The 47,659-nt window shown below is 74.3% G+C and carries 41 protein-coding genes and 1 tRNA gene; 22 read left to right on the forward strand and 20 right to left on the reverse strand.

Annotated elements, in window-relative coordinates; all coding sequences use genetic code 11:
• Nucleotides 1–896: carbohydrate ABC transporter permease (locus tag ACR807_RS20970; RefSeq protein WP_438923062.1), on the forward strand; the 896-nt coding region annotated here is incomplete at its 5' end.
• The gene (locus tag ACR807_RS20975) at nucleotides 893–1,750 is read left to right on the forward strand and encodes a carbohydrate ABC transporter permease (RefSeq protein WP_438923063.1); all 858 of its coding nucleotides are present in this window, start codon (nucleotides 893–895) and stop codon (nucleotides 1,748–1,750) included. The genes ACR807_RS20970 and ACR807_RS20975, both read left to right, overlap by 4 nt.
• Here the strand turns inward: ACR807_RS20975 and ACR807_RS20980 are convergent.
• From ACR807_RS20980 to ACR807_RS21005, 6 genes are read right to left on the reverse strand one after another with little or no spacing between them, the layout of a single operon-like run.
• Complete coding sequence (locus ACR807_RS20980; protein WP_438923102.1) at nucleotides 1,725–3,152, reverse strand: sensor histidine kinase; 1,428 nt, start codon at nucleotides 3,150–3,152, stop codon at nucleotides 1,725–1,727. The two genes, ACR807_RS20975 and ACR807_RS20980, sit on opposite strands and share 26 nt — an antisense overlap.
• 20 nt (nucleotides 3,153–3,172) lie before the next feature.
• Nucleotides 3,173–3,865, reverse strand: a complete 693-nt coding sequence (locus ACR807_RS20985; protein WP_438923064.1) for a response regulator transcription factor — start codon at nucleotides 3,863–3,865, stop codon at nucleotides 3,173–3,175.
• Between the two features lie 51 nt (nucleotides 3,866–3,916).
• Nucleotides 3,917–4,546 carry a trimeric intracellular cation channel family protein gene (locus ACR807_RS20990; protein WP_438923065.1) on the reverse strand — a complete coding sequence of 210 codons (630 nt, stop codon included), beginning with the start codon at nucleotides 4,544–4,546 and terminating at the stop codon, nucleotides 3,917–3,919.
• Between the two features lie 11 nt (nucleotides 4,547–4,557).
• A complete protein-coding gene (locus ACR807_RS20995; RefSeq protein ID WP_438923066.1) occupies nucleotides 4,558–5,685 on the reverse strand; it encodes a GNAT family N-acetyltransferase in 1,128 nt (375 codons plus the stop codon).
• Between the two features lie 31 nt (nucleotides 5,686–5,716).
• Nucleotides 5,717–6,538, reverse strand: a complete 822-nt coding sequence (locus ACR807_RS21000; RefSeq protein WP_438923067.1) for a 3-hydroxyacyl-CoA dehydrogenase family protein — start codon at nucleotides 6,536–6,538, stop codon at nucleotides 5,717–5,719.
• Nucleotides 6,535–6,864 carry an EthD family reductase gene (locus ACR807_RS21005; protein WP_438923068.1) on the reverse strand — a complete coding sequence of 110 codons (330 nt, stop codon included), beginning with the start codon at nucleotides 6,862–6,864 and terminating at the stop codon, nucleotides 6,535–6,537. Before ACR807_RS21005 ends, ACR807_RS21000 begins: the two co-directional genes overlap by 4 nt.
• Nucleotides 6,865–6,918: 54 nt before the next feature.
• Between ACR807_RS21005 and ACR807_RS21010 the strand changes: the two genes are divergently transcribed.
• The 3 genes from ACR807_RS21010 (at nucleotide 6,919) to ACR807_RS21020 (ending at nucleotide 10,077) form a co-directional block, all read left to right on the forward strand.
• Complete coding sequence (locus ACR807_RS21010) at nucleotides 6,919–7,566, forward strand: histidine phosphatase family protein (RefSeq protein WP_438923069.1); 648 nt, start codon at nucleotides 6,919–6,921, stop codon at nucleotides 7,564–7,566.
• 268 nt (nucleotides 7,567–7,834) lie between these two features.
• Complete coding sequence (gene bluB / locus ACR807_RS21015) at nucleotides 7,835–8,467, forward strand: 5,6-dimethylbenzimidazole synthase (protein WP_438923070.1); 633 nt, start codon at nucleotides 7,835–7,837, stop codon at nucleotides 8,465–8,467.
• A gap of 74 nt (nucleotides 8,468–8,541) precedes the next feature.
• Entirely contained in the window at nucleotides 8,542–10,077 is a 1,536-nt protein-coding gene (locus ACR807_RS21020) for a GGDEF domain-containing protein (RefSeq protein ID WP_438923071.1), read from the forward strand.
• A gap of 22 nt (nucleotides 10,078–10,099) precedes the next feature.
• On the opposite strand, the gene ACR807_RS21025 is transcribed toward ACR807_RS21020, so the two are convergent.
• Both ACR807_RS21025 and ACR807_RS21030 read right to left on the reverse strand, forming a co-directional pair.
• Entirely contained in the window at nucleotides 10,100–10,747 is a 648-nt protein-coding gene (locus ACR807_RS21025) for a response regulator (protein WP_438923072.1), read from the reverse strand.
• A gap of 153 nt (nucleotides 10,748–10,900) precedes the next feature.
• Nucleotides 10,901–11,581 (reverse strand): peptidoglycan recognition protein family protein, encoded by a 681-nt coding sequence (locus tag ACR807_RS21030; protein ID WP_438923073.1) that lies wholly within the window; start codon nucleotides 11,579–11,581, stop codon nucleotides 10,901–10,903.
• Between the two features lie 140 nt (nucleotides 11,582–11,721).
• Between ACR807_RS21030 and ACR807_RS21035 the strand changes: the two genes are divergently transcribed.
• Nucleotides 11,722–14,961 carry a penicillin acylase family protein gene (locus tag ACR807_RS21035; RefSeq protein ID WP_438923074.1) on the forward strand — a complete coding sequence of 1,080 codons (3,240 nt, stop codon included), beginning with the start codon at nucleotides 11,722–11,724 and terminating at the stop codon, nucleotides 14,959–14,961.
• A 122-nt stretch (nucleotides 14,962–15,083) separates the two neighbouring features.
• On the opposite strand, the gene ACR807_RS21040 is transcribed toward ACR807_RS21035, so the two are convergent.
• Together ACR807_RS21040 and ACR807_RS21045 are read right to left on the reverse strand one after the other, a co-directional pair.
• On the reverse strand, nucleotides 15,084–15,845 hold the full coding sequence (locus ACR807_RS21040) for an FkbM family methyltransferase (protein WP_438923075.1): 762 nt from the start codon (nucleotides 15,843–15,845) through the stop codon (nucleotides 15,084–15,086).
• 32 nt (nucleotides 15,846–15,877) lie between these two features.
• On the reverse strand, nucleotides 15,878–16,816 hold the full coding sequence (locus ACR807_RS21045) for a hypothetical protein (protein ID WP_438923076.1): 939 nt from the start codon (nucleotides 16,814–16,816) through the stop codon (nucleotides 15,878–15,880).
• Between the two features lie 199 nt (nucleotides 16,817–17,015).
• Between ACR807_RS21045 and ACR807_RS21050 the strand changes: the two genes are divergently transcribed.
• Nucleotides 17,016–17,088: transfer RNA gene (locus ACR807_RS21050), tRNA-Arg, on the forward strand.
• Nucleotides 17,089–17,240: 152 nt separating this feature from the next.
• Here ACR807_RS21050 and ACR807_RS21055 read toward each other — a convergent pair.
• The gene (locus ACR807_RS21055; RefSeq protein ID WP_438923077.1) at nucleotides 17,241–17,549 is read right to left on the reverse strand and encodes a helix-turn-helix transcriptional regulator; all 309 of its coding nucleotides are present in this window, start codon (nucleotides 17,547–17,549) and stop codon (nucleotides 17,241–17,243) included.
• Between the two features lie 160 nt (nucleotides 17,550–17,709).
• Here ACR807_RS21055 and ACR807_RS21060 point away from each other — a divergent pair, with 160 nt between their 5' ends.
• Both ACR807_RS21060 and ACR807_RS21065 read left to right on the forward strand, forming a co-directional pair.
• Entirely contained in the window at nucleotides 17,710–17,955 is a 246-nt protein-coding gene (locus ACR807_RS21060; protein WP_438923078.1) for a helix-turn-helix domain-containing protein, read from the forward strand.
• Between the two features lie 173 nt (nucleotides 17,956–18,128).
• Complete coding sequence (locus ACR807_RS21065; protein ID WP_438923079.1) at nucleotides 18,129–18,998, forward strand: tetratricopeptide repeat protein; 870 nt, start codon at nucleotides 18,129–18,131, stop codon at nucleotides 18,996–18,998.
• 92 nt (nucleotides 18,999–19,090) lie between these two features.
• Here the strand turns inward: ACR807_RS21065 and ACR807_RS21070 are convergent, their stop codons facing one another.
• Nucleotides 19,091–20,329, reverse strand: a complete 1,239-nt coding sequence (locus ACR807_RS21070; protein WP_438923080.1) for a Fic family protein — start codon at nucleotides 20,327–20,329, stop codon at nucleotides 19,091–19,093.
• A 404-nt stretch (nucleotides 20,330–20,733) separates the two neighbouring features.
• Between ACR807_RS21070 and ACR807_RS21075 the strand changes: the two genes are divergently transcribed.
• The 6 genes from ACR807_RS21075 to ACR807_RS21100 all read left to right on the forward strand — a co-directional run bounded on the left by ACR807_RS21075 (nucleotide 20,734) and on the right by ACR807_RS21100 (nucleotide 28,102).
• Nucleotides 20,734–21,252 carry a toxin-antitoxin system HicB family antitoxin gene (locus tag ACR807_RS21075; protein WP_438923081.1) on the forward strand — a complete coding sequence of 173 codons (519 nt, stop codon included), beginning with the start codon at nucleotides 20,734–20,736 and terminating at the stop codon, nucleotides 21,250–21,252.
• 46 nt (nucleotides 21,253–21,298) lie between these two features.
• A complete protein-coding gene (locus tag ACR807_RS21080; protein ID WP_438923082.1) occupies nucleotides 21,299–22,138 on the forward strand; it encodes a DUF4097 family beta strand repeat-containing protein in 840 nt (279 codons plus the stop codon).
• A 92-nt stretch (nucleotides 22,139–22,230) separates the two neighbouring features.
• Nucleotides 22,231–23,406, forward strand: coding sequence for a cytochrome P450 (locus tag ACR807_RS21085; protein WP_438923083.1), 1,176 nt, complete (start codon nucleotides 22,231–22,233; stop codon nucleotides 23,404–23,406).
• A 69-nt stretch (nucleotides 23,407–23,475) separates the two neighbouring features.
• Nucleotides 23,476–24,105 carry an MBL fold metallo-hydrolase gene (locus ACR807_RS21090; protein ID WP_438923084.1) on the forward strand — a complete coding sequence of 210 codons (630 nt, stop codon included), beginning with the start codon at nucleotides 23,476–23,478 and terminating at the stop codon, nucleotides 24,103–24,105.
• The gene (locus tag ACR807_RS21095; protein ID WP_438923085.1) at nucleotides 24,102–26,882 is read left to right on the forward strand and encodes a helix-turn-helix transcriptional regulator; all 2,781 of its coding nucleotides are present in this window, start codon (nucleotides 24,102–24,104) and stop codon (nucleotides 26,880–26,882) included. Before ACR807_RS21090 ends, ACR807_RS21095 begins: the two co-directional genes overlap by 4 nt.
• A 611-nt stretch (nucleotides 26,883–27,493) precedes the next feature.
• Nucleotides 27,494–28,102 carry a TetR/AcrR family transcriptional regulator gene (locus ACR807_RS21100; RefSeq protein WP_438923086.1) on the forward strand — a complete coding sequence of 203 codons (609 nt, stop codon included), beginning with the start codon at nucleotides 27,494–27,496 and terminating at the stop codon, nucleotides 28,100–28,102.
• Between the two features lie 237 nt (nucleotides 28,103–28,339).
• On the opposite strand, the gene ACR807_RS21105 is transcribed toward ACR807_RS21100, so the two are convergent.
• From ACR807_RS21105 to ACR807_RS21115, 3 genes are all read right to left on the reverse strand, one after another.
• Nucleotides 28,340–28,645: a hypothetical protein gene (locus ACR807_RS21105; protein ID WP_438923087.1), complete on the reverse strand. Its 306-nt coding sequence runs from the start codon at nucleotides 28,643–28,645 to the stop codon at nucleotides 28,340–28,342.
• Complete coding sequence (locus ACR807_RS21110) at nucleotides 28,629–28,868, reverse strand: DUF397 domain-containing protein (protein ID WP_438923088.1); 240 nt, start codon at nucleotides 28,866–28,868, stop codon at nucleotides 28,629–28,631. Before ACR807_RS21110 ends, ACR807_RS21105 begins: the two co-directional genes overlap by 17 nt.
• A gap of 131 nt (nucleotides 28,869–28,999) precedes the next feature.
• The gene (locus ACR807_RS21115; protein ID WP_438923089.1) at nucleotides 29,000–29,875 is read right to left on the reverse strand and encodes a Sco1979 family transcriptional regulator; all 876 of its coding nucleotides are present in this window, start codon (nucleotides 29,873–29,875) and stop codon (nucleotides 29,000–29,002) included.
• A gap of 216 nt (nucleotides 29,876–30,091) precedes the next feature.
• On the opposite strand from ACR807_RS21115, the gene ACR807_RS21120 reads away from it, so the two are divergent.
• Complete coding sequence (locus tag ACR807_RS21120) at nucleotides 30,092–30,925, forward strand: SAM-dependent methyltransferase (RefSeq protein WP_438923090.1); 834 nt, start codon at nucleotides 30,092–30,094, stop codon at nucleotides 30,923–30,925.
• A gap of 131 nt (nucleotides 30,926–31,056) precedes the next feature.
• Here the strand turns inward: ACR807_RS21120 and ACR807_RS21125 are convergent, their stop codons facing one another.
• The 3 genes from ACR807_RS21125 to ACR807_RS21135 are packed head-to-tail and all read right to left on the reverse strand — an operon-like array spanning nucleotide 31,057 to nucleotide 33,175.
• Nucleotides 31,057–31,875: an alpha/beta fold hydrolase gene (locus ACR807_RS21125; protein WP_438923091.1), complete on the reverse strand. Its 819-nt coding sequence runs from the start codon at nucleotides 31,873–31,875 to the stop codon at nucleotides 31,057–31,059.
• Nucleotides 31,872–32,588: an SRPBCC family protein gene (locus ACR807_RS21130; RefSeq protein ID WP_438923092.1), complete on the reverse strand. Its 717-nt coding sequence runs from the start codon at nucleotides 32,586–32,588 to the stop codon at nucleotides 31,872–31,874. The genes ACR807_RS21125 and ACR807_RS21130 overlap by 4 nt, the downstream gene beginning before the upstream one ends.
• A gap of 2 nt (nucleotides 32,589–32,590) precedes the next feature.
• Nucleotides 32,591–33,175, reverse strand: a complete 585-nt coding sequence (locus ACR807_RS21135; protein WP_438923093.1) for an ArsR/SmtB family transcription factor — start codon at nucleotides 33,173–33,175, stop codon at nucleotides 32,591–32,593.
• Between the two features lie 132 nt (nucleotides 33,176–33,307).
• Between ACR807_RS21135 and ACR807_RS21140 the strand changes: the two genes are divergently transcribed.
• The 3 genes from ACR807_RS21140 (at nucleotide 33,308) to ACR807_RS21150 (ending at nucleotide 39,458) form a co-directional block, all read left to right on the forward strand.
• On the forward strand, nucleotides 33,308–34,027 hold the full coding sequence (locus ACR807_RS21140; RefSeq protein ID WP_438923094.1) for a DUF2306 domain-containing protein: 720 nt from the start codon (nucleotides 33,308–33,310) through the stop codon (nucleotides 34,025–34,027).
• 664 nt (nucleotides 34,028–34,691) lie between these two features.
• A complete protein-coding gene (locus ACR807_RS21145; protein WP_438923095.1) occupies nucleotides 34,692–38,753 on the forward strand; it encodes an nSTAND1 domain-containing NTPase in 4,062 nt (1,353 codons plus the stop codon).
• A 168-nt stretch (nucleotides 38,754–38,921) separates the two neighbouring features.
• On the forward strand, nucleotides 38,922–39,458 hold the full coding sequence (locus ACR807_RS21150) for a DUF2165 domain-containing protein (RefSeq protein WP_438923096.1): 537 nt from the start codon (nucleotides 38,922–38,924) through the stop codon (nucleotides 39,456–39,458).
• A gap of 61 nt (nucleotides 39,459–39,519) precedes the next feature.
• Here ACR807_RS21150 and ACR807_RS21155 read toward each other — a convergent pair whose 3' ends face one another.
• Together ACR807_RS21155 and ACR807_RS21160 are read right to left on the reverse strand one after the other, a co-directional pair.
• Entirely contained in the window at nucleotides 39,520–41,889 is a 2,370-nt protein-coding gene (locus tag ACR807_RS21155) for a helix-turn-helix transcriptional regulator (protein ID WP_438923097.1), read from the reverse strand.
• Nucleotides 41,886–43,205 carry an Hsp70 family protein gene (locus tag ACR807_RS21160; RefSeq protein WP_438923098.1) on the reverse strand — a complete coding sequence of 440 codons (1,320 nt, stop codon included), beginning with the start codon at nucleotides 43,203–43,205 and terminating at the stop codon, nucleotides 41,886–41,888. The genes ACR807_RS21155 and ACR807_RS21160 overlap by 4 nt, the downstream gene beginning before the upstream one ends.
• A gap of 269 nt (nucleotides 43,206–43,474) precedes the next feature.
• On the opposite strand from ACR807_RS21160, the gene ACR807_RS21165 reads away from it, so the two are divergent.
• The 3 genes from ACR807_RS21165 to ACR807_RS21175 all read left to right on the forward strand — a co-directional run.
• Nucleotides 43,475–44,392, forward strand: coding sequence for an IniB N-terminal domain-containing protein (locus tag ACR807_RS21165; RefSeq protein ID WP_438923099.1), 918 nt, complete (start codon nucleotides 43,475–43,477; stop codon nucleotides 44,390–44,392).
• Nucleotides 44,393–44,487: 95 nt separating this feature from the next.
• Nucleotides 44,488–46,290, forward strand: coding sequence for a dynamin family protein (locus ACR807_RS21170; protein ID WP_438923100.1), 1,803 nt, complete (start codon nucleotides 44,488–44,490; stop codon nucleotides 46,288–46,290).
• Nucleotides 46,287–47,659 (forward strand): GTPase domain-containing protein (locus ACR807_RS21175; RefSeq protein WP_438923101.1); only part of this gene is annotated, 1,373 nt, incomplete at its 3' end. The genes ACR807_RS21170 and ACR807_RS21175, both read left to right, overlap by 4 nt.

Consider the following 47,659-nt stretch of genomic DNA (forward strand, 5'->3'; position numbering starts at 1 on the left):
GCCGCCGCGCCACCGCCCTCGCCGGGCGCGAGAAGCTCGTGCTGGGCCTCATGCTCGGCGTCCCGTCCCTGCTGCACGTCGCCCTCGTGTGGGTGCCCGCGCTCGGCTCCGTCGCCCTGTCGTTCTCCTCGTGGGACGGCATCGGCGGGTTCGGCGACATCCGGTGGGTCGGGTTCTCGAACTACGTCGACATCGTCACCAGCTACCCGCGGTTCTGGCCCGCGGTGCGCAACAACCTGGTGTGGCTGCTGTTCCTGCTCGTCGTGCCGACCACCGCCGGGCTGCTGCTGGCCGTGCTGCTGGACCGGCAGCTGCGGTTCGGGCGGCTCTACCAGAGCGTGCTGTACCTGCCGATGGTGCTGTCGCTGGCCCTGGTCGGTTTCATCTGGCAGCTCGTCTACCAGCCCGAACAAGGTCTGCTGAACAACGTCCTGGGCACCGCGGCCACCGACCCGGTCAACTGGCTCGGCGACCCGGACATCAACCTCTACGCGGTGCTCGTCGCCGCCGGCTGGCGGCACACCGGCTACGTCATGCTGCTGTACCTGGCCGGGCTGAAGGCGGTCGACCCGGCGCTCAAGGAGGCCGCCGCGCTGGACGGCGCGAACGCCTGGCAGGCGTTCTCCCGCGTCACGTTCCCGGTGCTCAAGCCGGTCAACGTGGTGGTGCTCGTGGTCACCGTCATCGAGGGCCTGCGGGCGTTCGACATCGTGTACGTGATCAACAAGGGCCGCAACGGCCTGGAGCTGCTGTCCGTGCTGGTCACCGACAACGTCATCGGCGAGTCCAGCCGCATCGGGTGGGGCTCGGCGCTGGCCGTGGTGCTGCTGGTGATCTCCCTCGGCTTCATCGTCACCTACCTGTTCCAGGTGTTCCGCGAGGAGGACCGGACGTGACCGCGAGACCGGCCCGGATCGCCCTGCACGCGTTCCTGGCGCTGACCTGCCTGGCCACGCTCGCCCCGCTGCTGTGGGCGCTGTACGCCTCGCTGCGCACCTACGACGACACCGCGCGCAACGGCTACTTCTCGGTCGCCGAGAGCCTGACCCTGGAGAACTTCGGCACCGCGTGGACCCGGGCCGACCTGCCCCACTACTACCTGAACACGCTGGTGGTGACCCTGCCCGCGGTGGTGGTCGTGCTGCTGCTCAGCTCGATGGTCGCCTACGGGGTGTCCCGGTTCGGCTTCCGCTTCAACGTCGCGCTGCTCGTGCTGTTCACCGCGGGCAACCTGCTGCCGCAGCAGGTGGTCGTCACCCCGCTGTACCGGCTGTACCTGCTCACGCCGGTGCCGGGGTGGGTCAGCGACAGCGGGCTGCTGCTCGACTCGCAGTTCGGCCTGGTGCTGATCCACGTGGCGTTCCAGTCCGGGTTCTGCGTGTTCGTGCTCAGCAACTACATGAGGACGATCCCGCGCGAGCTGGGCGAGGCCGCCCGGGTCGACGGCGCGGGGGTGTTCCGCCAGTACTGGCAGGTGATCCTGCCGCTGTGCCGGCCCGCGCTCGCCGCCCTGGCGACGCTGGAGTTCACCTGGATCTACAACGACTTCCTGTGGGCGCTGGTGCTGATCCAGACCGGCGAGAAGATGCCGATCACGTCGGCGCTGCAGAACCTGAGGGGCACGTTCTTCGTGGACAACAACCTCGTCGCGGCCGGCTCGCTGCTCGTGGCGCTGCCCACGCTCGTCGTGTTCTTCGTGCTCCAGCGCCAGTTCGTCGGCGGCCTCACGCTGGGGTCGACGAAGGGCTGACCTGGTTCGGCTGGGGCAGCGGGGCCGGGCGGCCGGGGAGGCGGAGGGTGAACAGCGCCCCGCCCTCCGGCGCGCGGCCCGCGTAGGCCGCGCCGCCGTGGCGCTCGGCGACCTGCTTCACGATCGCCAGGCCCAGCCCGGAGCCGGGCAGCGTGCGCGCCTCCTGCGAGCGGTAGAAGCGGTCGAAGACGAGCGGCAGGTCGTCGTCGGCGATGCCGGGACCGGAGTCGGCGACCTCGATCACCGCGCTGCCGTCGCCCAGCTGCGCGAGGTCCAGCCGCACGACGCCGCCGGCCGGGCTGAACTTCACCGCGTTGTCCAGCAGGTTCAGCACCGCGCGCTCCAGCGCCGACGAGTCGCCCAGCAGCGACCACGGCTGGAGCCGCACGCGGAAGTCCACGGCCTCGGTGGCCCGCCGCCTCGCCCGGTCCAGCGCCCGTTCCACGACCTCCACGAGGTCCACCGGTTCGTGCACGAACTGCGGCGCGTCCTCGCGGGCCAGCTCGACCAGGTCGCCGATGAGCGTGGTCAGCTCGTCGAGCTGCGCCCGCACGTCGGCGTTGATCTCGGCCTTGTCCTCGTCGGACAGCGTGGGCGAGCCGGGCCGCTCGGAGGCCAGCAGCAGCTCCAGGTTGGTGCGCATGGACGTCAGCGGCGTGCGCAGCTCGTGGCCCGCGTCGGCGACCAGCCTGCGCTGCCGCTCCCGCGACTCGGCGAGCGCGCCGAGCATCGAGTTGAACCGCTGGGACAGCAGCGCCAGCTCGTCGTCGCCGGACACCGGGATCGGCCGCAGGTCACCGGTGTTGGCGACCCGCTCGGTGGCCTCGGTGAGCCGCTGCACGGGCCGCAGCCCGGTGCGCGCGACCGCCGTGCCCGCCGCCGCCGCGACCAGCACGCCCAGGCCGGAGATGACGAACAGCACCACCGACAGCTTGCCCAGGGTGGTGTTCAGGCCCTTCGTGGACTGGGCGATCAGCATCGCCTGGCCGTCGCCGTAGGGCAGCGTGAGCACCTGGAAGCCGGTGCGCGTGTCGGTCCAGAAGTTCTCGGTCCTCAGCCCGCGCGCCACGTCGAGGTCGGCGGGCTGGATCGGCGGCGCGACCGTGCCCTTCGGGTACGAGATGCGGCCGTCCACGTCCAGCACGCCGATCCGGATGTCGCCCGCCGCGAGGAACGCGCCGGGGATCTCGGTGACGTCGTTGTTGACCTTGGGCGCGGTCACCGCGGCCTGCGCGCGCTGGCGGAGGTTCTCCTCCAGCTGGGTGTGCAGGTTGCTGCTCACCGTCATGTACGCGCCGAGGGACACCACGGCCACGACGCCCGCGACGCAGAACGCCGCGAGGAGGGTGACGCGGGCGCGCAGCGAGACCCGCTGGAGGCGCCCGTTCGCCGCGTCGAGCATCGAGCTGCCCCGGTCACCGATCACGGGGGCGTCTCCCGCAGCACGTAGCCGACGCCGCGCACGGTGTGCAGCAGCCGGGGCTCGCCCTCGGCCTCGGTCTTGCGGCGCAGGTAGCCGACGTAGACCTCCAGGGCGTTGCCCGAGGTCGGGAAGTCGTAGCCCCAGACGTCCTCCAGGATGCGGCCCCGGGTCAGCACCTGCTTGGGGTGCGCCAGGAACAGCTCCAGCAGGGCGAACTCGGTGCGGGTCAGGCTGATCGGCCGCTCGCCGCGCCGCACGTCCCGCGTGCCCGGGTCCAGCTCCAGGTCGGCGAACCGCAGCACGGCGCCCGCGGGCTCCTCGCCGGTGTCGGTGGTGGCCCGCCGCAGCAGCGCGCGCAGCCGGGCCAGCAGCTCCTCCAGCGCGAAGGGCTTGGGCAGGTAGTCGTCCGCGCCCGCGTCCAGCCCGGACACCCGGTCGGACACCGCGTCGCGCGCGGTCAGCACGAGGATCGGCAGGTCGTCGCCGGTGCTGCGCAGCCTGCGGCAGACCTCCAGCCCGTCCAGCCTGGGCATCATCACGTCCAGCACCATGGCGTCGGGGCGCTGGGAGACGACGGATTCGAGGGCCTGCCGGCCGTCGCCGGCCAGGTCCACCTGGTAGCCGTTGAACTGCAGTGAGCGGCGTAGCGACTCACGCACGGCCCTGTCGTCGTCGACAACGAGGATGCGCATGGGCTCAGTTTCGCCCGCGGTCCTGAGAGCCGCCTGAGAAGCGCGTGTGAGCTAGCCGTCAAGTTCCGGGGAGCCGTCCGGCGTCCGGGCCACCGGCGCGTTCCAGTGCCGCCACAGCGCGAGCAGCCGCACCCCCACCACGATCGCCGAGCCGACCAGCGCGACGGGCGCCGCGGGCAGGCCCAGCGCGTCGCCCGCGGCCACCACCACGGCGCCGGCCAGGGCCGCCACCGCGTAGATCTCCCGGCGCAGGACCAGCGGGATCTCCCTCAGCAGCACGTCGCGCAGCGCGCCGCCGCCGATGCCGGTGGTCAGGCCCACCAGGCACGCCGCGTACGGCGGGGCGCCGAGGTCGAGGGCCGTCGTGGTGCCCGCGGTGACGAACAGGCCGAGGCCGAGCGCGTCGAGCAGCAGCACGGCCCTCCGCAGCTTCGCCACGGTCGGGTGAAACCGGAAGACCACCAGTCCGGTGACGCCGGCGACGGCCAACCAGGGCCACGTCACCAGCGCCGTGACCGGGTGCACGCCGAGCAGCACGTCGCGGACGATGCCGCCGCCCAGCGCGGTGGTGAGGGCGAGGACGGTCACGCCGAACACGTCCAGCCGCGCGCGGACCGCGGCGAGCGCCCCGGAGGCGGCGAACGCGGCGATCCCGAGCAGTTCCAGCGCGGCGAGCAGCACGGCCGCCCAGGCTAGAAGAAATCCGCCAGGCGCGGGACGCCGGGTGCGCCGACCAGCCGGTCGAGCAGCCGGGCGTCGCCGTCGAGGAGGCCCGCGCGGCGCAGGGCGTGGCCGTCCTGCATCCCGGCGAACCACGGGCCGAGCGCGCGGGCGTGCACGGTGACCGCGCCCGTGCCGCCGGGTTCGACGCGCACCGCGCCGTCCTCCACCACCAGGCGGCGCCGGCCCGCGTGCCACGGCGCGTGCCGGTCGACGACCTCCAGGTCGACGGACGCGGTGACCCCCTCGGCGGCGGGCCAGCCGCGGGCGGCGACGGCGGCGGGCAGGTCCACCACGCGCAGCATCCAGTGCGACGCGGTGGTGGTGAACTCGACGCCCTGGTCGGTGAGCAGGCCGGTCACGGCGGGGTCCACGACGCGCAGCTTCACCCGGTCGAGGAGGCCGGCCCAGCTGCGCAGCGCGCCCAGCAGGGCCGCCTGGGCGGCGGCGTCCCTGCCGACCAGGTCGAACACCCGCAGCTCGTGCCGGGAGCGCTCGGCGGTGAGGTAGCCGCGGACCTCGCCGTCGTGGCCCGGGAGCACCGAGGCGACGTCCAGGTCGAGCACCGCGCCCGGGTCGACGGCGGGCGCGGCGCGGTCGACCAGGCCGTTCACCGTGGACGCCAGCTCGGTGTAGCAGGCGTGCAGGGCGGCCGGGTCGCCCTCGCCGGCCGCGCGCAGCGCCAATCGGGGACCGGCGGGGAGCCGGTCGAAGGGCAGCTCCAGCCACTCGTGCACGCCGGCCCGCTCCCAGCCGCGCGACCGGTACAGCGCGGGCACGGTCGGGTACAGCGCGGCCAGCGGCTGCCCGTGCTCGCGCAGGTCGCGCAGGGCCGCGTCGAGCAGGGCGCTCGCCACGCCCCGGCCGCGCGCGTGCGGGTCCACCACCACCGCGCCCACCCCGCCCATCGGCACCGTCCGGCCGCCCCAGAACTGGTGGAAGTCGGTGATGGTGAGCATGGCGGCGAGGCGGCCGTCCAGGTCCGCGCCCAGCCCGCGCCGGCCGGGGCGCAGCGCGGGCCGGTCGGCCTGCCCGAAGGCGATCCGGCGCAACCGGGTCGTGGCGTCGAGGTCCCGCTCGGTCAGCTCCCTGATCAGCACGACGTCCTGCCTACCAGGTGGGACGCCCCGCCTACCAGGTGAAGAAGCCCCGGCCGGTCTTGCGGCCCAGCTCGCCGGCGGCGACCTTCGCGCGCAGCAGGTCCGGCGGCGCGAAGCGCGGTCCCAGCTCGGCGTCCAGGTGCTCGGCGATGGCGAGCCGCACGTCCAGGCCGACGAGGTCGGTCAGCCGCAGCGGGCCCATCGGCCAGCCGTAGCCCAGGCGCATCCCCGTGTCGATGTCCTCGGCGCTCGCCACGCCCTCCTCCAGCATCCGGATCGCCTCCATGCCCACCGCGACGCCGAGCCGGGAGGTGGCGAAGCCCGGGGCGTCCCGCACCTCGATCACGGTCTTGCCCAGCTCCTCGGCCCAGCCGCGGGCCCTGGTCACCACCTCGGGCGCGACACCGTCGTGCAGGACCAGCTCGACCAGCTGCTGGACCGGCACGGGGTTGAAGAAGTGCATGCCGAGGACGCGGTCGCCGGGCAGGCCGGCGGCGAGCGCGGTGATCGACAGCGAGGAGGTGTTGGAGGCCAGCACGGCGTCCGGGCACGCGTCGGCGGCGGCGGCCAGGACGCGGCGCTTGAGCCCGACGTCCTCGGGGACGGCCTCGACGACCAGCTCCGCCGGGACGGGGTCGAGGCGGTCGACGACGGTGAGGCGGGCCAGCAGCTCGTCCGGGCCGGCGATGAGCTTGCCGCGCTCGGCGGCCTTGGCGAGGGACCCCGCGACCGCCGCGCGGGCGGCGTCGACGCGGTCGGGGGCGTCCAGGACGACCACGTCGTGGCCGCCGGCGAGGAGCAGGTGGGCGATGCCGGCACCCATCGTGCCGCCGCCGATCACGACGGCGATCACCGGGCCGCGACCTCGGTGACCTCGGCCGCGAACATGGCGACCAGCTCGACGCCGCCGATCTCGGTCAGGTTGGCCCCGGCGGACTGCCACTCGGGCGAGCGGAACGCGGCCTTCATGGTGTCGGCGGACTCGAAGTACATCTCGGCGACGATGTGCGGTTCGGTCTCGCCGAGGAAACCGGGGTGGTAGACGTCGGTCACCCGGGCGACCTCGGTGCGCAGCAGGCCGGGCGTGCGGGCGACGACCGGCAGGTGGGACTCGAAGTACGCCTGGTCGAAGGCGTCGGGATCGGCGGGCTTCCGGTACAGCGCGATGTACTTGATCATGTGACACCTTCCGGCCGGTTTCGCGTCGCAATGTAACACCGGCACGATGGACGGGTGCGGATCATCCTGCTGCGCCACGGACAGAGCCTCGGCAACGTCGACGAGTCGGCCTACTGCCGCATCCCGGACCACGCCCTGCCGCTGACCCCCGTCGGCGAGCGGGAGGCCCGGGACGCCGGACCGAGGGTCAAGCGGCTGCTCGGCGGCGAGCCGGTCGCCGTGTACGTGAGCCCGTACGTGCGGACCCGGTCGACGCTGCGCAACCTGGCGCTGGGCGCGCAGGCCGAGCGCGTGGTCGCCGAACCCCGGCTGCGCGAGCAGGACTGGGGCAACCTCCAGGACCCCGTGCAGCAGGAGGTGCTCAAGCACCAGCGGCACGCGTTCGGGCACTTCTTCTTCCGGCTGCCCAACGGCGAGTCGGGCGCGGACGTGGACGACCGCCTGGCCGCGTTCCTGACCGACCTGGAGACCCGGATGGAACACCCGGACCACCCGGCGACGGCGCTGGTCGTGTCGCACGGCCTGACCATCCGCCTGCTGTGCCGTCGCCTGTTCGGGTGGAGCATCGAGCTGTTCGAGTCGCTGTCGAACCCGAACACGTGCGAGGACCGGGTCCTGATCCGCGAGGGCACGACCTGGCGCATCGACCGCCCGTTCGAGCAGTGGCGCCCCTCCCCCGACGGCGAGACCCAACTCCCCTGACCCGCGAGTCCTACGCTCACGCCCCGCGAGTCATGCGTTCACGACCCGCGAGTCCAACGCTCGCGGCCCTCGTGTCCTGCGTTCGCGCCCCACGGTGTGCGTCATGAGCGCATGACTCGCGGGTCGCCGGCGCATGACTCGCGGGTCGTGGAGGTAGGACTCGCGGGACCACTGTGGACGGAAGGGTGGGCGGGTGACGCGCCTGGTGAGACGGACGCCACCCCTCCGGCGGCGGGTTCACCTCATCGCGTGAGGCACGATCGTCCGAATGAGCTTCTACGACGTCCTGCACCGCCGGAGGGACACCAGGGGTGAGTTCACCGGCGCCCCGATCCCGCCCGACGTGCTGCGCCGGGTGCTCACCGCGGCGCACGCCGCACCCAGCGTGGGCCTGACCCAGCCGTGGGACTTCGTCCTGGTGCGCGACGAGCACACCCGCCGGGCCTTCCGCGACCACGTGCAGGCCGAGCGCAGCGTGTTCGCCGCCGAGCTGGACGGCGAGCGCGCGGAGGTCTTCTCGCGCATCAAGGTGGAGGGCATCCTGGAGTCCACGCTCGGCGTGGTCGTCACCTACGACCCCGAGCGCGGCTCGCCCGCCGTCCTGGGCAGGCACGCCATCGCCGACGCGGGCCTGTACTCGGTGTGCCTGGCCATCCAGAACCTGTGGCTCGCGGCGACCGCCGAGGGCCTGGGCGTCGGCTGGGTGAGCTTCTACCGCGAGGACGTGCTGCGCAGGCTGCTCGACGTGCCCCAGCCGGTGCGGCCGGTGGCGTGGCTGTGCGTCGGGCCGGTCGCGTCGCTGCCCGACACGCCCGACCTGGAGCGGCACGGTTGGCGCAACCGGTTGCCCTTGGAGGAAGTCCTCCACGAGGAGCGGTACACACGGCGTTCCGGCCGGTAGCCTGTGGGGGCCGTGCCGGCGGTGAGGGGGACCGCGTACCCGCCTCACCGAGTCGGAATGGAGTGTCAGCGCGAGTGGAGCAGCGAGAGCCGCTGGTAGCGGGGCAGGTGCCGGAGCACGACCACGAGGTCAAGGCGTTGCTGAACGCTGGCCGCCTGCCGGAGGCCAACACCCTGTTCGACCAGCTCGTGAGCCGGACGCCGCCGGGCGCCGACCGCTGGCTGCGCTCGTTCGTGCTGGTCAACCGCGCCAAGCTGGCCTGGCGGCTGGGCCGCATCCCGCTGGCGCTGGAACTGGCCGCCGAGGGCTGGACCGACCTGGACGGCGAGCAGAGCGACCACCCGGCCGCCGCCCAGGCCATGCACGCGCTGGCCTACCTGCTGGAGGGCATCGGCAACCGCCGCGCCGCGGTGGACATGCTGCGGATGTCGGTGGAGGTGGCCCGGCGGGCGGACGTGCCCGAGGTGCTCGGCCACTGCCTCCAGGGCCTCGGCGGCACGCTGAACTTCCGCGCGATCTCCTCGCCGCCCGAGCTGGCGCCCTCGATCTTCGAGGAGGCCCGCCGGTGCCTCAAGGAGGGCCTGGAGCTGGCCAAGGACGAGCAGATGAGGCGCGCCCTGCTCGGCGCGTACAGCCGCTCGCTGGCCGGCGTGGGCGAGCTGGAGCAGGCCGAGGAGCACGCCCGGGAGACGCTGCGCCAGTCCCGCGAGGCGGACGACAAGTGGGCGGCGGCGGTGTCCAACTGGGTGCTGGCCGTCGTGCGGCGCGAGCAGGACGACCTGGTGGAGGCCCGCACGCTGGCCAGCCGGGCCGTCGCCGCGTCGGAGGTCATCAACGACCCGTCGCTGCTGCTGCGCTTCTCGCTGGACCTCGCCGACATCTGCGCCCGGATGGGTGACCACGTGGGCGAGGCGGCGGCGCTGCGCTGCTCGGTCGCGGCGGGCAAGACGGCGACGGAGACGTTGCAGGAGGGCCTGGGCCAGGCGCTGGAGCAGCGCCGGGTGGCCGTGCAGGCGCAGCGGCTGGCCGTGGCGGCGCAGGAGGCCGCGGCCCGCGACCCGCTGACGGGCCTGGCGAACCGCCTCGGGCTGGAGCGCGCGGCGGCCGGCCTGCTGGAGGGCACCGCCGGGCAGGGCCGCGTGCCGTGGCTGGTGCTCGTCGACGTGGACCGGTTCAAGGGCGTGAACGACGACGCGGGCCACGCGGCGGGCGACGCGACGCTGCGCGAGATCGCCCAGCTGCTGCGCCGCGAGTGCCGGGCGGCGGACCTGGTGGCCCGCTGGGCGGGCGACGAGTTCGTGGTGCTGCTGGGCGACGCGGGCGGCGGCGCGCGCGACGCGGGGCCGGCGGTGGCCGAGCGCGTCCGCGCCGCGGTGGACGGCCACGACTGGACCGTGGTGCTCGGCTCGGCCCGGCGCCCCACCGTGAGCATCGGCGTGGCGGCCGGACCGGCCAAGCTGGACCAGCTGTTCGCGGCGGCGGACATGGCGCTCTACCGGGCGAAGCGCCAGGGCCGCAACCGGGTCGAGGTGGAACCCCGCGCCGGGTCCCAGGGGTCCCAGCCGCAGGAGTCCCAGGGGTCCCAGCAGGACGCACGTCCCAGGGTCTAGCGGGCCGGTCCCCGGGCGGTGCTCAGGCGATCAGGCCGCCGCGGAAGGCGACCAGCGCCGCCTGCACGCGGTTGACCGCGCCGATCTTGCCCAGCACGGACGACACGTAGCCCTTGACGGTCGCCTCGGACAGGTGCAGCGTGCCGCCGATCTCGGCGTTCGACATGCCCTGTCCGATGAGGACGAGCACCTCGCGCTCGCGCTCGGACAGCGAGGCGAGCAGCCTGCGCGCGGGCTCGGCGGCCCGTTCGCCGTCGGCCACCGCGGCCAGCACCCGCGCCGCCACGCCCGGGTCGAGCACGGCGCCGCCGACCGCGAGGTCGCGCACCGCCCTGACCAGCTGCTCCGGTTCGGTGTCCTTGAGCAGGAAGCCCGACGCGCCCAGCCGGAGCGCCTCGGACACGTACTCGTCCACGTCGAACGTGGTGAGCATGGCGATCTTCGGCGGGTCGGGCACGGCGCGCAGCCTGCGCAGCGCCATCAACCCGTCGGACGACCGCATCCGGATGTCCAGCAGCACGACGTGCGGGCGGTGCTGGCGGGCCAGGTCGGCCACCAGGTGCCCGTCGTCGCACTCGGCCACGACCTCGATGTCGCCGGCGCTGCCGAGGATCATGCGAAGACCGGACCGGACGAGGTCTTCGTCGTCGGCCAGCATCACCTTGATCACGACGCCTCCCCGCGTTGGCGTTTCGTGTTCGTACTCGCCCAGCCTCGCGCACGAACACGCAAGCTGACGTTAATTCATCGTTATCTCACCACGGGAACAGCGCGTAGCCGCCTGTTCACAATTGCCAGGGGAAGCCGAGGTCAGCCGGTGGGATCACCCCAGCACGGCCGCGACTTCCGCGCGCAGTCGCGGTAGGAGGGCGTAGAGCCGGTCGCCGGGGCACAGGGTGTCGCGGTAGTCGCGGTGCCCCTTGATCTCACCGGGAGCGATCCCGTACTGGGCGCAGGTGTAGACGCAGAAGGACACCAGCGTGTCCCACTGCAACACCGTGGGTTCGGCGGTGAGGTAGGTGCCCTCGTTCTCGATGCCGATGGCCGCGGTGTTCTGGCCGGGGCAGTGCGCGCCTTCGACGACGCGGTCGCCCGCGCGCAGCGCCGCCAGGCTGCCGTGCCTGCCCTCCATCAGGAACCCGCCGCGGCTGTTGGTGAAGTGCTGGCCGGAGTCGATCCAGCCGTTGGTGTCCATGTGCAGGTCCTGGATCCAGCGGGCGTGCTCGTAGGCGTGCGCCTCGGAGAAGTCGGTGGAGTTCGCCGACGCCGTGTGGTGGACGAGGATGCGCACCGGGCGCACGCGGACGGTGGTCGTCGGCGCGGACGGCGGGCGGGCGCCCCAGTCGGCGCAGCCGCGGACGGGCAGCACGGGCGAGGCGGCGGCGGAGGGGGCGGCGGAGGGGGGACCCGGCGAGGCGGCGGCCGTCGCCCCGGGCAGCGCGCCCAGCACCCCGGCCCCGGCGAGACCGGCGAGGCCGCTGATCAGCGTTCGGCGCGACGTCATGTGAACTGTTTTCCCAATGTGATGATGAATCGTCAACACCTCACACCCGGACGGCCGAATCAAACGCGAAGTACTTTCGCGAATAGGTACCCAACAGTAACGTGCGTCACACGATTCCCGTCCGGAAGGAGCTTCGCGTCATGCGGAGAGCCGCCCGATCGCTCGCCGTGGTCGTCCTGCTGGCCGCGGCCGCCGTGACCGTCCCCGCCACCGCCACCGCCGCTCCCCCGGCCGCCGCTCCCCCGACCGCAGCCCACCCCGCCGCCGCTCCCCCGGCCGAGGCGGGGACCAGCGCGTTCGCCCCGGACGACCACTGCCTCGGCCAGTGCCACGACGTGCTGCCGCCGGGCCAGAACGGCAACGCCACGCTCACCGACATCCTCGCCCACCAGGTCCTCGGCACCCGCCCGGCGCACTCCGCCGACCAGCTCGGCAGGTACGACGCCCTGGCGTCCGGGTACGGCGGGCTGACCAACGAGCAGCTGGGCGCCTTCTTCAACGACGCCTCGTTCGGCGTCCCGGCCGGGCAGGTCGAGAGCACGATCCGTCCGCGCGCGGACGTCACCATCGTGCGCGACAAGGCGACCGGCGTCCCCCACATCACCGGCACCACCCGGTCCGGCACGGAGTTCGGCGCCGGGTACGCCGCCGCGCAGGACCGGCTGTGGCTGATGGACCTGTTCCGCCACCTCGGGCGCGGGCAGCTGTCCGGCTTCGCGGGCGGCGCGGAGGGCAACCGGGCGCTGGAGCAGAGCTTCTACACCCAGATCCCCTACACCGAGGCCGACCTCCGGGCCCAGATCGACTCGGTCGCCGCCAAGGGCGCGCGCGGCGCGCAGGCGCTGCGGGACGTGGAGGACTACGTCGCGGGCATCAACGCCTACATCACGGCGTCGGTGAACGCGCGCACCTTCCCCGGCGAGTACGTGCTGACCGGGCACGCCGACGCCATCACCAACCGGAACGACATCCAGCCGTTCCAGCCGACCGACCTGGTCGCCATCGCCGCCGTGGTCGGCGGGCTGTTCGGCGCGGGCGGCGGCGGCGAGGTGCAGAACGCGCTGGTGAAGCTCGCCGCGCAGAACCGCTACGGCCCCGAGGTCGGCGACCGCGTGTGGCGGTCGTTCCGCGAGCAGAACGACCCCGAGGCCGTGCTCACCCTGCACGACGGGCAGCGCTTCCCGTACGGCACGACCCCCGAGTCGCCGCAGGGCGTGGCGCTGCCCGACGGCGGCGTCGTGACACCGGAACCCGTGGTGCACGACCAGGTCTCGTCCGGACAGTCCACTGTGGAAGTCCCGGAGGAGCACGAAGCCCTGGCGGGGTTGTTCGCCGACGGCGTGCTGCCGCGCGACCTGCTGACCCGCAAGCAGGGCATGTCCAACGCCCTCGTCGTGTCCGGCGCGCACACCGACAGCGGCAACCCGATCGCCGTGTGGGGGCCGCAGACCGGGTACTTCGCGCCGCAGCTGCTGATGCTCCAGGAGCTCAACGGGCCGGGCCTGCGGGCGCGCGGCGTGTCGTTCGCGGGCGTGTCGATGTACGTCCAGCTGGGCCGGGGCGTCGACTACTCGTGGAGCGCCACGTCCGCCTCGCAGGACATCACCGACACCTACGCCGTGGAGCTGTGCGAACCGGACGGTGCCGCGCCCACCGCGACCTCGGTCCACTACCGCTTCCGCGGCCAGTGCCTGCCGATGGAGCGGCTGGAGCGGCGGAACGCGTGGAAGCCCACCGTGGCCGACCCCACGCCCGCCGGGTCGTACACGCTGCGGGCGTACCGGACCAAGTACGGGCTGGTGCAGAGCCGGGCGAAGGTGGGCGGCGCGTTCGTCGCCTACACCTCGCTGCGCTCGACGTACCTGCACGAGGTCGACTCGATCATCGGGTTCCAGGCGTTCAACGACCCCGACGCGATCAGGTCGGCGGCCGACTTCCAGCGCGCCGCCGAGCACGTCGGGTACGCGTTCAACTGGTTCTACGCGGACTCGCGCGACACCGCGTACTTCAACTCGGGCTCGAACCCGGTGCGCAAGGCCGTCGTGGACCCGCACCTGCCGGTCCGCGCCGACCCCGCCCACGAGTGGGAGGGCTGGAACCCGGACGACAACACCGCGTCGTACACGCCGTTCGCGCAGCACCCGAACTCGGTCAACCAGGACTACTACATCAGCTGGAACAACAAGCAGGCGCCGGACTACTCGGCGTCCGGCTACGCCATGGGGTCCGTGCACCGCGGCGACCTGCTCGACGACCGCGTGCGGGCGCTGATCGCGCGCGGACCCGTCACCCGCGCCGGGCTGACGAAGGTGACGGCCGAGGCGGGCGTGGCGGACCTGCGGGCCGAGCAGGTGCTGCCCGACCTGCTGCGGGTCATCGACACCGCCGCCGTCACCGACCCGGCCCTCGCGCCCACCGTGGCGTCGCTGCGGACATGGCTCCAGTCGGGGTCGCTGCGCAAGGAGACCGCGCGCGGCAGCAGGGCCTACGCCCACGCCGACGCGATCCGCGTGCTCGACGCGTGGTGGCCGCGACTGGTGGAGGCCCAGTTCAAGCCCGGCCTCGGCGACGCGCTGTACGAGCGGCTGACCCGGGCCGCGCAGGTCGACGAAGCGCCGTCGGACGCCCGCGGCACCGCGCCGCACAAGGGCTCGTCGTTCCAGACCGGCTGGTGGAGCTACGTGGACAAGGACCTGCGCGCGGTCCTCGGCGACCGGGTGGACGGCGCGCTCGACCAGCGCTACTGCGGAGGCGGGGCGGTGTCGGCGTGCCGCCAGGTGCTGCTGGACAGCCTGCGCGCCGCCGCGGCCCTGCCCGCCACCGCCGTGTACCCCGGTGACGCCTCGTGCGCGGCCGGCGACCAGTGGTGCGCGGACACCGTCCAGCACCGCGCCATGGGCGGCATCACGCAGGAGAAGGTGAACTGGCAGAACCGGCCCACGTACCAGCAGGTCGTGCAGTTCCCCTCCCGCCGCGGGACGGCCGTGGCGAACCTCGCCGCCGGGTCGGTGGCGACCGCGAGCAGCCACGAGCGCGGGTGGCACGAGTCGCCGCCCGCGCACGCCGTGGACGGCCGGGCGGACACGCGCTGGGCCAGCGACTGGTCCGACGACCAGTGGTTGCAGGTGGACCTGGGGTCCGAGCGCACCGTGGGGCGCGTCCTGCTGTCCTGGGAAGCCGCGTATGCCAAGGGGTATCGCATAGAGCTGTCGTCCGACGGTGCCCGATGGCGCACCGTTCATACGACTTCTACTAGTGATGGTGGCCAGGACCTTGTGCCGTTCACACCTTCTGGGGCACGATTCGTACGAATGACGGGTATCCAACGGGCCACGGGTTACGGATACTCGGTTCACGAGCTTGAGGTCTACGTCTCCTAGTCGTAGACCGGTCCACAGGAAGACCCCGGTCCACCCCCAGGGACCGGGGTCTTCCGCCTTTTGCGCTCGTGCCGCTTTCGCCGCCTTGCCCGCCCTTGCCGCTCGTGCCGCTGTGGTCGGGCTCAGGGCGTGACCGGGCGGTCGGGCGTGAACAGGTAGTTGCGCACCCGGTCGTCGACGCGGTCGGCCCGGCGCCACGCCCCGTGCTGCCAGGTGTGCATCGAGTAACCCCGGCGGGCGAGCCAGTCCTGCACGTCGCGCGCCCGGTAGCCGAAGCGCCGCACGTGCCGCTCCTCGACCTCCAGCAGCAGCTTCGGCCGCAGCCGGTCGATCGTCCCCGCGCCGCCCTCCAGGACCCGCAGCTCCGCACCCTCCACGTCGGCCTTCACGAAGTCCAGCCGGTCGATGCCGTGGACCCGGCAGAACCGGTCGAGCGTGTCCGTGCGGACGAGGACCTCGACGTGCTCGGCGAACTCCGCGTTCGAACCCAGCCCGTCCGCGCCCGCGGTGAGGAACGAGCGGCCGGTGACCGGCGTGCCGTGGCGGACCGGCACGCTCATCACGTGCCGCCCCTCGCTCGTGCCCAGCGCGACGGGGTGCCGCACGACGTTCCGACCCTCGCGCGGGCGCAGCAGGTACGACAGCGCGGGGTGCGCGAACAGCAGCGGCTCCACGCTGTGGACGGTCCCGTGTGGACCGACCAGGCGGGACAGCGTCACGGTGTAGAGGCCGAGGGCGGCGCCGATGTCGAGGCAGACGTCACCGGGGCGCACCACGTCGCGCAGACCGATCAGCTCGGGTTCGACGAACGGCGTCATCCGGGCGAGGACGCGCAGCGCGCCGGCGACCGCCGCGCCACGCACCTCGGTCAGGTTGTGGGTCACCCGTCCAGGTTAGGTAATCGCGGCTCGGCGGATCACGGCAGCGGCCGGTGCCCGTTGTGCCCGTTGGGCGCGGGCAGGCCGTGGGGGCCGTGGGGGCCGTGGGGCTGCTGCGGGAGCCGCACGGGGGCGTCGTGCGCGGGCAGGCTCGCCGGGGTGTCCGGTGGCAGGCCCACCTGCTCGGCGAACTCGGCGGCCACCGACGTGCCGCCGTAGATGCCGAGCGCCTTCGCCAGGTGCAGGCGGACGTCCGCGCGGTGCCCGTCGTCCAGGCGCGGGAGGGCGCTCTCGAAGCTCGTGACGAGCGTGTCCGCCCAGTGCTGGTCGCGGCGGTTGGCGGCGATCTCCACCAGCTCCGCCAGGTGGCGGCTCAGCTGCACGGCCTGCTCCACCTGGTAGCCGTTCCGGACGAGCCACCAGATCGTGGCGCTCGACAGGTCCGTCAGCACCTCGTCGCGCAGGTACTTGATCTCGGCGCGCTCGGCGTCCCGTTCGGCCTGGCGCATCGTGGTGGTCTGGAGCAGCTCGATGTGCTTGCGGGCCATCTGGAGGTCGGTCTCCGCGACGGTGAGCACGACGCCCTCGGCGCGCGCCCACACGTGCGTGCCCTCGACCTGCCGCTCGGCGGCCAGCTCGTCCCCGAGCTGGTGCTGGAGCGGGGCGTGGTGCACCAGCATCGCCCGCTCGGTCAGCGCCTTGGCGCGGTTGACGACGTCGTTGATCGCCGCGCTGCGCGGGGCGTTGTGGCGGGCGCCGGTCGTCAGGTCGACCCGCCAGTGGATCGTCATCTTCGCGTGGAAGTCCAGCCCGTAGACGGCGCTGGGCAGCGGCGTCTCGAACGGGTGCTGGTGCGACGTCGAGGAGGGCACGAACGTGTAAGCCTCGGCGTCCGGCTTGGCACGCAGCCGCCGCCACCAGGAACGGGCGGAGTCCAGGGGGCCGGGACGGAAGTCAGGCCAGGGTCGACTGGTCATGGGGTGGCTTTCGTCAGAGGGGAGATAGCCCCTTCTGTACCTCACGGAACCGATCCGGAGAAGATGGGGTGCGCCACTTCCCCCGGACAGCCGCAGCACCCGGGCCCGCCCCCTCACCCCCGGTGCACCGCCCTACCCCCACCCGAGTGACAACCCACCCGTCCCCGGCCCGCCGGCCACCGGGTAGGCTGCCGCACGCGCCCTCGTAGCTCAGGGGATAGAGCATCGGTTTCCTAAACCGTGTGTCGCAGGTTCGAATCCTGCCGGGGGCACTCACCTTTCGCCGGGTGAATCAGGCCCTGAGCTGCGTCTACGCGCTCGGGGCCTGATCTTTTCCGCCAGTCCCAGCCGCACGCCCGCGCCCCGGTGGGGGGCGTTGTCCGGCGGCAACAGCCGGGGTGCGGCGCGCGTGGGGACAACGGGGTCAACCCCGGGCCAGGCGGCGGGCCAGTTCGGCGATCAGCTCCTGGTCCGTGAGGTCCGCCGGGTTCGGGCGGGTGCGGTGGAGGCGGGCTTCTTCGGCGGTGATGAGTTCGGCGGCCACCCAGGCTTCGAGGGGGCTCGCCTCGAACAGGCGGGCCACCGAGCGGGCCGTCTCGATGCTGACGCCCTTGCCCCTCTTCCACTCGCTGATGCGGCTGCGGTCCACACCGGTCCGCCGCGCCAGGTCGCCCGTCGTCAGGCCGCGGTTGCGGAGGTTGGTCTCCACGTAATCCCACCAACGTGTGGTCACCGGTGGATCGTACGTGCGCCACGGCAACGCCAGCCACGCCCGGGCCGGGGCTGGATGTGCGAAGTCGTTGCACCCCAACGGAAAACGGCGTTGCGACACCGAACTGAACTACTGTTGTCCCAACACAACATACGTTGCGTCGGAACCACACGGGGCGCCCATGCCGCACATCATCACACTCCGCACCGACACCTTCACGAAGGCCGTGAGGTTGGCGGGCTACCGGTCCGACTACGCGCTCGCCGAGGCGATGGGCGTCAACCGCTCGACGATCAGCAGGGTGGTGAGCGGCGCCCTGCGACCGGGGTCCGGCTTCATCGCGGGCGCGCTCGCGGTCCTGGCGCCGATGCAGTTCGACGACCTCTTCGAGGTCGTCACCACCAAAGGTGCTCACCGTGGGTACTGACAAAGGGGTAGATAAATACCCGCTGTCACGACAAGACGGCACGCGCGGCGGTGGTTGTTCATCCGAAAGCGTGACAACCTTGATCATCAGAAGCACCGGGACGGGGCAACTCGATGTGACCAGTGGCCAACGCGCGACGACAGGTCTGTCCGACGGCGGAGGGATGGCAACAGGTGGACGACGAGTCAGGGCACGGGGCGGCCGGGTTGGTCCGGGACCTGCGGCGCGCGCTCGACGGCGAACCGCCCCCCTCCCCCGCCGCGCGCGCCTGGTTCGACGCACGGGGGGATGACGTGCTCGCGGCGCTGCGGGACCCGGACGCGGAGTCGGCGGCGGACCTGCTCGACGCGCTCTGGCCGGTCGTCCCGCTCGACGCGAGCGGGACGTGGGCCGAGGAGGTGCACCGCCTCGGCGCCGACCTGTCCGCCGCGCTGCCCACCTCCCCCGTGCTCACCTCGGCGTTCCGCCGGGGGGCCGCGTGGTTCCGCGCGCGCGGCGACCACCGGCTCGCCACCGCTCAGGGCGTGTTCGAACTGGCCGTGCACCGCGAGCGCGACGACGACCCGGACGCCGTGGCCGACGCGCTGGCCGACCTGGCGGTCACCTACCGGGAGCAGGGGCTCCTGCACGAGGTCGCGGACTGCCTCGACGAGGCGCTGGAGACCTACCAGCGCCACGGTCGCGCGGACGGCGTCGCGCGCACCCTCCTCGCCCTGGGCACCCTGATGCTGGAGGCCGGGCGGCCCGGCGTGGCGACCGACCACCTGGCCCGCGCGGACCGCGCGTTCGAGGACGCGCCCGACCCCGTCCGGCACGCCGAGTGCCTGGCCCTGCTCGGTTGGGCGTGGCAGCGGTCCGGGGAGGAGGTCGCGGCGCACCGCGCGCACAACCGGGCGCTGGCGCTGGCGATGAAGCTGGACGACGGGGCGGCGAGGCGGGTGCGCGACCTCGTCGCCCAGCCCCCCTCACTCGCGGAAGAGGGCGGTCAGCACCACCTGGATGAGGGCGCCGGCGAAGAGGCGGAGCCACGGCGGGAGCCCTGAGGCGGCGGCGCGGCGGTGGCGGCGGAGGTCGCAGTCGGCGCGGCGGCAGCCGGGACGACGGCACTCGTCGGGGGGCAGGTCGGGGGAGGTGCTCATGATCCTCGTGGAGTGCTCTCCGGTCGGGGGGACGGGGACGGGGGCCGGCCGTGGTCGCGCGGGTTGCGGGCCAGCAGGCGCAGGACCTTCCAGCACACGAACGCGTTGCCGTGGTTGCGGGTCTTCCAGGGCACCAGGACACCCAGCTCGACCAGGCGGCGGGTGAACCCCGACGCGGCGCGGGGCGTGACGCCGAACCGGTCGCACACCGCGCGGTGGTTCACCACGGGGTAGCCGACGAGGTCGGCGGCCACGAGCGGCAGCGTGCCGGCGCGCGGCAGCAGCCGGGCGTGGTCGTCGGCCAGCAGGCGCAGGCGCGCGATCAGGTCCAGCTGGTGCAGCGCCTGGTCGCGCACGGCGGTCGCGTAGAACTCGACCCACCGGTGCACGAGCCCGGTGCGCACGACCGCGCGGATCTGGCGCTGGTACTCGCCGAGCGCCCCGTTGAGCCACACCGACAGCGGCACGACCTGGTCGCGCACCAGGCCGCTGCGCACCAGCTCCAACGTCGAGAACGCGCGTGCGACGTGGCCGTTGGCCGTGGGGAACGGTTGCAGCACTTCGAGCTGGTAGTGCGCCAACGCGGCCTTGGCGACCCGGGGCTGCCGGCACTCCTCGCCCACCCAGGTGGACCACTGCTCCAGCAGGGCGACCAGGTGCGCGCCGGTGGCGGTGAGCAGGTAGGCGCGCCTGCGGTCGAGGCCGAGCCACCCCGGCGCTGTGCGCAGCACGTCGTGCGCGTCGCCGCCCGTCATGATCGCGCTCATCTCCCCCACCAGGTCCGCGTCCACCGGCGTGCCGTCCCGGACGCGCGCCAACCCGTGGTCGTAGGCCCTCAGGTACGGCTCCAGCGCCCAGGTCGAGCCGGTGCCACCGGGTGGCCGCTCGCCCTGCGCGGCGAGCAGTTCGACCACGAACGCCTCGCGCAGCGGGATGGCCAGCCCGGAGAGCCCGGCGGAGCTGCGGGCGTCGCGCACCTGCGTGGCGCGGACCAGGGCGGCACGCCTCCCGAACCGCTCGGCGGCTTCGTCGAGCCGGCCCAGGGCGTGCTCGGCCTCGGCGCACAGCCGGTACGTCGAGGGCGGGAGCACGAGGCCGGACGGCAGGGGGGACGGCAGGTAGGCGCCTTCCCGGAGCAGCGCGGCCGGCACCCCCGGCAGGCCGGTGACCGGCACGCGCTGCCCCGGCGGGAGCCGTCCTGCGTCCGGGTCGACAGGGTCTTCGTCGTCGTGCACGGGGAAGGTGTAGCAGGCCGGAGAACGATTTGCCTAGTTCCGTTCTCCACATCGGAGAGCTGCGCCCACGGCCCCGCTAGGCCATTAGCGTTAAACCTGTCCCGATTTACCGCATTACTGCGGACAGCTCACGTTGCCGGGCATACGTACAGCTCAGGCCACCTGTCAAGCCCGCCGGGGAGTCGACCGCGGAGATCGACGGGAAATTTCCCGCCTACCTGGACTATTCCAAGCCGTGGAACCGGGACGCCCCATCGGGGCGCACACCGCCCCACCGGGGCGCATTAGAGGGTAATTACCCGAAAGGGTGAAAACGCCTCGACAGCACCGGTCGGACGCCTGCGGACAGGGGCGTGACACCACGGCCGGTTGCTTTGGCAGCACTGTGGTGCCATAGTGGTGCCATGGACCTGACGCCCTACGTCGACAACCTCCGCCGGGAACTCGCCGTCGCCGCCGAGACCGGTGGCGCGGAGGCACGGGCGCTGGCCGAGCGGTTGGTGCTCCCGCTGGAGTCGGCCGCCCGGTTGACGCTGCTCGAAGCGCTGTCCGCCGCCGCCGACGAGATCACCCGGGACCTGGCGCCCGGCAGCGTCGACGTGCGGTTGCGGGGGCGTGACCCGCACTTCGTCGTCTCCGTGCCGGATGGTGCCACCGAGGACCGGGGTGATGCCACCGTGGTGCCGCCGGTGGTGGCCGACGAGGGGCCCGTGACGCGGATCAACCTGCGCCTGCCCGAGCACCTCAAGGCGCGGGTCGAGGAGGCCGCCGCGCGGGAGGGGGTGTCGGTCAACGCGTGGCTCGTCCGGGCCGCCGCGGCCGGGCTCGGCGGGAGCGGGGGGCACGGCGGGGGCGGCAGGGGGAACAGCGGGGGTGGGCGGTCCAGGGGGGCCGGCCAGAGCTACACGGGGTGGGTTCGCTAGCCCCACCTGCGTAAACAGTCGCACGACTCACTCAGAGGGGACAGCCATGCCCGTTTTCGACACGCCCGGACCCGTCGAGGTCGACCTCGACATCGTCTACGGCAGCACCTGGATCACCGCGGGCGACAGCACGCGGACCACCGTCGAGGTCCGGCCCAGCGACCCGGGCGACGACAAGGACGTCAAGGCCGCCGACACCACGACCGTCGAGTTCCGGGACGGCCGGCTGACCGTCCGCACCCGCAGGAGCACCCTCGTCTTCAGCAAGCCCGGCTCGATCGACCTGGTCGTCGAACTGCCCGCGGGCTCCGCCGTCACGGCGCGCGGCCAGCTCGCGAGCTTCACCGGCGAGGGCCGGCTCGGCGAGTGCCGCGTCAAGACCTCCGCCGGCCACATCCGGTTGCAGGACACCGGCGCGCTGGACCTGGAGACCTCCAGCGGCGACGTCGCGGTGGCGCGGGCGACCGGCCGGGTGGAGGTGCGGACCGGTTCCGGCGAGGTGCGCATCGGCGCGATCGACGGGTCGGGCACGGTCAAGAACTCCAACGGCGCCACCCGCCTGGGCGAGGTCACCGGCGAGGTGCGGGTCAACGCGGCCAACGGCGAGGTCGTCATCGACCGCGCGCACGGCGACGTGGTCGCCAGGAGCGCCAACGGCCACATCCGCGTCCACGACGTCGCGCGCGGCTCGGTGACGCTGGAGACCACGGCCGGCGAGCTGGAGGTCGGCGTCCGCGAGGGCACGGCCGCCTGGTTGGACGTGCGCTCCACCGCCGGCCGCGTGCGCAACGAGCTGACCACCTCGGACGGTCCCGGTGGGACGGACGAGCGGGTCGAGGTGCGCGGCCGGACCACCCTCGGCGACATCCTCGTCCGGCGCGCCTGACCGGGCACCGCCACGAGCGCACCACCGCACGAGCGCACGAGCGCACGAGCGCGCACCACCGCGCGACAACCGAAGACCATGGGGGAGAAGACATGTGGGACACGCACCCGCGGCAGTTCTGGCTGCGCGGGGAACGACCGGAGCGGGTCGTCGGGTTCGACGAGGAGCTGGGCCTCTGGGACGCGTACGGCCACCCGGAGGTCGTCGAGGCGCTGGCCGACCACGGCCGGTTCTCGTCCGAGGTGCTGCGGCTGTTCCCGGGCGAGCCGGACCCCGCGCTCACCGAGGGCAACCTGGTCCAGCTGGACCCGCCGGTGCACGACAAGCTGCGGCGGCTGGTGAGCGGCGCGTTCACGCCGAAGGTCGTCGCCGACCTCGAACCGCGCATCGCCCGGCTGACGCACGAGCTGCTCGACCGCGTGGACGGCGACTTCGACCTGGTCGAGGACCTGGCCTACCCGCTGCCGGTCATCGTGATCGCCGAGCTGCTGGGCGTGCCGAGCGGCGACCGCGACCTGTTCAGGGGCTGGGTCGACCAGCTGTTCGAGGGCGACGACCAGTTCTCCCTCACCGACGCCGAGAAGCAGGGCGAGGAGCTGCGGGGCACCGTCGAGCGGCTCGCGCCGATGCTGGACTACCTGCGCGGGCACGCGGCGGAGCGGCGCACCCGGCCGCGCGAGGACCTGCTGACCGCGCTGGTGCGGGCCGAAGTGGACGGTGAGCGGCTGTCCGACACCGAGGTGGTCAACTTCGCGAGCGTGCTGCTGGTCGCGGGCCACATCACGACCACCATGCTGCTCGGCAACACGGTGCTGTGCCTGGACGCGCACCCCGACCAGCTGCGCGCCGTGCGGGAGGACCGCGCCCTCGTGCCGGCCGCCGTGGAGGAGTCGCTGCGCTACCTCACCCCGTTCGCCTCGGTGGCGCGGGCGACGACGGTGGCCACGACCCTGGGCGGCGTGGAGATCCCGGCGGACCAGGTGGTCGTGCTGTGGCCGGCCGCCGCCAACCGGGACGAGCGCCGGTTCGCCGACCCGCACGCCTTCGACGTCCGGCGCGACCCGAACCCGCACCTGGGCTTCGGCCGGGGCGTGCACTTCTGCCTCGGCGCGCCGCTGGCCCGCCTGGAGGGGCGGGTCGCGCTCAACGTCCTGCTGGACCGGTTCCCGCACCTGCGCGCGGACCCGGACCGGCGGCCCGGGTTCATGCCGTCGCCGAACATGGTGGGCGTGCGGTCGCTGCACCTGCTCGTCGACGGGGGTCGTTGACCGGGTGAAGGAGAGCGGCGACCGGGTGAAGCAGTCACGCTGAGCTGCGAAGACGCTACGATCCCGCAGGTGCGCCCACTGGCTCCCGGAGTCCACCAGCTGCTCGGACGACCGCCCCACATGATGAACGCCTACCTGGTGGAGGACGTGCTCGTGGACGCGGGCACCCCCGCCGCCGCCAAGCGCATCACCCGCCAGCTCGACGGCCGCGCCCTCGCCGCGCACGTCGTGACGCACGCCCACCCCGACCACTTCGGGTCGAGCCACGCGGTGTGCGAGCGGTACGACGTGCCGCTGTGGGCGGGCCGGCGGGACGCGGAGGCGATCGAGACGGCCAGCCCGGTGCCCGCCCCCGGTTTCCTGCCCTCGCTGCTCGCGAGGATGAAGATGCCCGACGCGCACCCGGTCGCCCGGGGGCTGCGGGAGGGCGACGAGGTCGCCGGGTTCACCGTGCTGGACTCGCCCGGCCACTCCCCCGGCCACATCTCCCTGTGGCGCGACCACGACGGCGTGCTGATCTGCGGTGACGTGTTCTTCAACGTGCTGCGGCTGTCGGGGCCGCCGAAGTTCCTCACCCACGACGACGAGCGCAACCGCGAGTCGATGCGCCGGCTCGCGGAGCTGCGCCCGAAGCTCGTCCTGTTCGGCCACGGCCGCCCGCTGCGCGACCCCGACCGCCTGGGGCGCCTGGTCGGATGAACACCCTGGAGCGGGACCGGGAACTGGGGCGGATCACCGCGGCGCTGGACTCGGCGGCGCGGGGCGACGGCCGGGTCGTCGTGGTCGAGGGGCGGGCGGGCATCGGCAAGACCCGGCTCGTGCAGGACACCCGGGACCTGGCCAAGCAGCGGGGGTTCGGCCGGCTCCAGGCGGTCGGCGACGCGCTGGAGAGCGCGATGCCGTGGGGCGTGGTGCGGCAGATGGTGGAGCGCTCGGTGTCCCGCTACCGGGGCGAGGTGCTGGAGAAGATCCTGGCCGGGCCGTCGGGCGACGCGCTGGCCGCGCTCGACGCGGCGGCGGCCGACCCGAGCGAGGCGGAGCTGGCCCGCACGCTGCACGCGCTGTGGTGGGTGGCGATCGACCTGTCCGCGTCCCGGCCGCTGCTGATCACGGTGGACGACGCGCACTGGGCGGACCCGCCGTCGCTGCGGTTCCTGGCCTACCTGTCCCGGCGGGTCGCGGACCTGCCGATCGCGCTGGTCGTGGCCACCCGGCCGCCCGACGGCAGCACGGGTCCGCTGGCGCAGCTCAGCGTGGCGAAGCAGGCCGAGCGGCTGCTGCCCCGGCCGCTGTCGCCGGGCGCGCTCGGCGAGCTGGTCGCGGCACGGGGGGCGCGGCCGTCGCCCGGGGTGGTGGCGGCCCTGCACGAGGCGTCGGCGGGCAACCCGTTCCTGGTCGGGGTGCTGGTGGACGAGCTGGACGCGCTGGCGCTGCCGGTGGACGGGCCGGGCACCGCGGAGCGGGTGGCGGGCCTGGGGCCGAGCACGGTGTTCCGCGCGGCGTTCGGCCGGCTGCCCGCCGAGGCGGTGCGGTTGGCCGGGGCGGCGGCGGTGCTGGGCACGGGCGGCGACCCGTGGCTCGCGGGCGCGGTCGCCGACCTGCCCGGTGACGCCCTGCCGGGGGCGGTGGAGGCGCTGGTCGCGGCGAACGTGCTGACCGGCGACGAGCTGGTGTTCGTGCACCCGGTGGTGCGCGAGGCCGTGCTGGCGGAACTGGGCACCGTGGCGCGGGCGGGGCTGCACGCGGCGGCGGCGCGGCGGCTGTGGGAGGCGAAGGCGCCCGCGGACCGGGTCGCCGCGCACCTGGCGCACGCGCCGCGCGGCACCCTCCCGCAGGCCGCGGAGGTGCTGCGGACGGCGGCGGCGGCGCTGCTGGCGGCGGGCGACCCGGACACGGCGGCCTCGCACCTGCGGCGGGCCGTGGAGGAGCACCCGGACGACCCGGGGCTGCGCGCGGAGCTGGGTCGGGCGCTGCTGCGCACCGGTGACGCCGAGCGGGCGCGCCGGGAGCTGCGCACGGCCGCCGCCGAGCTGCCGGACGCCGAGCTGCTGGCCGCCGCCGCGTCCGCGACCGCCGTCGTGGACGGGCCGGAGGCGGCGATCGCCGAGCTGTCCGACGCCGTCGCGGCCCGGGGCCCGGACGCGGGCAGGCTGCACCTGGAGGCGCGGCTGGCGGTGCTGCGGTCGTTCTCGCCCCGGCACCGGCGGACCGCGTCCGAGCACCTGGGCGGCTACGCCCGGCTCGCCGGGCGCACCCCGGACGAGCGGACCCTGCTCGGCCTGCTCGCCCAGACCGGGCGGTACGAGGTGTGGCCCGCCGAGGAGGTGGCGGCCACGTCGCTGCGGGCGCTGTCGCGCGGCGCGTACTTCGACGACGCCACCGGCAGCACGGAGGCGATGGTGGCGTGGCTGGTGGCGCTGATCGCGCTGATGGCCGCGGACGGCGTGGCCGAGGCCGCGCCGGAGGTCGACCGGGCCCGGCGGCGGGTGCGGGCGCACGGCTCGCCCGTGGAGTTCGCGATGGTCGCCAACGCCGCCTCGTTCCTGCACTGGCGCACGGGCGACGTCGACCGGATGACGGCCGAGTCGGAGGGCGCGCTGGCGGCCGTGCGGGACGAGGACCCGGTGCCGCACGTGGTCGCGCTGCGCGCCACGGCCACGCACTTCCTGACCTACGGCGCGTTCGAGCGCGGCGACGCGGCGGGCGCGGGCGCGCTGCTGGCCCGGTTCGACGCGGAGCACACCGAGGCGCCGCAGATCATGCCGACGATCTGGCTGCACGAGCCGCGCGCGCTGGTGGCCCTCGCCCAGGGCGACCCGGGGTCGGCCCGCGCCGAGGCGCACCGGCAGCGCGACGCGATGGCCGCCGCCGAGGTGGACCCGCCGACGATCCCGTGGCGCGACCCGGCGGTGCGGGCGGCGCTGCTGCTCGGCGACACCGCCGAGGCCCTGGAGCTGGCCGGGGAGCAGGTGGTGCTGGCCCGCCGGTGGGGTGCGGCCACGGAGGTGGGCACCGCCCTGCGGCTGCTGGCGCACGCCGACCCGGACCGCCGCGCCGACCTGCTCGCGGAGTCGGTGCGGGTGCTGGAGGGCTCGCCCTCGCGCCTGGCGCTGGCCCGTTCGCTGGTGGACCTGGGCGAGGCGCTGCGCGTCGGCCGGCGGCGCGCCGAGGCGCGGGAACCGCTGCACCGGGGCCTGGACCTGGCCGACGCGTGCGGGTCGACCGCGCTGCGGGCGCGGGCGGTCGAGGGGTTGGAGGCGCTGGGCGACCGGCCGCGCCGGGTGGTGGTGCCGGGCGCGGGGGCGCTGACCGCGAGCGAGCGGCGGGTCGCGGAGCTGGCGGCGCGCGGCCGGGCCAACCGGGAGATCGCGCAGGAGCTGTTCGTGACGCCCAAAACGGTGGAGAACCACCTGGGCCGGATCTACACGAAGCTCGGCATCAGCGGTCGCCGCGACCTGACCCGCGTCCTGACCTGACCCGCGTCCTGACCTGAGCCGCGACCCGGGCCGCGTACCGACTCGGCCCGAGCCGACCCCGATCGGAGGAGGAGTCGCCCGGGGCGGTCCCGGTACACCCGAGTCCGGGCGGGCGGACGTTGCGGGTCCACCCCTCATGACTTCACCGTTTTCGCAGGTCGACCTCGTGCTACGAACGGGCCGCAGGGAGGTGGCCCGCTCCACGGGAGGTGGACCGTGCTGTCCCTGCCGGGCGTCGCCTCGGCCGACCCCGTCCTCGGGACGCCCCAGCCCTGCGCGAAGCTCACCGACGTCACCGGGCCGGACTTCGAGGTCCGCCAGTGCGACGTCGGCGACGTCGACCGGTTCCCCGCCGGTCGGCTGACGACCCGCTCGCGACAGCCCCGCCTCCCCGGGCCGGCTTTCCGCGCACCTCGTGCCCCACGCGCCACATCGAACACGCGTTCGATCCGTCCACACCTGGGGACAAGCCTGTGGACAACTTGATCTCACCTGGTCAGGGTCTGTGCACAGCCGGTCGGGTCGGCCGCGGTCCACCGATCCCCTTCCATCGGCGTGCGATGTACGCCCATCGGTGGAGTCATGCGCGTATCCTGTACGCTTTCGCGGCGATGCCCCGCTCCAAGTCGTTCACCCCGGCCGCCCTCGCCGCCGCCGCGCTGGCCGTCGTCGACCGCGACGGCCTGGGCGCGCTGTCCATGCGCGCGGTCGCCGCCGAGCTGGGCCTGGGCACCATGTCGCTGTACCGGTACGTCGCCGACCGCGCCGAGCTGGAGGCCCTCGTCGTCGAGCTGGTGCTGTCCGGCGTGGACGTCGTGCCGCCGCGCAACGCGCTGTGGGACAAGCAGGTCTCGGTCCTGTTCGAACGGCTCCGCGAGGCCGTGGGCGGGCACCCGGACGCCGTGCCGCTCGTCCTGGCGCACCGGCACCGCTCCCCGAGCGCGCTGCGCTGGGGCGAGGCCGTGCTGGAGGTGCTCACCGGGGCCGGTTTCGGCGGCGTGGAGCGGGCGATCGCGGGACGCGCCCTGCTCGGCTACCTCATCGGCGCGGTCGAGCTGGAGCACCGGAGCCCGCCGGGAACGGGTGCGGGGGCGGTGGACGCGGTGGCCGCGGAGCACCCGCTGCTGGCCGAGACCGCGAACGCCGCGCGGGCGGTGCCGCCGGTCGACGAGTTCCGGCGCGGGCTGATGGTCGTGCTGGCCGGGCTGCGCCGCCCCTGACCGGGAAACCGGCCGCGCGGGGCGGGTGACAGCGGGGCGGGGTGACAGCGACGCGGGGACCGAAGCCGACCTCGGTCCCCGCGCCGATCGCGACGAACACGGAGTTGCGCTCCGAGCGTGGCGTCGACATCGGGCGCGGAGTCGACTCCCGCTGCGTCTCCAGGTCAGGTTCGCCGGTGAGGGGCCTGGGGGGCACCCCTCGGCCCGTCCGCCACCGCGGCGCGGACGGGTGGTCCGTCAGGCGATCCGGTCGTCGGGCAGTTCGAGCAGCTCCTCCAGCACGCTCGTCGCCGGACCTCGCCTGCGCCAGGAGAAACGACTGGGGGACAGGACGTTCACCTCGTCGGCGGGCATCCTCATGGCCACCGCGTCGTCCTCGGTGTGCAGGCGGACGACGTCGATGACGGCGTGGTGCGCCCGCACCCCGACCACGGCCGCGAGCTCTCCCCTGGCGTCCCGCGGGTGGAGGAACTGGAAACCGCGCGCGATCAGCTCGCGCAGCTGGAAGGTCGTGCGGGAGGGGTGGTCAGTCGAGGAGGTCATCGAACTCCCCGTCCCTCGCTCCCGCAACGAAAGCCGCGATCTCGGCACGGGTGTAGACCAGCGCCGGGCCGTCGGGGAAGCGGGAGTTGCGCATGGCGATGTCGCCGTCGCCGAGCCTGGCGAGTTCCACGCAGTTGCCCAGCTTGCCGCTGCGGGCGCTCTTGCGCCACGACACGTTGACGAGCTCGGCCGCGGACATGCCGTTGTGGACTCTGCCGACCATCGACGCCACCCTCCACGAGAAGTGGTGCATCTGCACGTGCACCTGGCTGTGCACAGACGGTAGCAGTGAGCCACGCACGGGTAAATGCACGTGCAGATGCAGGGTGAAATCTCCCCCGGACGGAGGACCCCCTACAGCTCCGCTCGGACCTTCGCGAGGAACTGGCGGCTGCGGTCGGGCGTCTCCGCGTCGACCGTCAGCCGGTCGAAGACCCGGCTGTAGATCTCCAGTTCTTCCAGCTTGTCGAGGTACAGCGCACCCGCGAGGTGCTCCAGGTACACGATGTCCGGCAGGTCGGCCTCACCGAACCGCAGCATCGTGAACGGACCCTCCGCTGCGTAACCGCTGAGCTGGTACGGAACGATCTGGAGGGTGACCGGACCCTCTTTGGTCACCGACAGCAAGTGGTCGAGCTGCCGGAGCATCACCGCCCGGCCGCCGATGGGCCGGCGCACCACCGACTCGTCGATCACCGCCCACACCCGGGGAGCGCCCGGTCGGGCCAGGATGCGCTGCCGCTGCATGCGCAGCGACACCCGGCGCTTCGCCGCCGGCCCGGCCAGCTCCGGCCGACCGCTGCTCACGACCGCCGTCGCGTACTCCTCGGTCTGGAGCAGGCCCGGCACGAACTGGGTCTCGTAGGTGAGGATGCGCACCGCCGCCTCCTCCAGGCCCACGTAGTCCTGGAACCAGTCCGGCAGCAGGTCCGAGTAGCGGTGCCACCAGCCCGGCGAGTTCGACCGCCGCACCATCCCCAGGAACTTCGCGCGGGCGTCCTCGTCGGTGACGCCGTACATGGTCAGCAGGTCCTGGACGTCGCGCTCCTTGAGCCCGACGCGGCCCAGCTCCATCCGGCTGATCTTCGACTCCGAGCCCCGGATCGCGTACCCGGCGTCCGCGCGGGTGATCTCGGCCGCCTCGCGCAACCTGCGCAGTTGGGCGCCGAGCACGATGCGCAGCGCGGTCGGACCGCTGTCCCGTTCGGGCGTCGGCTCTACCGTCACCATCGCCACTCCTCCCGACCGTCGTGCCCCGTCCACCCGAACAGCGGTTGCGCGCGAGGTGGGCGAACTCGCATCGTCACTGAACGTACACCCCCGATCTCGCCGTCACGCGTACCCGAGGCCCGCTCACTCGTCGAGCCCATACCCTTACGCCGAGCGGACTGTGACGCGGTGCACACAACATCGCCCCTTCTCCCCCCGTAATGCGAGGTCAACACAATGTCGGGTACGTCCTCGGACGCCGCCGCCCCGGTCTACATCGACACCACCAAGGCCAGTATCGCCAGGGTTTACGACGCCTTCCTCAATGGCAAGGACAACTACGAGATCGATCGCCAAGTGCTGCGCCAGGTGCAGCAGGTGGCGCCCGAAGCGGCCACGCTGGCCGTGGACAACCGCAGCTTCCTCATCCGCGCCACCCGGTTCGTCGCGAGCCAGACGGGCATCACCCAGTTCCTCGACTGCGGCTCGGGCCTGCCCACCGCCGAGAACACCCACCAGGTGGCCCAGCGCATCAACCCGGACGCACGAGTCGTCTACGTCGACAACGACCCGGTGGTGCTGGCCCACGGGCGCGCACTGCTGGAGGAGAACGACCAGACGCACTTCTCGGCGGCCGACATCTTCAAGCCCCAGGAGATCCTGAACGACCCGGTGGTGCGCAAGCACATCGACTTCTCCGAGCCGATCGCGTTCTTCCAGATGGGCACGCTGCACCACTACAACGGCACGTCGCCGACCACGGCCGAGATCATGGCCGAGTACGTCGACGCCCTGCCGTCCGGCTCCTTCGTCGGCATCTCGCACTTCCTGGACCCGGAGACCGAGGAGCACTCGGCGATCGCGCGGCGGATGGAGGAGACCTTCCTGCACTCGCCGATGGGCAGCGGCCGGTTCGCCACCATGGGCGAGCTGCACGGGCTGTTCCGCGGCCTGGAGATGGTCGACCCCGGCATCGCCATCTGCGCCGACTGGTGGCCGGACGGCCCGCGGCTCAAGGAGCTGGACGCGGTGAGCTACTGCATCGCGGGCGGGGTGGGGCGCAAGCCGTAGCCCGACGGCCGCAGCTCGACGACGGCCGCGCCCGCGCGCCTCCGGGGCGGTGGGCACGGGCGCGGCCGTTGACGTGCACGATCGGTCCACAGTGGACAAGTCTGCTGTGGACCGACGGGGTGCGGGCGCTGTCAGCGGGTGAAGAACTCCACCAGGACCGGCGCGGTGGCGGCGGCTTTCACCATGTGCGTCTGTCCGGGCAGGACGGTCAGCTCGCCGTGCGGCAGGGCGTCGGCCAGGTGCCGCTGCGCGGTGCGCAGGTACTCCGGGCTCTTGCCGCCCGCGATCACCAGCGCCGGCACCCGGGCGCCCGCCCAGCGGTCCGCGGCCGGCGGGGTGCCGCGCTGGAACTCGCCGACGAGCGCAAAGTCGTTCGGCAGCGTGTGCGCGACGGCCTTGAGCTTCCTCCACGGCGGCAGCAGCGGGAACAGCGCGACCACGAGGCGCGGCGTGCCGACGTAGCGCATGAACAGCGCGACCGCCTCGCCCCGGCGCCCCTCGGCCACCGCCCGCTCCACCCTCGCCGGCAGGTCGGGGTCCATCGGCGCGCGCGAGCCGTCGACCACCATCGGCGACTCGTAGACCGCGATCCGCCGCGCCGCGACGCCCCGGTGCGCGGCCTCGGCGACCAGCGTGCCGCCGGAGGACATGCCGAACAGGTGCGCCGACCCGCCCGCCTCCTCGACCAGGGCCGCGATGTCCTCCACCTCCCGCCGCACGTCGCGCTCCGCCCCGCCGCCGCTCCCGCCCCGGCCGCGCCGGTCGTAGGTGTAGACGGTGAAGTGGCCGGCGAGCGCCTCGGCGAGCGCCCGCGACGGCCCGAACCCGCGGTGGCACAGCGCGCCGTCCACGACGACCAGCGCCGGGCCGGAGCCGGTGCGGCTGTACGCGATGGCGGTGCCGTCCTCCGAGTGGACCGTGCCCGTGGTCGTGCCCGCGGTCGTGGTCATGCCGTCTCCCCCAGCCAGGCCGACCAGGTCCGCTCGTCGCGGTGGTCGTCGGTGAACACGTGGTGCATCGCCGTCACCGAGGCGGGCATGCCCCGGAAGAAGCGGTAGAGGGCGCCGTCGGTGCGGATGCCGACGGTCTGCCCGTTCGCGAAGTACACGACGCCGGGCATGCCGTCGAGCACGACCTCGTCGCCGGTCCGCGCCGCCCGGTCCAGGCCGAGCCGCCGGCCCAGGGCCGTGCGGAAGGCAGGCCAGTCGTCGACGGCGGGCCCGAACGCGGTGACCGGCCGGGCCGCGCGCCCGGCGAAGTGCCGCAGGTAGGCGACGAGGGTCCGCCGGAACATCTCCCCGCCCGCCGACATGGCCTCGAACTCGTCCGCCCAGTCGTCGCCGGGCAGGAAGCCGCTGGTGACCACGCGCAGCACGGTGCTGCCCCGGTCCCGCCCCTCGATCAGGAACTCGTAGGCGACGAACCGCCCGTCGGGCTCCTCCTCGCCGCCGTAGGCGAGGCGCTCGCCGGGCTCCCACGCGGTGACCGGGTGGGTCGGCCGGTACCCGCCGAACGCCTGCCTCACCGCGACGCCGGGCTCGACCTCGTTGGTCCCCATGAACCACGAGTCGATGCCGGGGCCGGTCGCGACGGCCTCCCACACCTGCTCGGGCGTGACGCCGGGGAGGTCCGCCTCGTCGACGGCCTTGAACGCGTGACCCACGGTCACTCCTTCGGGATGCTGGGGTGGACGGCGACGACGACGCGGTGCGGGCGACCGCCCCCGGCGTCCTCGTCGTGGTACTTGGCGACCAGGCCGGTGACGGCGACCGCCAGCTCCTCGGCGAACGCCGCGCGGTCGGCCGCGGAGGCGAAGCGGACCTCGCCGTCGAGGGCGAAGGTCGCGACCCGCTTGCCGGCCTTGGCGGACCCGGTGAGCAGGTTGCCGACGTCGCGGACCAGGCGGGCCGCGACGGCCAGCAGCCAGCGGGCCGAGAGCCGGTCGGGCGCGCGCTCCGGGTCGGGCTGCACGGCGGCCAGCGCGACCGGCGAGATCACGTAGGACGCGGCCGTGGCGCGCATGACCCGCTCGGTCATGTTGCCCCGGCGGCGCTCCTCCGCGAGCTCCACCAGCCCGTGCTGCTCCAGCGTGCGCAGGTGGTAGTTGACCTTCTGCCGGGGCAGCCCCACCTTGGCCGCCAGCGTGGTCGCCGAGTTCGGCTCGACCAGTTCGGCCAGCAGCCTCACCCGCACCGGGTCCAGCGTCACCTCGGCCGTGGCCGGGTCCTCGATCACCGCTACGTCGAGCATGGGGGAACCCTCCCACCGACAACTTGAGCTGTCAAGACAAAGAAGTTTGTCGGTGGACCCCGGTGCGCCGCTGACGGGGGTCGGTGCGCGAACGGTGCGCGGCCCGTCAGCGGCACCCGCCACGGTGGGCCCATGGGGAAAGCAACGTGGTACCGGCGGCCCTGGGTCGGGCCGCTCGGGTTCCTGGTGGTGGCGTTCGTGGCGTTCTCGCTGCCGCCCTACCTGACCTTCGACCCGGCGCTGTCGCGGGTCCCGGTGCCGGAGCGGCACGCCTGGTACTACCCGGCGCTCGCCGTGCACGTCGTCTTCGGCTCGGTGGCCATCCTGACCTGCGTGTTCCAGGTGTGGCCCGCGTTCCGGCGGCGGTACCCGGCGTGGCACCGGCGGCTCGGCCGCACCTACGTCTTCGCGGGCGTGCTGCCCGCCGGGGTGCTGGCGCTGGCCATCGGCGCGGTGACGCCGTTCGGCCCGGTCAACCGGGTGGGCAACGTGCTCCAGGCGGTGCTGTGGCTCGCGTTCACGGTGGCGGCCGTGCGGATGGCGCGGCAGCGGCGGGTCGCCGACCACCGGCGGTGGGCGCTGCGCAGCTTCGCGCTCACCGTCGCGATCATCTCGAACCGGTTCTGGGCGGTCCTGTTCTCGCTCACGCTGCCCGCCGAGCTGGACACGGCGTTCGGCGGCAGCGAGGTGGCGCTGGCCCAGGCGATCTCCGGGCTGTCCGGGTGGCTGGGGATGCTCGTGCCGCTGCTGGCCGTCGAGTGGTGGTTGGAACGGGACCGGGCACGCGGGCGCGGTCGCGGTCCGCGGGCGAAGCCGGAACCGAAGCCGGAACCGGAGGTGGTCGCCGGGTGAGAACGGCGCGGCATTCCGCGCACACCCGGAATCCCGCTCGTCGGGCCGTCGCGCTCGAACGGCGGCCCGTTTTCCGACCGGTGTGGCGCGAACTCGCCGGCGGGAACGCGCCGGTAGGAACAGACACGCCCGAGAACCGTCCCGGCGCCGGAACACCCCCGCGCCGGACTCCCCCTCACACGGGACTAGACCGAGGTCGGGGCGGTGGTCCCGGCGAGCGGCGCCGGCCCCGCCCCGGCCCGATCCCGCCGGTGGCCGTCGAGGACGGTCCGCGGGATCGGGCGGACCCGTGCTCCACCGGTGACATCCCGGTCCTCACGGGCCGTGACCGGCGCGACGCCGATCGGGTCAGCCGCGGTCGAGGTCGGCACGACAGGTCGCTGAACCGTTCCACCGACCCGGCGCGTTCGGCGCCGTCCGCTGAGAAGACCCCCAGGACCCCTCAGCGGGGAATCTGCCGCCACTTCCGTTGGTTGTCTGCGAAACCACTTGGACCGGTCCCTCCGCACAACTCGACGACGCCACCGGAACGTCTTCGACAGCTTGTCAGCACAAGTCGTTAGGGTGGACTTCCTGGAGCACCACCGGTCCACGAACGACCTGTTCACGCGCTCACACCTGGTTTTCCGGTCCGGAAGACCGGACCCGAGGAGGCACGCCGCGGATGGCTGGTTCCGGTCAGGGGTCGGGTCCCCGCACCGTCTTCGCCGAGCGGTTCGCGCTGCTCTACGCCGAGGCGGGCGACCCCCCGCTGAAGCGGGTGACCGAGTCCGCGACCCGCGCCCGGCGCACCGACGAGCGCGGCAGACCGGTCCGGGCGACCGCCCAGCGGGTCAGCGACTGGCGGCGCGGGCGCAACGTCCCGGCCCGGTTCTCGGCACTCTCGGTAGTCCTGGAAGTCCTCATCGGCGAGGCCCGCAAGGCCCGCCCGCAGCCCCCCGTGGCCGGGTTGTACGACCTGGACGCGTGGCGCGCGCTGTGGGAGGAGGCGCTGGCGAGCCCGGTGTCGACGGGCGCGGACGAGGAGCCGCCCAGTTCCGGGGAAATCGGCGTCTGCCCCTATCGGGGACTGGCCGCTTTCCAGGCGGAGGACTCGAACTGGTTCTTCGGCCGGGAACGCAGCACGGCCGCTCTCGTGTCCCGATTGGGGAGCGCCGCGGAAACCGGCGGAATAGTGATGCTGGTCGGCGCTTCGGGCGCCGGGAAATCGTCCGTGGTGCGCGCCGGCGTGATACCGGCCATCCGCGACGGCGCGCTCGCGGTGCCGAATTCCGAGAAATGGCCGACGGTCGTCGTCACGCCCGGCGCGGACCCGGTGGAGGAGCTGGTCCGCGCGGTGCCGGAGCTGACCGGCGTGCTGGACGTGGCGATCGGCCTGGAGGGCATGGACGCCGAGGTGCCCGCGTTCGGCCAGGGCGGGGTGGACACCTACCTCGGGCAGGCGCTGATGGGCGTGCTGCGGTTCGCCGCGCAGATCCGGGCGGCCTTCGCGGCGTACGCGGCGCGGCACGGCGCCGACCGGGTCGTGGTGGTGGTCGACCAGTTCGAGGAGGCGTTCACGCTGTCCCGGGACGAGCTCCGGGTGCAGGTGCTGGTGCAGGCGCTCACCGTGGCGTGCACGCCCGCGACCCCCGGCGGCACGCCCCCCGCGCTGGTGCTGGTGGGCGTGCGGGCCGACTTCTACGGCCGGTGCCTGGCGTTCCCGGAGCTGGCCGACGCCCTCCAGGACCGGCAGATGGTGCTCGGCCCGATGACGTCGGCGGAGCTGCGCGAGGCCGTGTCCCGGCCGGCGAAGGCCGCCGGGCTCCAGCTGGAACCCGGCCTGGTCGAGCTGATGCTGCGCGACCTGGGCGTGCGCAGCGGGCGGGCGCAGACCCGCGGCGGCCAGGGCGCCTACGACGCGGGCGCGCTGCCGCTGCTGTCGCACGCGCTGCTGGCGACGTGGCAGCGGCGGCAGTCGGGGAAGCTCACCATCGCGGGCTACCGGGCGGCGGGCGGCATCCAGGGCGCGGTGGCGGCCACCGCGGAACGGGCGTGGGCGGACCTCGCGCCGGGCGCGCAGCTGGCGGCGCGCCCGCTGCTGCTGCGGCTGGTCCGCGTCGGCGAGGACACCCAGGACACGCGCCGCCGCTCCACCCGGCACGAGCTGGTCGACCAGGCCGCGGACCGGGCGGCCGGCGAGGAGGCGCTGGAGGTGCTGGCCCGCGCCCGGCTCGTGACGCTGGACGCCGGCTCGGTGGAGATCACGCACGAGGCGCTGCTCCAGGCGTGGCCCCGGCTGCGCAGCTGGATCGACCAGGACCGCGAGGGCCAGCTGCTGCGCCAGCGGCTGGAGGAGGACGCGGCGACGTGGGCGGCCCAGGACCGCGACTCGTCGCTGCTGTACCGGGGCGCGCGGCTGGAGACGGCGCGGCACTGGGCGGACGCGGCCGGGCCGGAGGGCCTGACCGGCACCGCGCAGGACTTCCTGGCCGTCTCGACGCAGCACCGCAGGCGCGCCGCGTGGGCCAGGCGGGCGGCGGTGGCGTGCGTCGTCGTGCTCGCGGTCATCGCGGGCACCGCCGCCGTGCTGGCCGTGCGGCAGCGCGACGACGCGGTGTTCCGGCAGGTCGTCGCCGAGGCCGACCGGCTGCGGGAGAGCGACCCGTCGCTGTCCGCGCAGCTCGACCTGGTGGCGCACCGGATGCGCCCGGACGACCCGGACGTGCGCACGCGGCTGCTGTCCACGCAGGGCTCGCCGCTGTCCGCCCCGCTGGAGGGCCACACCGGCGCGGTCTACCTGACCTCGTTCTCCCCGGACGGCAGGACGCTGGCGTCGGCCAGCTACGACGACACCGTGCGGCTGTGGGACCTGCGGGACCCGGACCACCCGAAACCCCTCGGCTCGCCCCTGGTCGGCCACCGCAGCTGGGTGACCTCGGCGGTGTTCTCCCCCGACGGCCGCACGCTGGCCACCGCGGGCGACGACGCGACCGTGCGGCTGTGGGACGTGACCGACCCGGCGAACCCGCGCTCGCTGGGGCAGCCGCTGGCGGGCGGGAACGGCACGGTCTACCTGCTCGCGTTCACGCCGGACTCGCGGACGCTGGTCACGGCGAACGCCGACCACACGGCCCGGCTGTGGGACGTGACCGACCCGGCGCGGCCGGCGCGGCTCGGCGACCCCCTGGGCGGGCACACCGGGCAGGTGCGCTCGGTGGCGTTCAGCCCGGACGGCTCGCTGCTGGCCACCGGCGGCGACGACCGGACCGCGGTGATCTTCGACGTGCGCGACCCGGCGCGACCGAGGCAGCTCGGCGGGACGATCACCGGGTTCGACGGGATCGTGCGCTCGCTCGCGTTCAGCCCGGACGGGCGGGTGCTGGCGGCGGGCAGCGAGGACTGGTCCGTGCGGCTGTACGACGTGGCCGAACCGGCGGTGCCGCGCTCGCTGGGCAGGCCGATGACCGAGCACACCAGCGGCGTGTGGTCGGTGGCGTTCAGCCCGGACGGGCGGGTGCTGGCCTCGGCCAGCCACGACGGCACGACCCGGCTGTGGAACGTCACCGACCCGACGCACCCGCTCCAGCTCGGCCGGCCCCTGAGCAGCCGCAGCGGCCCCGTGTACGCGGTGTCGTTCAGCCCGGACGGGCTCACCCTGGCCACCGGCGGCAACGACGCCGCGGTGCGGTTGTGGTCCCTGCCGCGGGACGTGCTCGTGGGCCACGCGGCGCGCACCACCGGGCCCCTCGTCCTGCCCGGCGGGCGGCACCTGGTGTCGGCGGGCGAGGACCGGCTGGTGCGGGTGTGGGACACGACCGCGGCGGGCGGGCCGGTCCCGGTCTGGAGCGCGGACCACGGCGCGCCGGTGTGGGCGACGGCGCTCAGCGACGACGGCCGCACGCTCGCCACCGTGAGCGACAAGGTCGTGCGGCTGTGGGACCTCGCCGACCCGGCGGCGCCGCGACCGCTGGGCGGGTCGATCGAGCCGGGCACCCGGTACAGCTCGCCGGTGGCGTTCAGCCACAGCGGCCGGGTGCTGCTCACCGGGCACGACGACGAGACCGTGCAGCTGTGGGACATCGCCGACCGGGAGCACCCGGTGCGGCTCGGGCAACCCCTCGTCGGGCACGAGGGGTACGTCTACTACGCCGGGTTCACGCCGGACGACCGGACGCTGGTCACGGCGGGCGCGGACCAGACCGTGCGGCTGTGGAGCACCGCCGACCCGGCCGGCGCGCAGCCGCTGGGGCAGCCGCTGACCGGGCACTCGGGCGCGGTGCGCGCGGGCGACATCAGCCCGGACGGCCGGACGCTGGTGACCGCCGGGGACGACAGCTCGATCCGGCTGTGGGACCTGAGCGCGCCGAACCGGGTGCGGCAGATCGGGTCGCCGATCACCGGGCACGTGGAGAGCGTGGTGGCGGTCGAGTTCAGCCCGGACGGGCGGACCCTCGCCTCCGGCGGCGGCGACCGCACGATCCGGCTGTGGGACGTGCGCACCCCGCTGCGGCCCGCGCCGCTGGGCGAGACGGTGACCGGGCACGACGGCGCGCTGCGCGACCTGGAGTTCTTCCCGGACGGCACGCGGCTGGGCTCCAGCAGCACGGACAGCACGATCCGGGTCTGGGACCTGGACCCGGGGCACGCGGAGGACCGGATCTGCGCGACGACGCAGGGGGTGCTGCCGGAGGACGAGTGGCGCGAGCACCTGCCGCAGCTGGACTACGAGCCGCCCTGCCCCTGACGGCCGGCCCCCCGACGCCCGGCCCCCCGACTGCCCCGCACCTGACCGCCCCGGTCGGCCCGCTGCCGGCGGGGACCCCGAACCCGCGCGGGGCCGGACCGCACGGAAGCCCGCCGGCGGGCACCGGTTTTCGTGGACTTCCCCCGGGTTGTGACTAGGTTGCCGGACATGCGTCTTCTTTCCAGGGTGGGGAGCCCCCGGGCGGCGATCGCGGCCTTGACCGGCGTCACCGCGCTCTACATGGTCCTCGTCGCGTTCGGGAACATCACCGACTACGAGACCAACCACGCGTTCGTGCAGCACGTGTTCGCCATGGACACCACGTTCGGCTCGCCCAGGACGTCGTGGCGCGCCATCACCAGCCCGACCCTCGTCACCATCGCCTACGTGCTGATCATCGCGTGGGAGGTGGTGGTCGCCCTGGTGATGGTGGCCGCGCTGGTGATGTGGCTGCGCCGGCGGGACGCGGTGGCCCGGCAGCTGTCGTCGACGGGCTGGGTGATGCAGGCGCTGCTGTTCGGCGCGGGCTTCATCGCGATCGGCGGCGAGTGGTTCGTGATGTGGCAGTCGAAGGACTGGAACGGCCTGGCCCCGGCGTTCCAGAACTTCGTGGTCGCCGGCCTCGGCCTGGTCCTGCTGCACTCGGCCCGGACCGCCCCGGACGACCGCGCCCGCACGCCGCACGACCGACCCGGGCACGACTGACCGGGGCACGACTGACCGGGGCACGACCGACCCGGGCACGACCGGGGCGGGACCCGCGGGGTCAGCCGACGATCTGGCGGAGCTGGTCCAGCAGCTCCGCCCGGCTCCCGCAGCCCAGGCGCTGCCGGATGCGGGCCACGTGGTGCTCGACGGTCTTCGCCGAGATGAACAGCCGGTCGCCGACCTGCTTGTAGGTCATGCCCCGCACGACCAGCTCGGCCACCTCGCGCTCGCGGTCGCTCAGCTTGCCGCCGTCGTGCTCGACCACCGGCTCGGGGGCCTTGGCGCGGGTCGTGCCGCCGGCCGGGCGGCCCTGGAGCAGGCGGGCGCAGTCCAGCAGCCGCACCATCGCCGCCCGGTCGGACGTGCGGATCGCCGCCTGCCCGGCCAGCCGGGCCGCGTCCCACCAGTGGCCGACCGCGTGCAGGCCGCGCGCCGCGTCCTCGACCCGGTCGGCGTCGACCCGGCCCGCGAGGACGTCGAGCCAGCTGTCCGCCGCCGACGACACCACCCCGGCGTAGCGGCTGCGGTCCTTGACCGCGGCCAGCGACGCGGCGTGCTCCTCGGCGGCGGGCGTCTCCTCGGCGGTGACGGCGGCGTGCAGCGCGCTCCAGTGCAGCGGCACGCCCCACAGCGGCGGGTCGCCGAGCGCGTGCAGCAGCCGCCGGGCCTCGGCCAGGTGCGGCGCCAGCCGGTGCTGGTCGCGCATCCGGGCCGCCGCCGCCGCGAACTCGCCGAGCGGCAGGAACGTGAACAGGTCCACCGGGTGCCGCAGCACGGCCTCGCACGCCTGCTCCCACGTGCGCCGCAGCGTGGCGAGGTCGCTGTTGCGCCGGGCGATGCCGACCTCCAGCGCCACCGCGAAGACCCAGTCGCGCGGCTCCAGCGGGCGACCGGCCTTGCGCAGCGCCACCAGGGTCTCCCTGGCCTGGGTCAGGTTGCCGCGCAGCATCGCCACCCACGCCCGCAGCAGCCGGTGCCGCACGCCCATCAGCGCGCCGCCGAGCGAGGTGGCCACCGCCCGGTCCAGCACGGACTCGGCGACCGGCAGCTCGCCGCCGTGCAGCGCGACGAGCGCGGCCAGCGCGGCGGGCGAGTCCGGCAGCAGCACGGCGCGCCCCGCCGGTTCCAGCAGCCCGGCCGCGCGGACCAGCGTGGACAGCGCGGTGGTGGTGGCCCCGGTGACGGACTCCACGACGCCCTGCGCCATCAGCGACGCGCCGCCGTCGAGCATCGTGGGCGGCGCGACCGGCAGGGGTTCGGCCGGCAGCCGGCCCGTGCCGACCTCGCCGATCACCGCGAACGCGGTGGACGTCGAGCTGGGCGACCAGCGGTGCAGCTCCGTGGCGCGGGCCAGCTGGCCGCGGTGGGCCAGGGCGATGGCCGCGACCTCGGCCGCCGGGCCCCGGTGCGCCGGGTCGGACGAGATGACCTGGTCGGCGAGCCGCAGCGCGGCGTCGAGGTCGCCCGCCATCGCGGAGGCCACCGCGCGCCGCACGGCCACCTCCGCGGACGGCGAGCCGACGGCGGCGAGCAGCCGGGCGGCCAGCGCGGGGTCGGTCGGCAGCGCCTCGGCCGCCGCCGCCTGGAACGCCGCGCCCATCTCCGGCCCGGCCACCCCGAGCAGGGGCCGCACCAGCTCCAGCACCGGCCCGCCGGAGCGCAGCTGGAGCTCCGCGAGCCGCTGCCGCACGGCGATGCGCCGGTCGGTGCGGCTCAGCGCGGCCACGGCCAGCCGGGCGACCGGCAGCAGCGTGCCGTCGGGCGCGAGCAGCCCGGTGGCGCGGCCCGCCTCGATCACGTCGCCGACCGCGTCCACGTCGCCGCCGAGCAGCCCGCCGAGCAGGTCGAGCCGCAGCGCCGCGCCCGCCTCGGCGGCCAGCAGGAACTTCTGCACGTCGGCGTCGAGCCAGTCCAGGTCGGCCCGGAAGGACGCCACGACCTCCGGCGTGACCTCGGGCGCGGTGATCCCGGCGAAGCGCCGCACGAACCGCGGCACGCCCCCGGTCTGCCGGTGCACGAAGTCGGCGAACCCGCGGGCCGGCGCGGGCAGCACGCCCCGCACCTGGTCGCGGGTGAGCGGTTCCAGCGCCAGCGCGGGCCGGACCCGGCCGAGCGACTCGGCCAGCGCGGACAGCGCCCGCGACCGGGGCCACGGCCGGTAGGCCACGACCACCGCGTCGTCACCGCGCTCCACGCGGGCGCGCAGGGCGAGCAGCTCGGCGTCGGGCAGCAGGTGGGCGTCGTCCGCGGCGGTGACCGCCAGGCCGGCGTCCTCGCACGCCCGCACCACCTCCCGCAGCACGGTCGTCTTGCCGTACCCGCCGGGCGCGACGATCCCCAGGCAGGGGGCCGCGCCGGCCGCGACGGCGTCCAGCACCCCCGAGACCTGCTCGGACAACACCGGGTGCGCGATCATGATCTGGCTCAACGACCGTCCTCGTGGTCACGGGCACGACGCCGGCCGCCGGTGGCCGCGAGGGCGCGCACGACGCGCTTCACCGTGCGGCGTTCCGGCAGGTCCAGCGGCGTGATGTCGACGGGTGGGCGGGGCGGTGGCGGCGCGGCGACGTCCGCGTCCGCCGCGTCCGGGCCGCCCACGGGGAAGCGCAGCAGCGGGTCGTCGTCCCGCACCATCACCGACGTCTCGAGGGGTTCGGGCTCCACCTCGGGGCCGACGACGAGCCGCCGGGCCGCCAGCGCCGCGCCCTTGACCACCGAGGTCTCCGGGGCGGCCTCCAGCACGACCCGGCCCGGCACGGCCGCCGCGACCAGCGGGATGCGGGCGCTGCCGCCGACCAGCACGGTCGTCCCGACGCCGCCGGCGCCCGCCACGAGCCGCGCGTACGCCGCCGCGGCCTGCTCCACCGCGGGCCGGACCAGCTCCTCGAACCGGGCCCGGGTCAGCGGCACGTCGACCCGCCCGGACGGCAGGTGCACGGGGATCGACGTCTCCACCGTGCCGGACAGCAGCCGCTTGGCCGCCTCGCAGTCGCGCCGCAGCCGGGCGAACAGGCCGCGGGTGCGCGGGTCGTCGGCGTCCAGCTCGTCCAGCTCGCGCCCGAGGGAGGCCCGGACGTGCGCGAACACGGCGTCGTCGAAATCGGCGCCGGCGGGCTGCTCGACGCCGTCGAGCGCGGCCACCAGCTCGAAGTCCCGGCCCACGACGGCGGCGGCGGAACCGTGGCTGCCCAGGCTGAACACGCCCAGCGGGGTCGGGCCGTGCGGGAACGCGTCCGGCCCGCCGGCGCGCGGCCCGGCGAACGCGTGGTTGTGCGCGGCGGCGACCGGTTCGGGGACCAGGGAGGCGTCCACGCCGAGCGCCCGCAGGGCCCGGTGCGCGAGCCCCCTGGCGTGCGGGCCCCACCCGACGGGGTGGGCGAGCACGACGTGCTCGGGCGGTTCGCCCTCGCGGGCCGCGACCTGGTCGACCACCCAGCGGACCAGCAGCGCGGTCAGCTCCTCGGGCGTGCACGGCTCACCGCCGAGGACCACGGGCACGGTGTCGCCGACCCGGCGGGCGAACCCGGTGGCGGTGCAGCGCGGGTCGCCCGGCTCGCCGACGGCGAACGCGCCCCGCGGGGTGAGCTGGAGGACCGAGGCCACGCCGCCGCCCGGACCGCCCAGGCCCACCGGCTCGGGTTCGGCCCGCCCGGCTCCGGTCAACCTGCACACGGCCGCCGCGGTGCGCGTCGTGCCCACGTCGACCCCGAGGACGTACGGCAACTCGGAGCCTCCTCTGCTCACCCGATCGGGATAAGAGCAACACCTACAGGGATCACGAGGAGGTCACAACCGCATCCCCTAATCCCCTAGGGAGTGAACGACTATCACCCCATCGTGGATGCGGTATCTACTGGGAGTAATCCCCGATGGCCGGTGATCCCCCCGGTCGTAGCGTCGTCCCCGGCGCCGGGCTCCCCCTGCCGGCCCGCGCTCCCCGCGGTCGCCACCCCGACGCCCGCACCCGGCGCTCGCACCCCGACGCCCGTCACCCCGACCTGGAGCACAGAGACATGGGCACCAGCCCCACCACGCTGCACGACTTCGTCCTCGACCTGCTGAGCGACCCGACCGCGCTGGCCGACTTCCAGGCCGACGCGGCGGGCACCCTGGCGAAGGCGGGCCTGGGCGACATCAGTGCCCTGGACGTGCAGGAAGTCATCCCGCTGGTCCTCGACTACGTGCCGACCGGGAGCCTGCCCGCTCTCGACGGCCCGCTGCTGGAGGACCTGCCGCTGGACCTGGCCGACGCCGGGCACGCGGGCGCCATCTTCCGGCTCAAGGCCGTCACCGACCAGATCGCGCTGTCGGGCGCGACCGGCGCCGGTGACGTCAAGGCCGCCGTGGCGGGCACCCTCAGCGCGGACGCCGACGGCCTCACCGTCTTCGGCGGCGTGTCCAGCTGGGACCTGCTCGACGCCTCGGGCTCGGCCGAGCTGACGGTGCAGGGCGACTTCTCCGCGGTGAACGACGTGACCGGCACCCTGGACGGCACGCTGCACACCGCTCACGGTCAGGTCGCCGACCTGACCTCCACGGCGACCGGCGGCCTCGACGGCGCCGTCGCCACCGCGGGTGGGGTCACCGGCTCGCTGCCCGGCGCGGACAGCCTGACCAGCACCGCGTTCGGCTCGCTCGACACGCTGCACGGCGTGGTCGGCGACGTGACCGGTGGCCTCACCAGCTCGCTGCCCACGAGCGGCCTGCACGACACCCTCGACCTGGACGCCTCCTTCCAGGGCCTGGGGCAGCACCACTCCTTCGACGGCGACGCCCCGCTGACCGCCGTCCACGACACGGTGGGTGCCGTCGCGCACACGACCGGTGTCGAGGACGTGGTGAGCAACGTCACCGGCACGGTCCACGGCGCGGTCGGCGGGCTCGACCTGCCGGTCGTGGACTCGCTCGGCGTGGACGACCTGCTGTTCTGACGCCGATCCGGGACCCGGGGGCCGGCTCCGTCCGAGGGACGGGGCCGGCCCTCGCTTTCGCTCCGCCCCCGAGTGGCGGCACACTCTTCCGGGTGATGTCCGCGCCCTGGCTCGACGTGCTCGACGACACGATCCGGGCTTGCGCCGCGCACAACCGGCCCGACCTGGCCGAACGGTTGCGCGAGAAGCGCGCCCGCCAGCTGGACCCGAAGCTCCGGGTGCTCGTCCTGGGCGAGCCCAAGCAGGGCAAGAGCCAGCTGGTCAACGCGATGGTGAACGCCCCGGTGTGCGCGGTCGGCGACGACGACACGACCGCCGTGCCCACGTTCGTGCAGCACGCGGAGACGCCGTCCGCGGCGCTCGTGCGGGGCGCGACCATCGCGAACACCCCCACCGAGCGCATCCCCGTGCCGCTGGACGAGCTGGGCAGCGCCGCCCGGGGCCTCGGCGGCGACGTGGTGCGCGCCGAGGTCGGCATCCCGCGCGCCCTGCTCGGCTCCGGCCTCGTGCTGATCGACACGCCGGGCGTCGGCGACCTGCGGCCCGCGCACACCGCCAGCACGTTCGCCGCCCTGCTCCAGGCCGACGCGGTGCTCATGGTGTCCGACGCGACGGCCGAGCTGACCAGCTCCGAGGTGGAGCTGCTCAGGCAGGTCATGACGTCGTGCCCGAACGTCACCGTGGTGCTGACCAAGATCGACATCACGCCGCACTGGCGACGGGTCGCGGAGCGCAACCGGGCGCACCTGGCCCGCGCGGGCGTGGCCGTGAAGCTCGTCCCGGTGTCCGCCGCGCTGCGGCTGCGCGCCGCCAAGACCGGCGACAAGGCGCTCAACGCCGAGTCCGGGTTCCCCGAGCTGCTGGCGTGCGTGCAGCAGGACATCGTGGCCGCCGCCGACGTGCTGGCCCGCCGGTCCGTCGCGGTCACCGCCGCGTCCGCGATCAAGCAGCTCGTCACCCCGGTCCGCGAGGAGCTGTCCGCGCAGGGCTCGCGCCGCGCCGAGGACACCCTGGCCGCGCTGAACGAGGCTCAGCGCCGCATCGACGAGCTGCGCCGCCGGTCCGCGCGCTGGCAGACCGTGCTGGCCGACGAGATGGCCGACCTGCTCTCGGACGTCGAGCACGACCTGCGCGACCGGACCCGGCGCATCCTGCGCGAGGTCGAGCGGACGTTCGAGACCGCCGACCCGTCGCTCGGCTGGGAGAAGTTCGAGGAGTGGCTGGAGGACAACCTCACCGAGGCCGCCACCGCGAACTTCGCCTGGCTGCTGGAGCGCTCCGAGTGGGTGGCCGGGAAGGTCGCCAAGAGCTTCCCCGTGCCGCGCGACGACCTGCTGCCCGGGTCGCTGTTCCCGGACGACGTGCTCGACCGCGTGTCGCCGATGGACAAGCCGCTGATCGAGGAGTTCAGCCTGGCGCAGAAGGCGTTCACCGGCCTGAAGGGGTCCTACGGCGGCGTGCTGATGTTCGGCCTCGCCACCAGCCTCGCCGGGATGCCGCTGATCAACGCGATCTCGCTGGGCGCGGGCGCGCTGTTCGGCGGGAAGTCGATCCTGGACGAGGGCGACCAGCGGCTGCGCCGCCGCCAGGCCGCCGCCAAGGCCGCCGCCGCCCGGCACGTCGACGACTTCTTCATCAAGTTCGGCAAGGACTGCCGCGACGCGACCCGGCTCGTGCAGCGCAACCTGCGCAACCACTTCTCCCGGCTGGCCGAGGAGATGCAGGAGACGCTGCTGGAGTCGGCCCGCAGCGCGCGCCGCGCCGTGCAGGACGACACGTCGGAGCGCGAGCGCCGCAACCGCGAGGCCAAGCGCGAGCTGGACGCCCTGGTGACGCTCTACCAGCGCGTGCAGGCGCTGGCGGGCGGCCAGGCCCCGCCGCTGGGGATCAGCGCGTGACCGGTGCCGTCTCGCTCGCCGACGAGGTGTGGGCGCTGCTGGAGGACGCGCTGGCCCTGTACCGGGACAGCCCGCGCGCGGTGGCGTGGCTGCGCGGGCACCGGCAGCGGTTCACCGAGCCGGTGCGGGTGGCGGTGGCGGGCGCACCGCGGTCCGGCAAGTCGACCGTGGTCGGGGCGCTGATCGGCGAGGAGTTCGCGTCCACCGGGGCGACCACCTGGTACCACGACGGGCAGCAGCCGCGGGCGTGGGCCGGGCAGCACGAGGTGCCCGTCGTGCGGCGCGACGGGCGGGCGTTCGTCGACGCGCCGGACGCCGAGCGGGTCGTGGTCGAGTGGCCGTCGCGGTCGCTGCGGGACGTCACCCTGATCGACACGCCCGGCGGCGCGCCCGTCGAGCAGGTGTACGGCGAGGCCGACGCCGTGCTGTACCTGACCCGGCACCTGCACACCGACGACGTGCGGTTCCTGCGCACCGCGCACGACCACCCGGTGGCGCGGGCCGCGCCGGTGAACACCGTGCTGGTGCTGGCCCGCGCCGACGAGATCGGCGGCGGCCGGATCGACGCGCTGTCCTCGGCCAAGCAGATCGCCCGCCGCTACCGGCGCGAGGCGGCCGTGAAACCGCTGTGCCAGAACGTGGTCGCGGTCGCCGGGCTGCTCGCGGTCGCCGGGCGCACCACCCGCCCCGAGGAGTTCGCCGCGCTGTCGGCGCTGGCGTCGCTGGCCCGCACCGAGCTGGAGGACCACCTGCTGTCCGCGGACCGGTTCGTGGGCGACGACTTCCCCGTGCGGCTGGACCCGGCCGTGCGGCGCGGCCTGGTCGACCGGTTCGGCGTGTTCGGCGTGCGGCTGACCACCACGTTGATCCGCCAGGGGTTCGACACGCAGGTCAAGTTGACCGGTCAGCTCGTGCAGCGCAGCGGCCTGGGCGAGCTGCGCGACTCGATCGGCGTGTACTTCACCGAGCGGCGCGACGTGCTCAAGGCGCGGTCCGCGCTGCTCGGCCTGGACGTCGTGCTGCGGGCCGAGCCCCGGCCCGGCTCGGCCGCCCTGGCCGCCGCCGCGGAACGCGTCCTCGCCTCGGCCCACGACTTCCGCGAGCTGCGCCTGCTGGCCGCCCTCCAGGGTGGCCGCACCCGCCTGCCCGAGTCCCTGGAGGCCGAGGCGTCCCGCCTGGTCGGCGGCCTCGGCACCGACCTGCCGACCCGCCTGGGCATGGAGTACGAGCCCACCGCCGCCGAACTGCGCCACGTCGTCCTCGACACCCTCAACCGCTGGCGCGACCACACCGCCGACCCGACCCTGGACCACGCCCAGCGCCAGGCCGCCGCCGTGGTCGTCAGGACCTGCGAGGCCATGCTGACCAC

Origin of the sequence: Saccharothrix sabaoui (assembly GCF_051756985.1) — a bacterium.
Classification (GTDB): domain Bacteria; phylum Actinomycetota; class Actinomycetes; order Mycobacteriales; family Pseudonocardiaceae; genus Actinosynnema.

Bases quoted from the DNA above. Each gene is read 5' to 3' on its own strand.
- ACR807_RS21085 (WP_438923083.1), top strand. From the start codon at position 22,231: ATGTGGGACACGCACCCGCGGCAGTTCTGGCTGCGCGGGGAACGACCG.
- ACR807_RS21110 (WP_438923088.1), bottom strand. From the start codon at position 28,868: ATGGTCGGCAGAGTCCACAACGGCATGTCCGCGGCCGAGCTCGTCAAC.
- ACR807_RS21140 (WP_438923094.1), top strand. From the start codon at position 33,308: ATGGGGAAAGCAACGTGGTACCGGCGGCCCTGGGTCGGGCCGCTCGGG.
- ACR807_RS21165 (WP_438923099.1), top strand. From the start codon at position 43,475: ATGGGCACCAGCCCCACCACGCTGCACGACTTCGTCCTCGACCTGCTG.
- ACR807_RS21145 (WP_438923095.1), top strand. From the start codon at position 34,692: ATGGCTGGTTCCGGTCAGGGGTCGGGTCCCCGCACCGTCTTCGCCGAG.
- ACR807_RS21030 (WP_438923073.1), bottom strand. From the start codon at position 11,581: ATGACGTCGCGCCGAACGCTGATCAGCGGCCTCGCCGGTCTCGCCGGG.
- bluB (WP_438923070.1), top strand. From the start codon at position 7,835: ATGAGCTTCTACGACGTCCTGCACCGCCGGAGGGACACCAGGGGTGAG.
- ACR807_RS21060 (WP_438923078.1), top strand. From the start codon at position 17,710: ATGCCGCACATCATCACACTCCGCACCGACACCTTCACGAAGGCCGTG.
- ACR807_RS21045 (WP_438923076.1), bottom strand. From the start codon at position 16,816: ATGACCAGTCGACCCTGGCCTGACTTCCGTCCCGGCCCCCTGGACTCC.
- ACR807_RS20980 (WP_438923102.1), bottom strand. From the start codon at position 3,152: ATGCTCGACGCGGCGAACGGGCGCCTCCAGCGGGTCTCGCTGCGCGCC.
- ACR807_RS21080 (WP_438923082.1), top strand. From the start codon at position 21,299: ATGCCCGTTTTCGACACGCCCGGACCCGTCGAGGTCGACCTCGACATC.
- ACR807_RS21170 (WP_438923100.1), top strand. From the start codon at position 44,488: ATGTCCGCGCCCTGGCTCGACGTGCTCGACGACACGATCCGGGCTTGC.
- ACR807_RS21095 (WP_438923085.1), top strand. From the start codon at position 24,102: ATGAACACCCTGGAGCGGGACCGGGAACTGGGGCGGATCACCGCGGCG.
- ACR807_RS21135 (WP_438923093.1), bottom strand. From the start codon at position 33,175: ATGCTCGACGTAGCGGTGATCGAGGACCCGGCCACGGCCGAGGTGACG.
- ACR807_RS21125 (WP_438923091.1), bottom strand. From the start codon at position 31,875: ATGACCACGACCGCGGGCACGACCACGGGCACGGTCCACTCGGAGGAC.
- ACR807_RS21100 (WP_438923086.1), top strand. From the start codon at position 27,494: ATGCCCCGCTCCAAGTCGTTCACCCCGGCCGCCCTCGCCGCCGCCGCG.
- ACR807_RS21115 (WP_438923089.1), bottom strand. From the start codon at position 29,875: ATGGTGACGGTAGAGCCGACGCCCGAACGGGACAGCGGTCCGACCGCG.
- ACR807_RS21035 (WP_438923074.1), top strand. From the start codon at position 11,722: ATGCGGAGAGCCGCCCGATCGCTCGCCGTGGTCGTCCTGCTGGCCGCG.
- ACR807_RS21150 (WP_438923096.1), top strand. From the start codon at position 38,922: ATGCGTCTTCTTTCCAGGGTGGGGAGCCCCCGGGCGGCGATCGCGGCC.
- ACR807_RS21075 (WP_438923081.1), top strand. From the start codon at position 20,734: ATGGACCTGACGCCCTACGTCGACAACCTCCGCCGGGAACTCGCCGTC.
- ACR807_RS21120 (WP_438923090.1), top strand. From the start codon at position 30,092: ATGTCGGGTACGTCCTCGGACGCCGCCGCCCCGGTCTACATCGACACC.
- ACR807_RS20985 (WP_438923064.1), bottom strand. From the start codon at position 3,865: ATGCGCATCCTCGTTGTCGACGACGACAGGGCCGTGCGTGAGTCGCTA.
- ACR807_RS21005 (WP_438923068.1), bottom strand. From the start codon at position 6,864: ATGATCAAGTACATCGCGCTGTACCGGAAGCCCGCCGATCCCGACGCC.
- ACR807_RS21105 (WP_438923087.1), bottom strand. From the start codon at position 28,645: ATGACCTCCTCGACTGACCACCCCTCCCGCACGACCTTCCAGCTGCGC.